This window comes from Psychrobacter sp. AOP7-A1-24, from assembly GCF_052376235.1.
GTDB lineage: Bacteria > Pseudomonadota > Gammaproteobacteria > Pseudomonadales > Moraxellaceae > Psychrobacter.
In genome coordinates, this window is the sequence record NZ_JBQSVM010000001.1 from 1 (window position 1) to 57,671 (window position 57,671).

The window sequence follows — 57,671 nt, forward strand, 5'->3', positions numbered from 1 at the left end:
AATAAACCGAAGGATTAACACCTTTATTAAATGAAAAAATTTCTTTTATATAATCACTATCGGAGGAGTCAAGCGAGTGCCCCCATATATATATTTCATATGGAGGTAGGTTCCAATAAAGCGAACCCCTATGCATACCTTCCTCAATTGCCTTTAAATTCTTATTTTCTAAAAGAAAATTATAGTTTGTATTATTTACCAGTTTTTGGTAATACTTTACGAACCCATATGCTTTTTCATCAATTAGCAATTTATTTTCCAAATCCGATATTCCTAGTACAATATTATTACCTCCTACCTTTCCATGTAAGAAATTACTATGTTCTCTATCGTATAATCTACTAGTAGTAGATGAATAATTGAAACTATATATATCATCTAGATATTTTAAAACCTTGGGAGCTTTTAAAATATTTCTTGGCACTAAACTTTCAATAAATTCAATATAAGTAGAGAAAATATCTATAAAAATCAACAGGTCTTCATTTATTTTTTTAATTACCTTATATGTATGGATACCAGTTGTTTCACCCTTATATCTCTTTGCAAAGTGGCTCTCTAAACGTATTCTCTTAGACTTAGAATATATTCCTTTATCACTACTAGCTTGTTCAAAAATATTACCAATACTAATACTATCAAACTCATCCTTTCCAACCTCTATAAAACCGTCTCGATTATCAACCACATATGTTTCCAATAAAACATTGAATTTTATAAGTATATTGAGATAATGGCTCTTGTTGACATTAAAGCTATCAAAGAATTTTTCATCAATAACAGCAATACCTTTTCTATAATAATTCTTATCAATAATTTCATTTTTATCAGAATTACTTTCTAATACAGAGCATACAATATCTAAAACGTTCTTTATTTCGTTTTCAAAATCTATCCATGTATCGATACCGCTATCTAAGTAGTCTTTGAAGTACTGAAACCATCCATTATTAGATAGCTTTTCCTTCAAAATATTTAAATCTTCTACAGATACTTCTACTTCTTCAGTTTTATACATTTCTTTAGTTCTATTTAGAAAAAAGTCTCCATCTGTTAACAGATTATGGAAAACATTATCAAATAATAGATGTTCATTTAGATCAGCATCCTCGACTGCGCGCATTGCCGTAATAAAATGTTCATATTTTGTTGGCAGGAAATGAGCTAAGTCAAAGCCATTTCCTAATATTAATATCTTTTTTCTTTCACTCATTCATCTAGTCCTTGATTAATCATAAATATTTAAAGGTATTATGACTTTCCGCTCTAAAAAGTTACTTAGCTTCGGTTGTAGCTAAAGTATGAGCTAAAATCATCCTTTGCTCTCTATAAATATACCCACCTAAACAAATCCCCTCTCAACACTCATCACCCTCGCATCTACCGTACGTTCTAGCTTTCCCTCAATTTGACTGCATTGCGACTCTATCTCACGTTTAGACAGTCCAACGATCACAAACGTCCACTCACTGGCATCATGCCGATCCCGCTCGCCGCTCTCACAGACTGCGACGCTTGGCGTATTGCCAAAGCGTGCATGTAAGCCGCCCATCCGTTGACGCTTTTCTTTTAACGAACTACAGCCAGGCAATGAAAACGTCAGTGTTAAAATAGCGATATGCATTTTATGCTCCTTGCCAAAAAAGCTTATACTGTATCGTATCACTTAATGGTTTTTCTGATAATGCCTACGCGTCAGCTTCCAGACCCTTTATAATAGCGTAACAACACTAACCAACATGCGTATCTAATCCATGACCTCTATCAGCTACGTAAAGCAGCAGCACATTACTCGACTATGCGTGCGCTGCGGCTTACTCCTTATGCAATATGGCGCTGAGTCTGCCGTGGTGGTGGATTTATGCAAACGCTTAGGCATCGCCTTGGGGATGAACAGCGTCGAGTGTTCGCTCAATTTTAATGCCATTACCTTGACGACCATCTGTGACGAGCGCTGCATCACTACTACCAGAGATACGATCAATCAAAGCATCAACGTCAATCTGTTGGTACAAATCCAGCAAATCGTTAATAAAACTGAAGCTACTATCGATCATGACGGATTAATTAACCGCACGACTCTGGCTTTTGATGAATTGGATAAGACCGTGTACCCGACGTGGTTAGTCAGTTTATTTGTTGGCACATCCTGTGCAGCATTTGCTTATCTTAATGGTGGTAGTTGGTCGATTACGGCGGTGACATACATCGCTGGCATGGTGGCGATGTTTACTCGTATATATCTATCCAAGCATCACTTTAACCCTTTTATCACTGTCATTGTGACGGCTTTTATCGCCTCACTGATTGGGGCAACGACCTACTACTTTGATATTGGTAACAATGCCGATATCGCCGTTGCCTCCAGTGTGCTGCTACTGGTACCCAGCTTTCCGTTGATTAACTCTTTGTCCGATATCTTAAAAGGCTATGTCAATATTGGCGTTGGGCGTGCTGTTTTTACCTATATGCTTACTTTATCCGCGTGCGTTGGTATCGTGATGGCATTGATTTTACTGCAAATACAGCACTGGGGATTTTAAGATGTGGTTTGTTGAAACCGTCGTACTGTCTTGCATTATCACCCTTGGTTGGACGCTGATGTTTAGTGTACCCAGACGCTATATTTTGCCTTGTTTGCTGATGACGGCGTTTGGCTTTGGATTAAAGACTGCTCTTGTCCATCAACATATCCATCTCGTGGTTGCTAGCTTTTTTGGGGCGATGCTAGCCAGCTTCTTGGGTGTGTATTTTTCTAAGAAATATACTTTACCGCCCAAAGCACTTATTTCACCTAGTGTCATCTGTATGATGCCTGGTATTGCCGCTTATAAAGCAATGGTTAGTATGGTGCAGATTGGCTATTTTGGCTTTTCAGATGAATTATTTGGCCAAATGATGGGCTATTTGTTTGAAGCATTATTTGTGACCTCAGGATTGGTACTTGGCTTATCTATTCCGGGACTGTTATTTTATAGACGTCGCCCTATCGTCTAGATGGGTTTAGGTAGATTTACATATCTAAATGCTGGACTTCTCTTAACCAAATACTGTTTATATTCAAGCGATTCGACATATACTAACTACAAAAAACTTGTAAGATGGATGATAAGACCCATTACAGTGAAGTCGGAAGCAGCATCAATAACAACTTAATAAAGAGACCGTATTATGACCAAACATTATGACTATATCGCCATTGGTGGCGGTAGCGGCGGCATCGCATCAATCAACCGTGCGGCGAGCTATGGCAAAAAATGCGCTATCATCGAAGCCAATCAATTGGGCGGCACGTGTGTGAATTTGGGCTGTGTTCCCAAAAAAGTAATGTGGTATGGCGCGCAAGTAGCCGAAGCTATCCATAAATATGCGCCAGACTATGGTTTTGATGTTGACGCCAAAGGTTTTGACTTTCAAAAACTGGTACAGAGCCGTCAACAATATATCGAAAACATTCACCGCTCTTATGATAATAACTTGGCCAAAAATGGCGTAGAAGTTATCAAAGGTTTTGCTAAGTTTGTCGATACTAACACTGTAGAAGTCAATGGCGAGCTAATCACTGCCGACCATATTTTGATTGCTACGGGCGGTCATCCGATCCAGCCAGATATCAAAGGCGCAGAATACGGCATCGACTCTGACGGATTCTTTGCGTTGAATCACTTGCCAAAACGTGTGGCGATTGTAGGCGCAGGATATATCGCTGTCGAAATCGCAGGCGTGTTAAATAGTCTCGGCGCTGAGGTGCATCTATATGTGCGTCAACATTCACCGCTGCGCGCGTTTGACCACAGTGTGGTAGAGGCATTGCTGATAGAAATGGAGCAAGACGGTATCCAGTTGCATACCAATACCACGCTCACTGAGGTTAATAAAAACGAAGATGATAGCCTGACGTTATGTACCAAAGACGGTAGTCTAGATACGACAGATTGCTTGATTTGGGCCATTGGTCGTGCGCCATCAACAGACGGTATCAATCTGCAAGTAACTGGTGTCGAGACGACTGAGACTGGCAAAATCAAAGTCGATAAGTTCCAAAACACCAATGTTGAGAATATCTACGCCGTTGGCGATATTATCGAAAACAGTGTTGACCTAACCCCAGTGGCGATTGCCGCAGGTCGCCGCTTATCAGAGCGTTTGTTTAATAACAAGACAAATGAGCACTTAGACTACTCATTGATACCGACGGTAATCTTTACTCACCCTGCTATCGGCACGATTGGCCTGTCTGAAATCGATGCGGTAGAGCGCTATGGCAAAGAAAACATTAAATGCTATAAATCGACCTTTACTTCTATGTATAGCGCGGTGACTCAGCATCGTCAAAAATGCATGATGAAACTGGTATGCTTGGGCGATGATGAAAAAGTTATTGGCCTACATGGTATTGGCTTTGGTGTCGATGAGATGATTCAAGGCTTTGCAGTCGCTATCAAAATGGGTGCAACCAAGGCTGACTTTGATAATACCGTTGCCATCCATCCAACTGGCTCAGAAGAGTTTGTGACCATGCGTTAAGCGCGCTAGGTTCTCTGGTTAGTCTTAGCTATTATAAAAAAGGATGCCATGTGAGCATCCTTTTTTATTGTCAGTCTTGTTACAAGTATATGTCTTCATATATCTAAAACACCTTGACGACTTTCATATGGCACTTGTGATTACTGTGCTTTCTATAAATCATTCGCTTTGAAAAATTTAAAGTAAGGCCTACTGACAGCGCAATCCTGTTGCTGCTATGATGCGGTTAATACTGACCGTTGAGAGATGACTGTGTGGCAGGTGTACCTTTTTATATTACCGATTGGTATCGGAATTATGACGTTGGCAGCAAGTCTATTATTTTTATTTGCTTACCTCATGTCTGATGACAATACCACGCGCTTGCCAGCATTTAACTGGTTCAAGCGCTTGATCATAGTGGCATTCTTACTATTGAGCATGGGACTATTTATGACCTTTGGATACTTTTGGGGTTAAGTGAGATAGATTGTTTTTTCAATATCTTTTTATTTGACCACCTGATTAACTAACTATTTTTTCTAGTTCTAATAGCTCTAAATCATCACGCTTTGGTTCACCATTATTACCATCGTTTGGAAACGGCATTTTATTGCCATTTAATTGATAGCCACGGCGCTGATAGTAAGCTAAAAGCTCAGGACGATGACTTAAAATAGACATGGTTAGACGACTTGGCTGATTCAGGGACTGTAAATGACGATTTGCAAAAGTCTCAGCCGCTTGTAAAATAACGTTGCCTACGCCTTTTCCTTGTAGCGCAGGATGCACCGCAAACATACCGATATAAGCTTTTTTATTTAAGTTAGCATCAGTTTTGATATCAACAGCGATACAACCAAATATCTCACCTATCTCTTCTCCGTCACGGTCGCCCGTTGTCGTTATTGGATAGACAAAATAATAGTGATTAGTATCATTAATCACGGCAGCCAGCTCGGCTGATGTAGTTCGAATACCACCTATCAAATCGGCTTCATTGGTCCAGCCTGTTGTCTCCCGATAGCAGCAATTTAACAACTGCTCAAGTGCGCCAATATCATCCAATGTCGCTTCACGTAGAAATACCAACTCTTTATCAAAGTGATCTACGTTCATATTGCTGCTTTTTATATTATCGTCGCTCATATTATAATTCTTCCTTTTTTATCTACGTATAGTTGAATTCAAATAATTTCGATACAAGAAAACCGAGTGCAAGTTATACATGAGTATACTTAGCGAGGGTGACGATGTAGCGGATTTATATGTATTTGACTATAAAAAAACTGACTTAGATTCCTAAGCCAGCCTAAATATTAATACGTATTGCTTAATAGTACTAGCGCGATAACGCCTGCGCTTGCTCAATCATATTAAATCCTGCATTGAGCTGTGCACGTGTCGGCGCATGACCACGGCGCAATAACTCAGAGAACGCAACCAACTCTTTGTCACGTCCAAGCGTACTTGCTGCACTAGCCCGCGTATTCTCGTCTTCATCATCGAAATAGTATTCGATATAGTCAAGCGTATCTGGCGTACCAAATAAGATATTGTACTCAGGTGTCACTGCATGACCGCTATAGCGTAGGCTCTTGCCATACTGCATGGTCCAGAAGAAAGGAATGCGCGCCTCCAATGACTCAACACTGTCATCATCTAATATCGCAGCAGCCGTGACCATGCCATGTTGCAAAGCCACGCGCCAGTGCTCAATACGCATACGGCCCATTTGGTTGCTAGCTTTTGCAATATCGCCTAGCGCATAGACGCCATCACGCAACTGTAAATGTGCATCGACTTGTACGCCATCTGGATCATTAACTTCACTCAATATTTCGGTACGTGGAGACACACCTGTACCCAAGACCACGATATCGGCATCAATATGCTCACCACTCGCCAGCGTGACACCGCCTACATTTGAGAAAGCCTGATCATATTCATCTCTGTCCACTTGACGGTCAACCTTGGTAATTTCATTGACAGTTGCATCAAATACAAAGTTTATGCCCTTTTCTTCATGTAGCTTAATTAATGCATTACTCACAGTCTCTGAGACGATATTGCCCATCACACGATTGTCTTGTCCTACTACTGTGATAGAAGCGGTCGTACCTGCCTGCGCTAATGCAGAGGCAACTTCCATACCGATGAACCCTGTACCAATGATTACCACACGCTGATCATGACTGGCCGCTTTAATCAATTTAGCATCTGCCATGCTGCGTAATGTGTATACACCGTCTACATCTGCCCCAGTAATAGGCGGAATGGCAGGCGATGCACCAGTAGCCACTACTAGAAAATCTGCAGTCTGTCGTTCGCTGTTTCCATTTTTATCTTCTACAACGATGGTCGCCTCATTAGGGATTACTTCGCTAACCGTCTGGTTTAGACATAACTCAATCTTGTTGCTACTCGCCCAATCAGCACCGCCTAACAGCAACTTGTCTTCATTCATGTTTCCTGCCAAAAACGCCTTAGATAACAATGGACGATTATAAGGTGCCTTGTCATCTTTACTAATCAGCGTAATCTTGCCGCCATAACCACCCTGACGCAATTGATCGGCCGTCATAAATCCTGCACCGCCGCCACCAACGATAATAGTATGAGTATCAGTTAACTTGTCATTTTCGACCTGTCCCGTTACCTTAGCTGAGGTATCAACCATCAAGCTGTCACCATCATGAGTGAGTTTATATTGAGTCAAACCTTCTGTTGCGATCGGCTCTAGTAGTGACCCATCGCTGGTATCAAAACTCGCATGGTGCCAAGGACAGACTACTCGATTGCCACAGCGCAGACCGTTACCTAAATCTGCACCAGCATGGGGGCACTTACCATCAAATGCTCGGAACTCATTGTCATCACGAGTGATTAAAATGATACTATCGTCGTCTTGCTTGTAAGATTTCATGCCACCACTTGGAATATCCGCTTTGCTGATGGTGACTGTATTGATCATCGCCTTGGTCATAATGCTTCCTTAACAGTTATAATGATATCTAATGACAGTAGGTTGAAAATGACCGTAGTCACCAGACAAATTCAACTTATCCTATTATTTTTAATATGCTATGCATTGATAGTAGCAAGAGCGCCTCGCACACGATGTTTTTTTGTATGTTTGCTGCGTTGCAAAACGTAATTATGCGACTTTATTTTCCGCGCTCTTTTTACTGCTCATCATTATTAATAAACAAAATAAAAGACGACCTTATGACTTCTCAAGATAATCAAAACGAAATAACTACTACTTCTCAAGTCAGTTTAGATAGCCAAGTGGTCGCTACCAATCAAGATGCCAGTGAGCAAACTGATCTGGCTCATATTGATATCACCGCTATTACAGATACCGAGAAGTTACCACAGCCAAGCTTGCAGCCCTTAAAGCAAGCGACTTATAAAGCCAAGACAACTGATTTTATCGTCAATGAGCTATTGCCACTGGATTTTACTGGCGAAGGTGAGCATCTATGGCTACATATCGAAAAATCAGGTATGAATACTGCTTATCTGGCAAAGCTATTGTCAGAATGGGCAGACATTCCATTACGTGATGTTGGCTATTCGGGGTTGAAAGACCGTCATGCATTGACGACCCAGTGGTTTAGTTTGCGAATACCAAAAAAGCAATTACCACCTACTAAGTTTGCACCAGTAGACATTGGCGAAAATGAGTCTGTCGCTATCCTTTCGCAGCACTGGCACAATAAAAAACTCAATCGCGGTACGCATCGTGCCAATCAATTTGTTATTACTTTACGCGATATTCAGTTTACAGAGCATGACACTGATTCTTTGCCACCTGAGCAATTACTGTCTGTAAAAGAGGCCGTCGAGCAGCATTTAACGCGCATTAGTGAAAATGGCGTACCCAATTATTTTGGTCCACAGCGTTTTGGACGTAATGGTAATAATGTTAGAGAAGCCTTGAGATTATTTGCACGTCCAGTGTCAGAAAAACGCCCGCAACCAAAAAAGAGCAAACGTAAACGTGCGCCGCGCGAGCAAAACACGATGGAATTGTCTGCTGCACGTAGTTTGATATTTAATGAAATATTAGCGTCACGGGTTCGTGACGGTAGCTGGAATACAGGGCTAGCTGGCGAAGTGTTCAACTTGGACGGCTCAGGATCGATATTCACCAGTGAGGCACTAGATGACACGTTGTATGCTCGCATTGATAGTGGTGATATCCATCCAACTGCGGTGCTATGGGGCACGGGCAACGACAAGGTCTCTGGTAGAGCTGCAGGTTTAGAGACCGAGGTAGTACAACACAGTCCACTACTTATGCAACTAGCAACGGGATTAGAGCAGCGCGATATCAAAGCACAGCGACGTGCGCTACGCTTACCTATCGAAGCGTTAACATGGGAATGGTCGGACGATCAGACGCTGGTATTAAACTTTACTTTGACTACGGGTAGCTTTGCCACCAGTGTGCTTGCAAGCTTAGTACAGCACTTAGTGTATTGATGGCATTAAACTGGCGTCTAAGTTGGACTAATCAATAGAATATAAGCCATACCGATAACACTTATATAATTTTATCGGTATGGTTATTTATTAAAGGCTAACGGTTTTTGTAAAGCGATTGCTTACCGCCTTCTTTTTCGGCCCACATTTCATTGGCACTGACAACTTGATTACGACCACGGTGTTTCGCTTCATACAAAGCTTTGTCCGCAGTGCTGATTAAACGCTGGCAGATATCACTAGGCAGCTTTTGCATTGAGGCGATTTGGCTTTCCGCGCGCTGAGTAGCAATCGGTTTAATGAAGGGCGACGTTCGAGCTGTGGTCTTTTGCTGTATGATCGTTTCATACCCTTGGACAATACAAGCTCGCTCTTCGTGAGTTAAAGTATATAATCCAAAGCTTGCTGTCACATTGAAATCAGCCAGACCTTCAATCTTCATAACATGTTCAGCAATATTTAGGCGCAATTGTTCAGCTATCAACATAGCACTATCATGCTTCGTATCTGGCAATACAACCAAGAACTCTTCACCACCATAGCGGCTAATGATTGTCTTATTCGTTAATGATTGCGATAACGTCTGTGAGATTTCAATCAAAACTTGATCACCTACGTCATGACCATAGTTGTCATTAATCTGCTTGAACCAATCCAAATCTAAGAGCATGACACTTAAGTCTTGTTGCCCTCTCACTGTTGCCAAAGCATACTTCATTTTCTTCAGACCGTAGCGGCGATTTTTAAGCTGCGTAAGCTCATCCTGATTAGCATGTCGCAGGGTCTCAAACCGACTATCATCTAACACCAATAGCAAAGCACGAAACATATAAACGATAAAAATTGCTTTTGGCAATGCTAAATACAAATGAGTCGACCGCCAAAAAAATACGGATGAGCGCTGTAGCTGGCTGATACTATCCCAATTCAAAATCTTGTTCTTAAAGGCTAACGCAGCCACTGCATTTTCAGTAGCCATAATCTCGTTGTGAATTAAATAATTATGACTCTCAAGCATGGGGTGAATGACAGTCAATTGGCGTAAATTAGGCAGGCTAATACCACAGTAAGGAGACATAATAGCCAATAACATTAAAATAATATGTAGCCAGAACATACGCCAAGCGTAGCGGCGCTTGATCAACATCATACCTAGCATAGCGCCACCGACGAGCGACACGCCTGCAAACAAACTACTGTACCCTATCATCACAATAACAGTAGAAATGTAAGCGGTATATACCAAAACTAAAGCTATCTGCCATCTACATAAAACAACTTCGTCATCGTTGCTTGAATGAAACAAGCCTTTGACCATACATAAAAAGAACAGTCCGACAAAGCTTATCCCGAGCCATAATGGATATAGATAGTGCATATTCACATAGGTATTTAATGCATCTTGCTGCCACCATACATACAAGCACCATAGCCAATGCAATGACACTTCTAACACGATAAATAGAGCCATCAGCGATGTTCTGTCAGCAGCCTGCCACTCAAAAATCATTTGAGAGATTTTTTTGTAACCTAGATGGGATATCGATACAGCCATATATGGGCTACCGCAAAGAGTATAAATACATTAAAAGGTGTGAATAGGTTGAAGACATAAGTACTAAAATCAAAGCAAAAGTATATTATTTGCTTTAAAATTTCTTTATCAAGTGTTGCAAGTTCTGCTCTTATTATCAATCTATTTTATGCATTTATTTCCCAATATTTTCTCCATGAACGTAATTGTATTTAAGTCTTAACCTTAGACCTTGTTCATTGCAATGAACGGGACCCTATCACTACTAGAGATAACTATAAAAAAACGGATTTTGCTCACTAAGCAAGCGTTGCAAAAGACTCCCAAACTCCTTGTTGGTCATCATTTAAAATAGGAACATCGCCCAAGCGTCGCCAAGGCATATTGCTACCATGGAAGTCGCTACCAATAGATGCCGCAAGACCATGTTCAGCAATGCTACGATCAACCATTCTTCGCGTACTAATCGGCTCACTAGCGGCTGGTAATTCACAAGCATCTCCGCCAAGCTGTGCAAACTCTTCTATCAGTTTACGCACGCGAGTAGCCGATAGCTGATAGCGCGTAGGATGCGCGAGCACTGCTTTACCGCCACAGGCATGGATTAATTCGATACCATGCTGCATCGTCAACGCCTCAATTGCTACATAAGCAGGTTTATTATCCGCCAAGTATTTATCAAAGGCTTTTTGAACGGTTTTAACTTCACCGCGCTCGAATAATACCTGCCCAATATGGGCACGTCCGACTGCTTGCGGGTTACCACCCGCTTTATCGAGCACTGCCTGCCATAGCTCATCATAATTGATATCTAATAGTTCACTTAGTTTTTCGACGATACGCTGACCACGAGTGGCTCGACTGTCTTGCAATTGCTGCAACGTTGCATGCATTTTTTCGCGATCAGTAAAGTCCAGCCCAAGTACATGAATGATTTTATTAGTGGACTTATTCTTCCCATACCCACCGCTTAATGTATGCTCACAGCTAATCTCAACGCCATTAATAATTTGCATATCACAAGCGCTAGCAGCGTCTCTCGCCTCATCAATTCCTGCCAACGTATCATGATCAGTCAATGCCAATACGTTGATTCCCGCTGCATGGGCACGTTGTATTACTTCAGTCGGTGCATAAGTTCCATCTGAACAAGTACTGTGGCAATGTAAGTCAATTTTCATAAGATAAGCCTTAAAGTATTGAATAAAATAAGAGTAAAGTAAGCGTTAGGTAGCAGGTCATCGTTATTACTATTATGAGTATTCTGACCTGCCTTAATAGTTCTATAGATTTAGCAGTTATCACTGCTGTATTTGGCCGGTAGTATAGCCGTCAGACACAATAAAAAAGTATTACTATGTAGGTTGCGTATATCGCATGATTATCGTGTTGATTGCTTTTTTTTGATGCAGTAGACGTGTAAACTACCCCATACGTTTTTGTTGGACATATCCTTTGCTATGAAAGCATTATTAGACTTTATCCCCTTAATTGCCTTTTTTATCGCGGCTCGTTATAACGGTATTTTAGCAGCAGCTGGAGCTTTGCTCGTCGCTACTATTATCGTTTATGCCATTCATTTTATTCGTCAAAAAGGTAAGTTTGATAAGCAGCAATGGGTTGTTTTATTATTAACGATTTTATTCTGCGGTGGCACATTACTGCTGCGTGATGACATTTATTTGCGTTGGAAGTCACCCATTATCAATGGTATTTTTGCATTAACGCTATTTGTTAGTGCCGCAATTAACAAGCCATTGATGCAGCTTGCGATGAAAGAAGTATTTACTCTGACACTTAGCGGCTGGAAAAAACTGACTGTTGCTTGGGCGCTGTTTTTTGCCCTAATGGGTGTACTACATTATATCACAGCGTTCACAATGTCAGATGAAGCATGGATTAACTTTAAAACCTATGGCTGGATTCCGATTATGCTGGTATTTGTCGTGGCTCAGTTTGCTGTACTAAAAAAGCATCTCAACCCTGCGCTTACAGACAAAGCTGCTAAATAGCTCCTACTGCCCTTTCATAGCAGGAATCACAACTTTATCGCTATGGCGTTTATACTAAGCCCATATAAGCTCATTATTACTTTTTTATTATTCACTAAGGAAGTCTCATGTCTTTATTTACCATCATTGGTCATGACGTGGCTAATAGCAGTTCACAACGTCTAATTACTCGTACTGAACATATTGAACGCCTAAAAGCACTGCATCAACAAGGCCGTCTCGTTATCGCAGGTCCAACGCCTATCGAGCATGGTAAGAGCGATATGTCAGGTAGCTTAATTATTGCAGAGTTTGACTCTATTGAAGCGGCCCAAGCTTGGGCAAACGATGAGCCTTACTTACGTGATGGTGTATATAGTCATGTCGATATCAAACCATTTGTTCAAGCATTGCCAGTACCAACTGATAATGACAATCAAGTAGCTGCATCGTGATTCAAAGTGTCTCTTTTTTACATAACTGCTGCTACAAAAATGGTCTGATTGGTCTGATGTTAATGACAGCGATTTCAGCTCACGCTGCGCCTGCTGTTGATGCTACCGACCCAACAGCAGTGATACCAGTAACTGATCAAACAGCGCCGTCTGCCTTGCCAACAAATAACTCAGCGCTAGATATCAATGATACCTTGGCGGCACAGTTGCAACCATCTACTAAAGCGTTATCAGCTGCCAATCAAGAACTGCTCAGCCGTAACGCACAACTGCAGCGTCAAGTGAACGATTTACAGACCCAAGTCAATGTCCTGGTTTACGAAAGTAAAGGACAATTGTTTCTATACGGCGCGTTTACCGTTTTGATCAGCTTGTTAGTTGGCATTTTTGTCTCGTGGTTAGTATTTGTTCGTCGTGAGCGTTGGTAGCGTAGATTTTGCTATCGCTGATTTGTATTAAGTTACCCCGCTACTCTTGACCAAATGTCGATATCATTGATCTGCCACTGCTAATCGTTTAGCTACCGTTACTGATATTTCTAAGAAGCGTCTCATGTCTATCGCCAATCTTCAAAACCCTAAATACTTAAATGTTATCACGCCTGCCAAGATTGACTGGCAATCGGATGATACTGGTAATATGGTGCCAGTATCAGGTGAGTTTGGGGACGTTTACTTTTCTCATGCGGATGGTTTGGCAGAGACGCGTCACGTATTTATAGAGCACAATCAGTTGTCAGAGCGTTTGGCACTCCTTGCACCAAAGCAATGCTTTACGATTGCCGAGCTTGGCTTTGGAACTGGGCTAAACCTACTAGCGACGTGGCAATTGTGGCGACAACTACGTGAAACTAATCCGCAGTTAGCAACGGCTCGCCTGCACTTTATTACGACTGAAAAATTCCCTATACCGCTAGCAGATCTGACGCAGATACTTGCGCTATGGGGCGAGCGAGCGCCTGAGCTAATGGCTTTTATTAAGCCGCTTTTGGCTGCATATCCGCCACTGATTGCAGGCTGTCATCGTTTAAGTTTTTCTTATGATAACTTAACTGTCGATATGTGGCTTGGTGATGCAGCAGACAGTCTAAGCAAACTGGCATTAGACCATTCTAACCAGCATACGCCATATGTTGACGCTTGGTTTTTGGATGGTTTTGCTCCCTCTTGCAACAGCACCTTGTGGGCTGACAGTATCTTTGCACAAATGCAGCGCCTATCACGTCCAGATACGACTGCAGCCACTTACAGCTGTGCAGGCATCGTCAAGCGCGGACTAAGAGATCATGGCTTTCAAATTAAGAAAGTCAAAGGTTTTGGTCGAAAGCGAGAAATGCTAACGGCTATTATGGCTAATGCGAAAAGTAATGACCTTACTGACGATAACAACAGTCACCATGAGAAGCAGGAAGCGACTTATAGCACATTTGAGCATGTTGTCGTTATTGGTGCAGGTGTTTCAGGTTTACTAACAGCTTGGTCGCTTGCCAGTCGTGGTATAAACGTCACTTTACTAGATAAATCAGCGCCCTTAGCAGGTGCATCGGGCAATCCTAGAGCACTGCTCGCACCTAAAATGACTCCGATCCACCATGTTGACGAGCATCTACATACCATAGGTTATTTATATAGCAGCAGACTGTATCGCGACCTCAATCAAACAGCCATACAACTTAATACAACACCAGTGCTTGAACCAACTGGCGCCCTTGATTTGCTTATAAAAGCCAATATCGGTACGGAACAAATTGCAGACTATCCTGATGAGATGGCGACCACGTTATCTCATGAGCAAGCTCAGACTGCCAGTAGGTTAAAAGAGCAAGATCTAGCAGAGAACTTGTATTTACCACAGTCTGGTCTGGTCAGTCCACAAGCATTAAAAGACATCATACTGACTCATCCGCTCATTCGTTTTCAGCAATTAGAAGTGAATAAAATCAACGAAACTGAGCAGCAAGTTTATATCGAAGGTATTAATGAAAACCAAGAGTCTGTCACAATGACAGCTGATCATATCGTCATTTGCGCTGCTTTTGAGAGTCATCAATTAGATGAGCGTGTGTTTGACTGTCGTAAGATTCGTGGGCAGCTGTCTTGGTTTAGCCCCTCGACAGAGCAACTCACAAAGATACCCAAAATACCGCTAAAATATAGTGGCTATTGTGCGCTGTTCAACGCGCAAGCTAGAGATAATGAGTTAAATACAATAGTCGCTGACAAACCTTATCTGTTGCTTGGTGCGAGTTTTATCCGTAATGACACAACTACAGACATACGTGATGAGGAGCATCAGATTAGCCGGGACAAGCTCATCACTGCTATTCCTGAGATGGCCTCTATTATTCCAGCGGATACAAGTCTGTGGCAAGGACGAGCTGGCATTCGCACTCAAACGCCTGATTACCATCCTATCGTTGGACAATTAGTAAATAGCCAACGGATATGGACCATGAGCGCGATGGGCGCAAAAGGTTATGCGTTAGCACCTGTTTGCGCTGAAGCATTAGCAGGTATGATGCTAGGGTTATTTGCACCACTTTCAGAAGCCATGCTAGCTCGTCTATCACCCAATCGTACACGTTTGCAGACACCGCTTGTTTAAAAAGCGTCGTTTTATTGTCTGAAGTGTCGATAATCAAGCACGTTAGTCTCTATCATTCATTTTAGACTTAACGGTACCAAATAGCGATTTGCTAGCATCAGATTCGTGTGATGCTTGATGAGTTATTTTGGCACTGTTCTTAGTATCGTCAGAAATCGAAGGTGCGGTTAATGTGCGTATTTGCGCTTCATCACGAGTATTTTTCTGAATAGTAACCGCTGCAAACAAACTCATCGTAAACGCCATCATATAAAACCCTTTCTCGCTTAGGCTTAGTCCTCCTGCATACATGAGACCGATTGCAATAAGCGCAATGGATAACCCTAGTGCTGCCCAACTGATTAGGTAATACATATTTGTTGTTGGGATGCCTTCACTACGATCACGCAGCGTTTTCTGTAGGCTAATGGCAGAATAAAGACCGAGAGCGAGCACCGCTACATAATAGCCCTTTTCATTTAATAACATGCTTTGTGCATTCCATAGCCCAAGTAAATACGCAACGACACCAACCAGCATTACTGCCCAAGATGTTCCAACATAAGCGGTTGTCGGCTTATAAGCAGTTAACTGACTCTTAGCAATCGTGTCGTTATTCATTTTTATCCCTAATTAAAAATAAGTATATACTCTGTGGCGCAGTACGTTTTTTTATCAAACTATGTTTTGCTTTAACATAACACAAGCATGTTATATTGTAATACAAAATTATTTCTAATAACCAATAGCATTTTCAATGACAGAGCTCCGACATGTCTTTTTTTAGCTTGCTTGTTTTACTTAGCCTTATTCTTGTTGTACCCGTTTTTTTCGTGATGAAAGAAAAGTCGAAACGTACACAAACTGACTCTATAAAGCGACATAAAGAGTATTTAGAAGCAGCAAGCCTCCATAGTACCCAATCTCAGAAAGTACCCGTAGTAACAAAAGATGCTATGTATGAATATGAACAAGATAACTCTGTAAGTGTTATTAGCTTCTCAGCTCAACATCCATTTATCAAACTGCTCTATAACGAGCAAGTTCCTCAAACATTTCGAGCAATAATGGATGATATTGGGCAACAGTATGAATCGACTCATCACAGCGAAATTACTGAATCACAGCTATTCACCTTCAACAAATTTATTAGCACGCGTGTTCCAGAGTTGATTACTGATTACTTAAGCCTTGATAAACATTACGCAAAGACGGTCATTATTGATGTGGATAAACAAAGTACCAGTTATGACATAGTGCTAGACCAGCTGGGCACGATTTTAGACTTTGCACAAAAGCTCAATACGCAAAGCCAAGGTGGCGTCGTCGATAAGTTACTTGCTAGCCGTCGCTATTTGAATGATGTCTATAAAGACAGCGGTATGGCAATCGACAGTCTAAAAATAAAATGAGGTTTTCATGTCTTACCAAACCACTCTTACACTACCTGCCTATGCGCGTGGCATTCATATTATCACTCCGAGGATTAGAGAAGCAGTTTCTCAGCTGTTACCTCACTCTGCCAAGGTAGGGTTGATTCATCTGTTTTTGCCACATACGTCAGCCAGTCTCACGATCAACGAAAACGCTGATCCAGATGTCAGACTAGATACAGAAGATTGGCTCAATAAAATCGCGCCAGAAGATCAGCCAGAGTATCGCCATACTTTAGAAGGCTCAGACGACCTGCCAGCTCATCTTAAAAGCATGATGCTTGGGGTAAGTTTGACTATTCCGCTTGTCGATGGTGAGTTAGGACTGGGTACGTGGCAAGGGATTTACTTGTGTGAGCACAGAAACCTTCAAGAATATGGCGGACAGCGTAAGCTGGTGATTACAGTAAATACGTAATAATATACTGTCAGTAAATAGCAGGTTGACCCTTGCAAATTGCCACATCTACGTAGAGCGCCATTAACGGATAAAGCTGATTATGAATACTCCCTTCTCAAAAATACTAAACTTACGAAAATCTAAACTGCTTTATCGTACAACTCCTGCTGTTTTCTTTAGTCTATTGCTACTTACTGCTTGTCAAAAAGATTCAGAACCTGAAGCAACTGATAAAACTGCAGCTGAAACTTCTACGCAAACCACGCCAGTAACGACTAATATTAACGTTGATGACACCGAAGACAGCAATACCAATGACGCTCAAAATGTAGTACAGACTGATGCTGATTCAGAAAGTGATATGAGCGTAACGGAGTTAGATAAAGATCTTGGTGATACTGCGTCCACTGCAAATGATAGCGCTGAAAAACCTAACCCAGAACAAGCTATCAAAGGCGCACAAATCACTGATGTTCGTTATAAAAGTGTAGCAGGTGAAAATCTGTCCGTAGTCTTTGAGACGTCGGCAGCTGGCATGCTTAACGCTATCGTTACTCGTCCCAACCAGCCAAAAATGACATTAAGCGCACCTGAAGGCCAAGGCAATAATCCCACCTATCAATCAGCTGATAGCAGTGTCCAACTCGTCAGTCATGCTGGTGGCGGCACTATCGACCTTATCCAAGACAATAAGACTACTAGCTTTGATGCTGTCAGTGCTGAAGCAGAGGTAATCACTGAATAAAACCTGCTTCGCTTTCTGTTTTAATACTCTATTCAAAACCATAAAAAAAGCGGCAAACGTTATTATCGTTGCCGCCTTTTTTGTTTCTGTGACTTACTTTGTACCTTCTTATCTCTACTGAGCTTCGTAATGGGTAACGAGTGATAAGTTATTGTATTTAACCAAACCCAGTTGATTAACCAAACATCCCGACCAGCCAGCTTATCACCGTCCATAGCCCCCAACCGACAAACACAATGACCAGCAGTCCAAGAAAATCAGGGATATGCAAATACAGCCAAGCAACGATTGGATTGCGCCAAAAAAACCTAAAGCGGCTTTGCTGCTGTTTGTCTTCTAATGACTGATGCAAAAACGGTCGATCCATATGCATGGTTTCGGTAATCCCATACTCATGGTGTAAATGCTCGTGCACGATAGCTAGTGTCTTACGACTAGGACGAATAAAAATATCTAAGAACGTACCAATGCCAGGCACGATACCAACGACCATATCAATAAGTGCCAATCTAACCGCTGGCGTCATTTTATGAGCAGGCACACCTAGCTGACGCCCTAAGATAAATGCATAACTGGTCAATGCCAATCCTGCCAAATCTCCTGCTAGAGGAATAGTGGAAAGCGCGACATCAGCACCCATTCCTTGCTTGGTAAAAGGCACTCGTACTAGTGAATCCATGGTATTGGCAAATTTTGCTAGCTTGCGTTCAGTTGTAATGACCTGGTCGCGCGTCAGACCATGCTCTGCAAGTTTTGCTTGATAGTCTACGACTGAGGCATTCGTGCCAGACAGTTTCTTTGATTTGAATCTCGGCAATTTATCGAACTTATCCATTTAGCGTTGCCCATATGCAAGCGACTGCTATAAGAGCAAAGACATAGCGCCCTACCCAGATATTAGCCAAGAATGCTTGGAAGCAAGCTAAAGGGTTACGACTGGCACAAGCGCTGTTTTGTTTGGCGAACATCATTGCGACTAGCGCCAATCCGAATACTGGCGTTACACCTAACGTGGTCGGAGCAAAGTAGTGCCACATAACCACACCCATCATTAGCAAAAACAGCATCTGAAGTATCGAGATGATAATCACATCATAACGACCGAACAGTATCGCCGTTGATTTCACGCCAATCTTTAAGTCATCTTCACGATCAGCCATGGCGTACTGAGTATCATAAGCCACTGTCCAACACATATAAGCTAAGAATAGCAGCCAGCTCCATATATCAGGAGCGCCTTGCACCGCCACATAGGACATCGGTATCGCCCACCCAAAAGCAGCTGCTAAAAATACTTGCGGCAGGTGCGTATAGCGTTTCATAAATGGATAAATAAACGCCAACATAATGGCACCAAGCGACCAGTAGAATACAGCTATAGGCAGAAAAAATAGCAGACTGGCACTTAACAGCACCAGTACTAAAAATGCAAAAACGGCTTCTTTGCCAGATAAGCGTCCATCTGCTAATGGGCGACCTTTAGTGCGAGTCACATGACCATCTACTTTACGATCTGCAAAATCATTAATCGCACAACCAGCCGCTCGCATAAATATTGCACCAAGGGCAAATATCGCGAATACCTTTAGACTTGGCAACGCTGCCGTCATTCCTTGTTGCTGTGCTTGACCCATTGCAGCGAGTAGTACGCCCCAAAGCGTTGGCCATAGAAGCAGTTCAATACCAACTGGCTTATCAAAACGGGTAAGCTGGATATAGGCTTGTAGCTTGTCTTTAAATGTCATGGTTTTTTATTATCATTAATTGGATACTTTTTATGTGTGCTTATATGCACTTATATGTTTAGCCTAGAACAACTAAATCGATTTTTAAAGGAGCTGGTTGCTGACTTTTCATGGTCAAATTACTAAACTTTAACGGGTTAATTACTGTATTTGTTGCCATAACTTATTAGCTTCGATCAGTGATACCTCAGGATATTGCTTGCGCAAAGCTTTTAACGCTGGGACTTTGTCTTTCTGTGCTGCTTGCTGACGCAAAAACGCCAGTTGCTCTTGTGGATTGCTCAGCTCTTTCAACCGTGCCTCAAGCCGCAGGATTCGAGTGCGCAGCATGATATTAATCAACAATAAAATTGCACCCATAACCCAAATGATTAACGCTGACATTCCTTGCTCCTAAATCCATTAATTCTGAACGCATAAGCTGATTGATTACGTAAATTTATACTCGTATATCCATTATCACAAACAGCAGCTGTCAGACAAAATACCCATCAAAACGCACGGCTTCATTGTGCCAGCTCTCACTGGCTAACTCACCAGCAAGCAATGGTGCAAATTGTGGACGCTTCACGACCACGCGACCTTGGCCTTGCGTACTTTTTTTGACAACGGCCTGCGCACTATTTAGTAATGCTAGCTCTTCATCTGATGTTGGTGGACGAGCTAATTGATGCAATGCTTGCATATGCTTACCGACTTTTGCACCCTTGCCTGTCTTACTATCTTGATAGCTATCCTCTGGAAACATCGGATCCAGATAGACGACATCGATTATCGTAGAATTATCTGTTACGGAATCCACCTTTAAATTCGCAAAATAGCTCAATGCATCAGTATTGATAATCTGTAGGCGGCTCATGAGTTTCTGCCAATTGGGTAGCGCACTCATACGCTGCTGCTCTACAAGTAGCAACAATGCCATTAAAGGCTGTTGTTCAAGCATAGTGACTTGTGCACCCGTACTGGCCAATATCAAACTATCATGCCCAAAGCCAGCGGTTGCATCAATAACGTGGCTATCTGACGTAGTTTTGGCCGCTTGTAATAGCAGCTCAGACTTACGACCAGCACTCACGACACGGCGCTGCAACTTGTCCCACTCAGGTGCTACACTGAGTCCATCACTTAGCCATGATAGCTTATCTTTATCATCTAATAATAGAATAGGCTGAGTAGATGCTTGGCTCAATTGCTGACGGCGCTTTTGAGTTAATTTCTCTGTAGCGACCTCTACATCTAAGAGAATTGGTAATGTATGCTCAGCTATCAATGACTGTAGGCTCTCAACCTGTGCTTGCTGGCTGTCATTGACATAGAGTAACTGACAATGTACAAAAGCACCTGTCTCGTCATACTTTTGGGGCACATCTGTCATAACCATCATCCTATTTGCTGATTGTTTTCACTATGAATTACTGGCGTGTTAAATCATTAGTATTATAAACCATGGGCTAAATCTAGCCCGCCATTTGATAACCAAAGCCCCAAGCGGCAACCAACACAACAACACCTGTGATAATGCGCAACCAAGCAAAGATAGTAAAGTCGCGGCGACTTACCCATGCCACAAGTAAGCGGATACAAAGCAACGCCACTACAAATGACACGATGGTTCCGATACCTAACACCAGCCAATCTTCACTGTTGGTCAGTACATCACCATGTTTGAGCAAATCTAGTAATGCCGCGCCGACGATAACAGGAATACCCAAAAAGAAGGAAAACTCTGCAGAAGCCTTGCGTGAGACACCTAACCATAGCGCACCAATGATAGTGGCTCCTGAACGTGACGTCCCTGGTATGAGTGCCAGGCACTGAAACAGGCCAATCATTAATGCCGTTTTTATACTGACATCTTCTGCTTCTACGGCGATGACCGCTTTAGGACGTTTTTCCACATAGAATATCAGTAAACCGCCGATGATGAGCATAATGGCGACGACGATAGGATTGAACAAATAAGCTTTGATTTCATCAGCAAAGGTAAAACCAACGATCATCACAGGAATAGTAGATACAATTAAACTCAGGCCTAGCTGCCTAGGGTTAGTCATGCCCTCTGCTTTGCCAGTCAGCAAACCCATCAGTGCTTGCCACAGTCTATCCCAATAGTCGTAAATCACTGCCAAAATAGCGCCAAGCTGTACCACCACGACAAATAAATCGACTTTTTCCTTGGTCCAAAAGCCCATCACGTCAGCTGATAAAATCAAATACCCTGTACTAGAAATGGGTAAAAATTCCGTGATACCTTCAACGATACCCATAATGACAGCTTGAACGAATAAAAGTATATCCACAGTGACTTTCCTAGAAACAGACTGGCCTAAAGAAAATGGCCTAGCAACAGACCGATTGGCTGTCCTATATTAACGTTGATTTTATATTAGTATGCGCTTGCTAAACACTAAAAGGCTGGCTGCTATCAATTGAGTTAAACTGGTAATGATTAAGATATTTATCGTAACCAGTTACAGCAGACAACTCTTCAAAAAGCATAGTTATGAAGCTATGCTTTGCCTTGCTCTTTGAGTGTTTTCCACGCTTGGTTACGTAGATATTTCGGTAATGCCTGCGCTGCTTCCGTACCACCATCGTTTGCAAACTGAGCAATACCAAGTTGTCCAATGACAACAGCATTTGGCCAAACATCTTCATGGCAGTCTTGCTGTTCATGTCGTGCCAATAGCGGTGCGCCATTACCTGCGATAGGCAGGATAAATTCAGTTTGTCTATCATAATCTAATAGCTGCTCTGTACTATCGCTACCATCAGACAATACTGGCAGCATAATGCTATGACCTAACTGATTGTCAGTTACCAACTCATACTGCCCAAAGTAGACTTGCTGCATACGCGCATCAAGAGCGCTATATAGGTGTGTCAGCCCATACTTCTGATACGCGCATTGTGCGATTGCCTGCAGGCTTGAGACGCCAACACAAGGCAAGTCATGCGCTACAGACAGAGCCTGTACCACTGCTGTGTTGATGCGGATACCACTGAACGCACCCGGTCCTCGATTGAATATTAAGGCTTTTATATCAGCAAGATCTAGCTTGGCTTCAGATAACGCAGCATCAATCATCGGTAAAATCTGCTGAGTCTGCTGACGCTTACCTGTTTCGGTATGGCTCGACAGTACCTGCCCGCTCGAATCTAAAATCGCGATCGAACACTGATCGAACACGGTATCCATTGCTAAAAACATCACAACCTCGGCTTTTACTTTTGGCGTTCTAAATTGATTTGTCAGATTTTACTAATTTTTCATAACGATCTATCATTCATGTACTATCGAAATCCAGACAGAATGAAGCAGCGCCTATCATAGCATTTAGGGTACACGAATTTTATTAATTTCTATATTTTTCACACTTTATCCATCAGTGTTTATCTACAACTAATGACAATAGAAAGCCCCAAAGCTTAATTAGCTTCGGGGCTTTGATCAAACTTCTTAAAAATAACTAATTGTTATCTAAAAGCGCGTTTTGAACTTCTTTGGCGCTTGGTTTTGCATTTCTTGCATTTGCTTTTGCATCTCTTCGGTGCTTGGCATGTTGTTTGGATCCAGTCCCATTTGCTTAGCCATTTGTTCTGGATTCACGTCTTTAGCACCACCTTGCTGACCACCACCAAACAATGGACCGCCGCCACCACCAGCACTACCGCCGCCCATGAGTCCTTGCATAGACTTCATCATTTTACTGATGCCTTCAGGTTTTGAGATCATTTTCATCATTTTTGCCATTTGCTTGTGCTGCTTGAGCAAACGATTAACATCTTGAATCTCACGCCCTGAACCTGCAGCGATACGGCGCTTACGACTTGGGTTAATCTTATCAGGGTTTTTACGCTCAAATGGCGTCATTGAATTGATTAGCGCTTCCATTTCACGTACTTTTTCTTCTGGGTTGGCATCTTCAACGGCCTTTTGCATGTCTGAACCGCCCATACCAGGCATCTTATCCAAGAAGCCTGCCATACCGCCCATACTCTTCATTTGCTGGAATTGGGTCAATAGATCCTCAAGGTCGAAGTCACCGCCCTTTTGCATCTTTTTCGCCATTTTTTCGGCTTTATCACGGTCAATTTTCTGCTCAACTTCTTCAACCAGACTTAGTACGTCGCCCATACCAAGGATACGCTGCGCGATCCGCTCAGGGTGAAACAACTCTAACTCGTCTAGTTTTTCACCGCGACCCAAGAACTTAATTGGCTTACCTGTGATGGCGCGTACAGAAAGCGCCGCACCGCCGCGAGCATCACCGTCAGTTTTGGTTAAGATAACACCCGTCAATGGCAGTGCATCATTAAAGGCTTTTGCGGTATTGGCAGCATCTTGCCCCGTCATGGCATCGACGACGAATAGCGTCTCAGATGGATTAACTGCAGCTGTTAGCGCCTTAATCTCATCCATCATGGTATCGTCGATATGTAGACGGCCGGCGGTATCAATGATCAGAATATCTTGATACTGTATTTTGGCTTCTTCAATCGCACGCTTTGCGATATCAATTGGATTCTCATCTGTGCTTGAGTTCACAAACTTAGCATTCACCTGACCGGCTACTTGCTCAAGCTGCTTGATTGCCGCTGGACGATAGACGTCGGCAGATACCAGCATGACTTTTTTCTTTTGGCGCTCTTGTAGATACTTGGCCAACTTACCCGCTGTCGTCGTTTTACCTGCACCTTGCAAACCTGCTAGCAAATAAACAACAGGCGGCTTACCTGTCATCTCTAACTGCTGGTTAGCACTGCCCATCATTTCGGTAAGCTCGTCATGTACGATTTTGACAAAGGCTTGACCTGGCGCTAACTCTTTTAGCACCTCAGCACCAAGCGCTTGCTCTTTAACGCGTTTTACAAAATCACGAGTGACAGGTAGCGCCACGTCAGCTTCTAACAACGCCATACGCACTTCACGCAGCGTGTCTTTGATATTGTCTTCGGTCAACTGTCCGGTACCGACAATATTACGTAGGCTCGACGATAAACGTTCTGTTAAGGTATCAAACATAAATAACTCTCAATTAAAATGGTTTTCAATTAAATAATACGCAATTAAAATAACTCTAAATCAAACCATTAAAATGGTTCGTAAATAATATTAGGATACGCTATAAAATATTAGGGTATTGCATGACAAGGGATATGATAAAAGAATTATATTATCAATACTATAGCATTAACATGGCTCAAAACTTATAGTCGTTTCGCAACGAACACGGCACTTATAACTGTAGTCAACTTTTTATAGATGACATATTTTATGTTTTGCACTATGCCGCGCTGCCGATCATTTATAAGTTATAAGCAAGATGGCGCTCAACTGGCACCCATTTTATGATAAATTGGACGATTATTCTAATCATTCTGATAATACCACTTTAGCGAAACATTGAGCGGCAGTTTATGCTCAGTATAAGATGAGGCTTTTTATCTGTGCACTTTGCATTCTTACTTGCTAACATGGCTTATATCTTAGTCAGCATCCATATTGGTTGGGCGCTGGCTAAGGACAAACCTATCCACAAAAGCCTCAGTTTGGGCTTATTGCTCATCGGCATGGCTGCACATGCGGCACTGCTATATCCATACGTTGTGACGCTGTATGGCTTAAATTTCAACTTATTCAATATAATCAGTCTGACCAGTTTATTTTTCTTATTCTTTTACCTGTTGTTCTGTTTATACCGCCCTATTCTTAGTCTTGGCATTTTGGCTGCACCCACTGCGCTAATAGGTATGACTGTCGGTTATATCGGCCGCGCCCCTTATCAACCACTAACCAATGTCAGTATCGGGCTTGAAATCCATATCATATTATCATTGGCTGCCTATTGTGTGCTGTTGATGGCTGCGGTACAAGCGCTATTTCTACGTCTACAAATACGTGAGCTCAAGCATCATACCATTCACCGCTTTTGGGTCAATAAACTGCCCTCCTTGCAAAGTATGGAAAGTTTATTATTCGATATGCTGTTGGTTGGCTTTGTATTGCTCAATATCGCACTGGGGATTGGATTTATCTATGTGCAAGATTTGATGGCGCAACATATCGTGCATAAGACTGTTTTTAGTCTGCTGTCGTGGTTATTATTTGGTGTACTACTATTCGGTAATTGGCGTGCAGGCTGGCGAGGCAAACGTGCGGCCAATATCACTATTTATGCTTTTATTCTATTAGCCATTGGCTTTGTTGGTAGCAAGTTCGTCTTAGAAATGCTTCTTTAGAATATATATTCAGAAAAAGGCGGTCAGCAACAACAGTTACTGACCGCCTTTTTTATATTTTTTGCCGATTCACTACTAATTTTTCTTAGTTAAATACGACGGTCTTGTTACCCGCCACAATCACACGATTTTGCACATGCCAGTTTACAGCACGTGCTAATACGTTTCGCTCAATATTACGGCCGATAGCACGCAATTCTGTCACCCCTTGGCGATGCGTCACACGGTGTACGTCTTGCTCAATGATAGGCCCTTGATCAAGCTCGGCGGTGACATAGTGCGCAGTTGCGCCGATAAGCTTAACGCCTTTATCATAAGCTTGGCGATAAGGATCTGCACCCACAAACGCAGGCAAGAACGAATGATGAATATTAATCACTTGCATGGGCCACCGTTTGACGAAATCTGATGACAAAATCTGCATATAGCGCGCCAACACTAGTAAGTCGTTACCTGCCATCAGCTTATGGATTTGCTCTTCTGCGTCGGACTTATTGTCTTTGGTTACTGGTACATGATGAAAGCTAATACCAAAGTTTTCGACTGCTTGCTGTAAATCAGGATGGTTACTGACCACGCAAGTAATTTCGCAATCGAGCAGTCCACGCTGATGTCGCCATAATAGATCTAACAACGCATGATCAAACTTCGAGACCAAAATACCAACTTTAGTCTTCGTTGCGTTATTATGTAGACGCCAATCCATATCATGGCGCTTAGCAACAGTATGCGCAAAGCTGGCTTCAAAATTTTCAATAATATCGCTCAATCCTGCCAAGGCAAACTCTAAACGCATGAAATATTGACCGCCTTCATGCGCCGTTGAATACTGGTCAAGCGTAATAATATTAGCGCCATAACGATGGATGAACTCAGAGACTGCCTGTACGATACCGGCCTGATCTTTGCATTTGATGAGCAGTGTGGCTGTATCAATAGCGCTAGGTGTCTGTTTGCTTTGAGAAGCGATGGTCGATAATGAAACCGTTTTGGTGTTGTCTGACATAGTTCGCCCAATATAAAAAATGATGACTTATCGCTGAAAAATTGCTAACAGCATAGTAAACCCGTTATTTTAATCTTTTTTGCAATACTTTGCTGAGCGAGTTGGTTGTTTTTGGTTATTTAAGGTGATTTGGTTGTTTAGAAAGTTAATGCAAAAACCCCAACGTAGAGTTGGGGTTTTTTAGATATCACTATTCAGTATTTGCTAATATTATTCAACCTTTATAGTTCTGGCAAAACCTGCACCATTACTCACGACGCCCAACGTAGCCCCTAATTCAAATGCTCGGTTAAAGTCTACAATATAACTGTTATAACCTTGCGACTGTGTATCTGGAGCGATCCCATTGATCGATACTGCATAGCTTGGCTGATATGGTGACAGTATTACTTTCGTAGTATCTTTTTCAGCATCAATATTGACACTCAAGCTATTAACACAATTTGCATTACCTGGACCAAACGGACTAGCGTCTGCGATCCAAGGGCTGAATAAGGTATCACCGGCGATATTCAAGTCACCCTCCAAGTATGGTAGCGAGTAATTCAAGCTTTGAGTATTTTCACTACCATTTAAGAAAGTTGATGCATCGAACCTTACTTTTACCCAGTTTGAATAACGGATAGGATAACGAACTTGGAAATCAGCACGACCCTCTGCATCAGTGACAAAGGAATAGCCATCATCAGCAAATGTTCCACCAATAATAGCAACTGGATTGATCGTATCCAGCACGCCATTGTTATTTACATCATCATCATTATCTAAGATGTAGTTATATTCTGGACTATCTTCACTTGTAATCCAATTAGATTGTAACAATACGATAGACCTCTCAGAGAACGTTTTAGGTTCTGGCGTACTGATGTTGCCTTCTCCATCTACCGTATTGGCCCCTTGATATGAGGTATTGCTATCTAGTAGACATACGCGACCTTGTGCATATTCTACTGCATAAGACTTGATAGATACCTCTTTGTTGGCCACGGCCTGTCCTGAGCCATCCATAACCGATATCGAGCCACGAACTGTGTAGTAGATATCGTCAGAAGATATTTTATTAGCGAACGTCAATGTCGTATAAACAGCATCTTCTGACACGGTAATATTAGTGGACTTGCTACCAATATTATTAGGGTCTTTCAATAGTCGAGCGTTGAGTGTCACGCCATTAATTGGTGAGTTGGCATTTGCCAAATACACTACACGTGCTTGACCCTTACTATCAGTGATAGCAGTTGCAGCAGACAGTCTTCCTGCTGAAGAATCTGAAGCACGGCTAAAGACAACTATCTGTCCTTCTACAGGCACGTCGTTTTTGTCTTTAACGGTCGCAACAAGCTCAGTACTACTACCCGGCGTGATCACTGACCTTACCGCTTGGAACAGTACCTTAGCTGGCGTAGTAGCTCTAAAACGCGTATCCACGGTTGTTTGATACTTGAGCTGACCATTGCTCATCTCACCCAGTACTGTCGCCTGCAATACTGCTGTGCCAGCAAGTGAAGAATTAAATACGACTGGAACTGTAATAATATTACCTTGAATATTGGAAGCCGTTATCGCTTGAGTCGAGATGACATCATTGTTCGCAAACGTCCCAATCGTTGTTTCTACTTCTAAAAGCTTACCAATAAGTGCATTCGCTTCAGCTGCAGAGTTAGTGCGAACCTGTATATTAATATTCTGGGCAACATTGACATCGTAAGAGTCTTCAATATCGATGAAGCTAATACCTGCTTGCGATACTTTAACTAAATCAATACTACTGGTACTACGCTGCGTGGTCAGTTCTCGCTCACCCGTTGCTCTCACAAAGACACGTAAGTTACCATTGCTATCAAAGCTCAAATCACTTTCGTTGACAGTAAAGCTAGCTTTACCTTCTGCATCAGTGGTCGCGGTTGCATCACTAGCAATACGCTCACCCTCAGTATTAATGAGTTCTATATTAGCATTTGCAATTGCAAGTCCCGACCCATCAGTTAAAGTAGAAGACAGGGCGGTTGTAGCATTGTCTTTTAGATTTTTTTCAGATGCTGTCAGTGTGAGTGTTGTGCCAAGTGCAGATAAGCTTAGAGATTTTTGTTCACGCACCTCCATATTGACAGTACCGTTAGCATCATATTGCGGCGTAACAATTTTGGCATTAATCACGACACTATGATTGAGGCGAGCATTGATACTGTTAGCTGCTAACAATATACCTACATCAACCCGACCACTACTATCGCTTACCACTGTACTAGATGTAGTCAACGCGGCACCGCTTGACTCTAAGTTTTCGATACTTAACTGTACCGGTACACCAGTAAGAATACCACCCTGACTGTCTGTGACGATAAATGAGGCTTGAGTTTGATCGCCGCCCGTGGTCAAGGTTGGCTTATCAGAAGACGCTATTAACTGATAGCTATCGATCGTAGCGGTATCTACTGCAACGATATAGTTTTGCTCCAACTTGATATTTTCAGCAGTGGTCGTGGTCGCTGTTAATCGTATACCAGCCTCTAGCGTTGCTTGGTTAACGTTCGCCCCATCTTCAAGAGTTAGGTTAAAGGTAGCTACGCCATCACTGTTGGTAGTAGCAGTACCGTTCGAGATACTGACACCTGTTTTTATAGGATCATCAACGTTTAACGTAACTTGACGATTGGCAATAGCACCGCCTGTATTTTCTAAACGAACAAACACTTTGAAGGTATCACCTTTGGTATTGACGACTTTATTTGCACCAATAGTAAGACTTTCAGTCGTGCCAGTTGGCACAGTCGTACGGACAGTACTCGTCTGCGTCACAATATTTCCACTACTATCAGCTGCTGATAATGCTACAACAAAGCTTGTACCTAACGCGCTCTTTTGAACATCCGTCAAGTTATTTGGTACTGCTAAAGTAAACACCGCTTTGCCTGAATCATCAGTAGTTTGACTACCAGATACCAAGGTAACTCCTTTACTAGCAACAGAAGCTGGCAGTGCAAGAAAAACTTTTTGACCAGTAACTACATTACCTTTTTTGTCTTTTGCCACTACTTCAATCTGTGTATCACCACCATTTAAGTTTAAAGCATTTACTGGATTAGCGATTAGAGAAATGGCCGATGTCATCGATTGGACTTTAATTTTAACTTGCTGTTGTTCGCTAGTTAATGTTTCTTCCAAAGTAGCTGTCAATAGTTTTTTGCTAAGCGCTTCTTTTTGCTCATCACTTAAATTATTTGGAACTACAACGTTAAAGCTAACTAAACCATTGGTGTCTGTACTAGCAGTGATATTAGAAGATCCGATTTGACCGTTTACTATTAACAGACTTGCTAGTTCAGGATTATCAAATACGAATTTCACTGTTTGATTAGTGACTTGCTCACCAGATGACAGATTATTTAGCTGTGCTTGGATAGTGGCGGTACTACCCACATTGTTTAGGATATATCCTACTTGATTATCAATATTATTAGTGGCATTCAAGATACTTAAACTAACGCTAGGCGTAGTGATTTTTACTTTTTGTATTTCTGACTTATAAGAAACATTGTTTTCAGCATAAGTTAGCTGATAGTTGATACCAGTGTTCTTTAAATCTGCTTGTTGCGCCGCTGTCAAACCTTCAGGTACATCAATAGCAAAAAGCGCCTCACCATTGAAATCTGTTGTCGCTATAGTTTGAGTGGCTGTGACACCGTACTCTAATGCTTTTGCACCTAGCTGGATAGTAACCGCTTTGTTTCTGACCGGTTGAGCACTACTCGCTTTAGTGGTTAATTTCACACCGATGTTGCCGCTACCGCCCAACACACTAATTTCTGGAGTAGTGATAGAGGCGAACTGTATACTTGTTGCTGGCTGTTCAACCTTTACTGTTTGACTGATTTTGGATTGAGTACCATCTTCATCAGTCAGTACTGCAGTGTAAGCGATACCTGCTTTTATTAGTTGATCACGCTGTGCTTGTGTTAGGTTTTGGCTGATACGAACGGTAAACTCTGCCACGCCACTGCCGTTTGTGGTTTGTTCGTTACCTTGAATAGTAATACCTGTAGTAAATCCTTCGTTAATAATAAGCTTGACTGTACGGCCGACAGCAGCACTGCCATCTTTACGCTTACCTAAGATTTGTAATTTGAACTCTTCATCTAAGACACTTGCGACTGCAGGTACACTTTGCGCAGTCAATGTAATATCGCTTTGTCCGATGTCTGAACCAATACGAATCTTTTCGCTACTGACAGAGCTAGGTACTCCTGAAGATTCTATGATGCTTGCTGTTAAAACAAATGTTGTCGCCTTTTCTAACTGCAGTTTCTGATCTTCTGTCAAGTTGTTGGGCACTCGTACTGTATAGCTAACTTCACCTTTAGCATTGGTGGTTTGTTCTGAATTATTTTCTAAGGTTAGTAGACCTGCAGCAGCTAGGCTTTCTGGTAAACTTGCTATTACTTTTTGCCCTTCTACTACGCCACCGCGGCTATCATTGACACGGAAACTAACGACTGCACTACCACCTGAGCTAGATAACTCTTTCTTATTGCTTTCGTTGAAGTTAATTTTATATTCTGCAGTAGGTAGATAAACTGTGCTAGAAGCCGTCTTTGAGGTCGATGAACGATTAGGCTCAGTTAGCACAACCGTGTAACTAATGCCATCTTTGATAAGAGTGGTACGGTCAGCCTCGCTCACAGTAGTAGCAACATTCAAAGTTACTTTGGCTTGGCCTTGAGCATCTAAAGTCACTTTGTCAGCGCTTAAGCTCACTCCAGTCAATTCATTATTAATTTTGATGGTGGCCGTCGATCCATTAATAACTGTCGGTACTTTGGAATTTTTGGCAGCAGCTGTAATAGTGATAGTTTGGCTATCACCATAAGCACTAAGACGACTAGAGTTACCCGTCACTGTTAAAGCATAATCAGAAATAGGTAGCGCTGCTTTAAATTCACCATTTGTTTCTTTGGTAGCACCATTTTCTTCTGCAATGTTGATAGCATAAGCTATGGTTTTACCTACTAGCGTTGTACGATCAGCGACTGATAATTTATCATCAACTTGAATCGTAAAAGTAGCTAAACCGTTAGTATCAGTCACTGCCGTACTACCACCAACAATAGCAACCCCTTTAACGTTGGAAATACCCAATCCAACTTGTACATTTTGAACACGAGCACCCTTGCTATTTTTGGCAATCACACTGAGAGTTGCTGTATCACCATATACATTTAAGACGTTATTGGAGACCGAACTGGTAGTCAATGAAGTACTTATATCAAGCTCACTTTCAGCAACTTGAGTGCCATCTCCACTACCTTCTCTACTAACGGAGACTTTCAGCTCTTGCGGTGCAACAGCCGTCCCATCTGCTTTATTAGCAGTGGCCATTAAGGTAAAGCCATTTGTGATTAACGCATCTTTATCTGCGACTGCTTGCGGGTTAAGCTTTAACGTATATACCGCATTACCATCGCTATCAGTTACTTGAGTGCTTTGACCTTCAATAGTGATACCGTTGGTTTCAGAGCTTAATACCTTTAATGTAACTGATTTGCCAACCATCGCACCACCTGAGCCTACTTCGGCAGCTTTGACTGTAACATTAAAGACAGCCTGCTCATCAGATAACTCGATAATAGTAGGTGATGTACTGAGTTTCTGTAAGAAAAAGTCAGGTTCAACGTCTGGTACTTGTTCACCACCGTCATTACCACTATCATCCGTTCCTGGCTGCGTAACCCCCAGATCAGGCTCTGGCGCAATAGTATCGGTACCATCACCGCCTCCACCACAACCTGCTAATGCTAATGCGCAAGTCAAAGAAGTAAGCTGGAACAACTTAGAAGTAAAAGGTAAAGAGCTGTATGACATGTTTTGACTCCGCATGAGCAGTAATTTATCTGAGCAAATAAGCAAAAAATCATTATCCAGAATCAAAAGATATTGGTAATGATACATATATTTACAGTGATACTGTTATATTAACAAATTGTATTAAATTTATAACAGCAACTTTACTGGCTTTTGTCATAACTTACAACTAAAAATTAAACCTCACTATTAGACAATCAACAACATAGAGTGCTCATTTCAGGGTATAATAGTCCTCCTTTGATTCGGCAGTTATTGTAAAAGTATTTGAGTATTCATCTGTTTTATGGTATAAATGTCGGCTTTAAAATTTTCTGAATTGGTCAGCCTGTTATTTGCCTTTAGATAGCAGCAAAACCAACTCAACCTTCATATAGTTTTGTTTGGTGCAAAGCTGCCGCTTGCTGTGTCCATGCCGCAAAAACGTGCAACTTGCCCAGACTGGTATGAGAAAAACTCATACCTCATAGATTAGGAGTTCGCCATGTCTCGAGTTTGCCAAGTGACTGGAAAGCGCCCTATGGTGGGTAATAATGTTTCGCATGCAAACAACAAAACCCGTCGTCGCTTTCTACCAAACCTTCACAACCATCGTTTTTGGGTAGAGTCTGAAAACCGCTTTGTACGTCTACGTGTGTCTACCAAAGGTATGCGCATCATTGACAAACTTGGTATCGATAAAGTGTTAGCGGATCTACGCGCACAAGGTCAAAAAGTTTAAGTTAAGAATAGCAGCTGAGTGATGACTCTCATCACTTAACTGCTGTTTTGCTGCACTGGTTGTGGCAACTCATTCTTTAAGACACGTACCTATCGTTTGAAGACCCCTCATTTACAGGAAAGCTATCATGAGAGATAAAATTAAATTAGTATCGACAGCTGGTACTGGGTATTACTACACCACTACTAAAAACAAGCGCACTATGCCTGGCAAAATGGAAATCAAAAAGTTTGATCCAAAAGTACGCCAGCATGTGATCTTTAAAGAAGCTAAAATCAAATAACTGCCATCATTTGTAGAAGGCATTTTTATAAATACTTTCTATAAAGAAGTTATTTGAACAAAAAAAGGGTTTATCAACTGATAAACCCTTTTTTTATGTCTGTAGTTTGATATTGCTAAGCTATATATTCAACTACTCGCTTTAATTAGTGCTCAATAATAACCAAAGCTTAGCTGTAGTGTGTCGGCTCTTTATCATACACATGCGCATGCCACTTACTCATTTGCTTTTGCATAATGACTTGAATCGCAGCATGAATCATATGCTGACCAATGGCTTGAGTATCGCTACCAAGTAGCTCTTTTAGCTTGTCAGAAAAATCAATAGTCATCAGCGGTGCTTCATCTTGTTCAGCATCACGCAATAACAATCTACCATCATCTGCTTCCACTAGCTCTAACGTGGTTTCTTTGGCAAATCCTGCAAACTGATCGCTACTCTCGTTATCTACTTCTATCTCATTATCGATATCGTATGGCATTAATGTGTTCCTTATTATCCCGTTTAGTACTGGTAGAGAAACTAGTTATTGCAAAGCAGTCATTCCTTAAAAATAAACTCATTTGGCAAATCTATCGTCTTACAGTCACGCGGGTAAATCTGTCTTACTCATACAATGGACGCTTTAATACTAGAATTCAAGGGTTATCACATAAGTCTTCGCTATAAAAGCAAACTTGAATGCCATGCAGTGTGTATACATTAACGCCAATAACGCAGTTTGGCTAATGTAAATAAGAAGGCCACAAACATTCCAAGGTAATAAACGAGCTTTAGCTCAAGGCTAGGATCGCGATACTTAAATGGAAGTGCAATCGTGGCCGTTGCAGTAGGAAATATCAGCAGCATCAGCAGCCAGTTTTCAATGACATTTAACCAACCTTGTAAATCGGTTCCATGACGTAATGACGCTAGTCCCATTAGTAGGCAAGCGATAATTAAGCTGGTAAATAGGCCATTTGGTAAATCTTTAGGATAGATAACTTTAGCAATACTGGCTGGTACGATTCTCATATAAAATTCCAGTCATGCTTGTAGAACATGGCTTAATGATTAAAAAATATAAAATATTACGACGTTATATATAGGCGCGGAAAAGCCTTATATCTACAGCGAAACAACTTAACTATAAGTACCCATCAACCATAGCATCGATATACATGAGGTCAAATAGCCCAAACTAATCGCATTCCAACTCTCGATATGTAGTCCTTTGACTTTATTAAGTATGCGAGAGCCTAGCCAAAAAAACAACGGAATACCTAGCATAAACGTAGGCACAATCACTGCCGCGTGACGCAGTACTGTTTCAACGTCATCGCCCACCATCAGGCGAAAGCCATAACCTGCCAAACTAAGTACAAGTGCAAACATCGCTAAGCCAATCGTAATGCCTTTCGGTACCAAACTGCGCTGCGGTGTTTCACTTGTAAGTGGCTGCCTAGACTGCTGTTTCAACGCTTCATGAGAGTTTACTAGCTCTGAAGACTTTGTTGAACGGGTAGAATTGTTTGTGTCCATATTTCACCTTTACGTGACTGACCGTTATATAGATTCAATTTAAAAGAGATACAAGGCAACTGAGTGCAGATGTATACGTGATACTTCAAGCGAGGTTAACGCTGTAGCTCTTTTATCGAGAATTAACTATATAGTCATAAGTTATACAGCACATCTTAATATTATCATTGTATGGCTAATAGCATTTATCAGCTATACAAGACTTGCTAGCTGTTGTTGGCTAATAACAACTCTGCGCGCATCTCATCAATAGCCGTTTTATAATCTTCTTGATTAAAAATCGCAGAACCAGCAACGAACATATCAGCGCCTGCTTCAGCAATCGCACGTATATTACTGGCTTTGATACCACCATCAACTTCCAGTCGTATGTCACGACCACTAGTAATAATACGCTGACGTACCTGACGGACTTTATCTAGAGTACTATCGATAAATGACTGCCCACCATAGCCCGGGTTCACACTCATCAATAGAATCTGATCTACTTTATCCATAACATAATCAAGATAATGTAATGGCGTTGCTGGATTCAATACCAAACCGCACTCTGCACCGCCATCTTTGATTAGTTGAAGTGAGCGATCGATGTGAGCGCTGGCTTCTGGATGAAAGGTAATGATACTAGCGCCCGCCTCTAAAAACTGCTCAATCATACTATCGACAGGTGAAACCATCAGATGCACATCAATTGGCGCTTCAACACCATAGTCACGCAATGCCTTACAAATCATGCTACCAAACGTCAAATTGGGTACATAATGGTTATCCATTACATCAAAATGAATCACGTCGGCACCCGACTCTAGTACTTTCTCTACCTCTTCGCCCAACCGCGCAAAATCAGCTGAAAGTATCGACGGTGCAATAAGATAAGGCTTAGCAGGACTGTTCATAATTGAGCTACCTAATTTATGTTTATATAAGATATTGATAAATTAAAAATAAAATTCCAAGCGGCTCACATATACTGCGAGCCTTGTACATATTGATGTTGAATATTTATTGAGTTAACGTGGCTTATATTGGGTTTTGCAATAAGCACGGCCAACTTCGAAAGAGCGCTTTGCCTCATGCTTGGTAGCACGGTTGCTAACTCTTTGCCGCCATAAGCGAAAAGATGAAGGCTTTAGCTCTTGGCGCATGAGTTTAATAACCCCAGTCTCATCGAGACCATAGCTATGCTCTATCGCACCGAATGGCGTTCTATCTTCCCATGCCATCTCTATCACACGTGAGATTTGCGTCTCATCGAGCACTCTATCGCCTGCTTCGTTGACAGTTTTTGCAATCAACTCATCTGACTTAACTTGAGACGCTTCATTATTACTAGAGTTATTGGTACGTTGTTTGTTTTTTAGAGCAGCATCCATGTCAGCCTGCATAGTCGCTTTTGTAGAGCTCGTATCTGCTGACGTATTCTTTGAATTAGAAGCTGTCAAATCTTGATAACTTGCCATAAAAATCACCTTTTGAGCATGAATGGAGTAGCGAAAAATGTATCACGGTCGTCTATACAGCACTTTAGCTCATTTGAGCCATATGCCAATGATGTTCGATATGATCATTAATCACTGTTTGAATAAAATAATAGCTGTGGTCATGCCCCGCTTGGTAGCGTAATGTTAAGGGCTGTTTGGCTTTTGCACAAGCATCTTGTAGTTTAGAGGTTTGTAGCTGACCCTCTGCTAAGAAGTTATCAGCCGCGCCTTGATCAACCAAAATGCTCGAATACTGCTGGCCAACCTTTTCAATCACCTGTGAGGCGTCCGCTTGTGCCCATAGAGATTTATCATCACCGAAGTATTCTGTATAGGCGGCTTGCCCCCATGCAGACTCACTGGCCGCACACACGGGGGATAAAGCCGATACGCTGACAAACTTACTTGGGAACTTAAACCCTAGCAATAACGCGCCATGACCACCCATCGAATGCCCTGTGACACCGATGCTGTGGATAGGAAACTCTGAACGTAATAAGTCATATAGTTCATCAACGATGTAGCTTTGCATATTGAAATTGTCTGACCAAGGCGCTTGGGTCGCATCAACATAATAGCTTGCACCCTGACCAACAAAATAGCGATCGTCATTTGGTACATCGCTGTCTTCACTACTTCTAGGTGAAGTGTCAGGTGCAATAAGTATCATACCAAGCTCGCTACATTTTTGCTGAAAATGCGCTTTATGAGTGACATTATCAGCATTACATGTCAAACCCGATAGGTACAATATCGCAGGACAACGACGTCCAGCCAAAGCCTCATCAGGTAGATAAATACTAAACGTCATAGAGGTTTTGGTAGATGTCGACTCATGACTATAATAATGCTGCTCACCGTTGAAACAGCGATTCACACTTTTTTGGGTAAGCTGTTTGTTGTTCGACAAGCTATGACTATAGGAATTTTGCATGAGTGATATCCTTTTATTTAAAATAGAACCAATGACGATGTTTAATCAATACTAAATTATACTTTGTGTTTATTCAGCAGCTATCTCTACTTCGTCTACCGATAGATTAGTAGCGCTATCAGATAGAATATTAACCGTTGTAGAAGCCGCATTATTTGTAATACTAGCAACTGATGGGCGTGCCTTATCAAACAATACTTGCTCAAACGCAGGTAATGCCGTCTCCATCAAACTACCAATGACCATCTGCGGATCTGATGGCTCAAAGCCCATGGCGCTTTCACGCTCATTAACCCGTATACGGGCATCTTTAAAAGCCGACTCAAAACTGGTATTGCCTCGTAGACTTTCAGCAAAAAACGCTTGACCAAAATAGGTCATCTCAGCGGTATTAGTGCAGCCAAACGATGCTTTGTCAGCAGCGGAGGCAGTAATCACTACCGTGGTCGGCGATGCCAACTCGTCAATAAACGAGCCTGAGTAGCAGGCAGACACCACAACCACACGCCAGCGAATACCTGATGCATCTAGCGCCTCACGCAACCATGTGGCATCTAAATTATCCATCGCAAGCGGCGGGTTTGCCAATTGGACGATATCTTGGTTACCATGTGAAGACAACGTTAAAAACAACACATCTTCATCAGCATTCATTTTCTGACCGATTTTCTTTAGGCCGCGCAAAATGCTGGTCTTAGTGGCGATTGGCTCATCTAACCAGCTATAAGTGTTGTTAATTAATGATAGTGAATGGCCGCTAGTACCAAAGCGCACATCAAAAAGCTCACGTACTTTATTAATCTCAGAGCGAAAGACGTTTTGGTCAGAGAATCCTGCAACTCCCATGAAATACCAATCGGTTTTGCCATCGATACTCGGGTCTATACTATCCAATGCTTGCTGTAATAGACGTGGCTGCTGATACAATGCCGCCTCTTCTAGTACAGGTTCTACAGGTATTTGCTTAAAGATAGGCTGGTCTGCGACATTACGCTGCCAGATAGTCAGCAATGCTACTGCGCCAACCAATACAATAATTCGCTCCCACCATGGTATCCGCAGACGACGAGAAAAAATCCAAAGCAACGCTAGCGTCTGCCACAAGAACAATACTAAAAACAGTACTGGTAAGAACGAATAACTCCAATCAGGCAACCAACCATAGCTACCAGAAAACTGAACCAAACTCTGTAATAGGGCTGATAAGGTATCAGCAACTAACCACAGTACTACTGGTACAAATACTAATGCTTGGTTACTCGCTCGCCGAGCCAAAATGATACCACCAAGCAAAATAATCATCGGCCATATCAAATAACTGACCAATCCTTGCTCATTGAATATACTGCCACTTTCAGCAGCTAACCAAGAAAATAAGACATTACTACCAAGCGCCAATAGTGCGAATACAGCAAACTGTACAAAAGTAGGTTTAACCCAAGAAAAAGCCCGTGTTGAGCCTACTAGCATCCACAAGGTTGCAATAATATTGGCAGCGAAATTAAGCGAAAAACGCTGAAGCGAGACGGTTTTTAACGACGTAAGTGACAAAGACTTAGACCTCTAGCCAGTCGAGAAAAATAAAATGACTCAATGATAACTATCTTAATGTAACAGCCGCGTGGCACAATCAGTTGATGGTTTTTTGTGCAGCATGCAGACATCGATTTATATTGAATTCACGATGGAGTGATTATAGAAGATAAATAGCGCTGCTTGATATTTTAGCTCGCTAATCTATCGCGATTGTAACGGATTGTCAGTTAAGAGGATAAGGCTGATTTGTAAAATTCACTCAAACTTGGCTAAAATTCAAATAAAAAAGGAGGTCTCTTATATAAGACCTCCTTTTTTACTAGTTATTAAACATTATCTCATCAATAGCTCATTGATGCGTTTTAGGTAGGCGGCTGGGTCATCTAGCTGACCACCATCTGCCAATAATGCTTGGTCAAAAATAACTTGCGCCAGATCATCAAATTGCTCACTGCTCTCAAGCTTCTTGATAAGTGGATGCTCAGGGTTTACTTCTAGCGTTGGCATACTTGCTGGTACGTCCTGACCCATTTGCTGTAGCATCTGAATCATTTGTGGTGATAGCTCACCTTCACCAACAACCAAACACGCTGGACTATCAACTAAACGAGTAGATACTTTGACATCTTTAGCACGATCACCCAATGCAGTCTTTAGTTTATCGACAACAGGCTTGAGCGTTTCTTGAGCTTTTTCTGCTTCAGCTTTTTCTGCTTCATCTTGCAAGTCGCCTAAATCTACTGCACCCTTCGCGATGTTTTGCAGCGGTGTCTCATCGAATGAGGTTAAGAAATTCATTGCCCACTCATCAACACGACTGGTCATCAAGATAACTTCGATGCCTTTTTTCTTGAATAGCTCAAGTTGCGGGCTGTTTTTCGCAGCGGCTAGATTATCAGCGGTGAGGTAGTAGATAGCTTTTTGGCCATCTTTCATGCGGCCTTTATAGTCTTCAAAGCTCGTCACTAGACCGTCTTGCGTGCTGGTTGCATAACGCAATAGCTTAGCAATACGTTCCTGATTGCCTGTGTCTTCGCCTAGACCTTCTTTGATGACATCACCGAACTCTGCATAGAATTGGGCAAACTTCTCTTGCTTGTCACTGTCTTCGCTATTAGCAAGGCTTGCAAGCAGCGTCAAGATGCGGCGAGCGTTACCATCACGAATAGATTTCACATCACGTGACTCTTGTAGAAGCTCACGGCTCACGTTCAATGGCAAGTCTGCTGAATCAATCACACCTTTCACAAAGCGTAGGTACATTGGTAGTAGTTGCTCAGCTTCGTCCATAATAAAGACGCGCTTCACATAAAGCTTTAGTCCATGCTGCTGCTCACGAGTGTATAGATCGACTGGCGCTTTTTTAGGAATATATAGTAGCTGCGTGTACTGTACGCGGCCTTCTACACGGTTATGCGTCCAAGTAAGCGGCTCATCCATGTCATAAGAAATATTCTTATAAAAATCGACGTACTCATCATCTTCAATTTCAGAGCTTGAGCGAGTCCATAGTGCACTGGCTTTGTTGATTGTTTCCCACTCATCAGTGAGTACCATCTCGCCACCAGCAGGCGTGTCATCGTTTTCGTCTTCTTTTACATCTTCTTGCCAGATCTCTTTACGCATTTGAATCGGTAAGCTGATATGGTCAGAGTACTTATTAACCAAACGCTTGATTTTACTGCGATCTAAGTAGTTATCTTCGCCTTCAGAATACTCTTCTTTTAGATGCAAAGTAATCGCCGTACCGCGCGTGTCTTTGCTAATAGGCTCAACAGTGAAGCTACCTGTTCCATCTGATACCCAGCGCACACCCTTATCCTCAGGCTCGCCCGCTTTGCGTGATTCAACACTGATGGTATCAGCTACGATGAAACCTGAGTAAAAGCCAACACCGAACTGACCAATCAATTGACCATCTTGCTTTTGTGATTCAGACAATTTATCTAAAAATGCCTTGGTGCCTGATTTGGCAATCGTACCTAAGTTTTCGATCGCATCGGCTTCGTTCATACCGATACCGTTATCAGTAAAGGTAATGGTTTTGGCGGCCTCATCGACAGAGATGCGGATTTTTAATTCGCCATCATCTTCGTAAAGGCTATCGTCATTTGTACCTTCAAAACGCAGTTTATCACAAGCATCCGACGCGTTAGATACCAATTCGCGGACAAAAATGTCAGCGTTAGAATATAGTGAATGCGTGACCAAATGCAGTAACTGCGCCACTTCCGCTTCAAACGTATGTTTTTTTAATTCTGGGTTCAGACCTTCAGCTTGAGTTGCTTCACTCATAAAAACTCCTTTAAATTCTATGAAAGACCTATTATCAGATAACGATATGCTCACGAAAGCTGCTCTAATAATGTTAGAGAACCTGCCGTATGCAATACCGTTAAACTGTCTATACTAATAGGGGCAACGAAAAAAAATTCAAGCTCAAACGTCCTATTCAATAAAAAACACCGCACTTGTTTACCAAGGCGGTGTTCTAGTATCAATCATTTACCTAATTAATTATTTATTTGCTCAATTACTTTTGATATAACAATCAAAGTGCAAACAACAGCAACTATTCTGAATATGCTTCTATCAAAATATCCCAAATAGTTGTCAGTTTTTTTGAAAAATTAATGTGTGTTTTCATAATAGCCTCTAGCTCAGTCAGCATCGTCTTGTTAGATACTATTAGAACCGATTGCTATATATTTGTATAATTAATTGATCACAATATATCGTTTTATTTTTCAGAATATTAAGCTAACTGGTTCTTGGCACTTTAATGCGGCATCGGACGGATCGTCAGAATTTGCTCACTGCGACCAAAAGGTCCATGTACATCATGCAACACGGCACTAGTCAATCCTACCCCGTCATCACCATACTGTTGTACGGCTTCGATACCCAACCAGCGACCTTTTGGCGCGCGATGCATATGGATTTGCAAATCAGTATTGGGAAACATCCACTCCAATTTAGATAAGCCAAGACCTAACCTTGGTACAACACCATTAGCAGTGTCGACCATACCCAATAGATGCACTAAGTCATCAGTCGGCTCGCCTTCAATCATATCCGTATCATTAGTAATCCATACCATACCGCGACCAGGACGACGGTCTTCTGTCGCTACCAAACGTACGCTTTCAATATAGCCGCCTGGCCAGCCCTTCATGTCTTCCCAAACTGGTAATTCTTCAGGTTTATATCTTGCTGGTTGATCTTCGAGTCCGGCAATCTCGCTGGTATCTTGAGTGAGAAGTCGCCATGCTCTTGCAATAATAGCATCTCGGCCACGGCTGCTCATGACCGCTTCAACCAACTCAATAGTCTTGCCTGGTCGGATACAGCGAGTAGTAATCGTAAAATCATCGAGTGGTATTAGTCCAAGGATATCAAGGCTGACACGTGCGATACGAGTATTCGGCTGCAGCGCAAAGCCATTTAACTCGGCTGTGAGTAGGCCTGTCGCTGGTGCCATATGCTGCTCATGCTCATTCCAAGCACCTTGGGCATGTTTGGTTGGCTGATAATGCGCCACACTGACACCATCTTCTTGTAGCTCTCGTTTGATAAATTTATAATAAGCAGTCATAGCTATCCTATATTTGGCACTTTTTTTGTACTTTTATTTGTGAGTAAGCTCTTGTTTTCTTAGTATGAGAATACGGCGAGCTTTTTGTATGAAGAATAATAAGACAACCATTATTACTACAAACATAGCATAGAAAAAGCTTTTTTCTGCCATGAACTTGATGATGTTCATAAACAATATAAAGACTACTACCGCCATCACGAGCATGTTGAGCTTCAGTTGCTTGTTAACTTCAGCGAGCGTGGCCTCTGCCAATACAAATTTGGCTTTTGGTTCTTTCATGCGAGCTTATCCATATAAATGATGGTTCATACAAATACTAATATTGATTATTTACCAACTTGGGTGACTGGAATACGCAAGGCTTTCGGTAAACTAAACGTCACATTTTCCTCGATACCAGATAGCTCACTGGGCAAGTCCCCACCCCAGTCTTGTAATTGCTGTAGAACTTCTTGGATCAATACTTCAGGTGCAGATGCCCCAGCAGTCACGCCAATACTCTGGACACCATCTAACCAACGCTTATCCATCTCACTGGCATTGTCGATTAGATACGCACGGCAATTCATACGCTCGGCCAGCTCACGTAAGCGATTAGAGTTTGATGAGTTTGGTGAACCAACGACCAAGACCACTTCACAACGACTGGCTAAATCTTTTACCGCATCTTGGCGGTTTTGAGTGGCGTAGCAAATATCGTCTTTGCGCGGGCCTTGGATACTAGGAAATTTTTCACGCAGCGCATCGATAACGCGAGCAGTATCATCCATCGACAAGGTTGTCTGAGTTACAAATGCCAAGCGTTCAGTATCTTGTACAGTTAATGCTGCCACATCACCTTCATCTTCGACCAGATGAATCTGTCCACCATGGCGACGATTAAAACGTCCCATCGTACCTTCTACCTCTGGATGTCCTGCATGTCCTATCAACACTGCATCCATGCCATCTTGTGCAAACTTTGCTACTTCGATATGTACTTTGGTCACCAATGGGCATGTTGCATCAAACACGGTCAAATCTCGGCGCTCAGCTTCATCTTCAACCGCTTTGGAAACCCCATGAGCAGAGAAAATAACGATGGAACCATCTGGCACTTCATGAAGCTCTTCAACAAACACCGCACCGCGATTGGCTAAGTCCGATACCACAAATTTATTATGCACCACTTCATGACGGACATAAATGGGCGGCTCGAAACGTGTCAATGCTTCATTAACAATCGCAATTGCACGGTCCACACCAGCACAAAATCCACGGGGATTGGCAAGATAAATTTGCATAAGAAGGCCTATCATTGGATAATTTATAATTAAAACGTATTTTTGAATTTTACTGTTCAAAATTTGAGATGAAATCAATGCTCTACTTTAGCACAATTTGCTTTTATCACTCTCTAAAATAGCTGTCTGCTTGTAGCAATATTTTATGAGCAAACCCCAGTATGCTTACGACATATTGCAAAACCAGCTTTAACTTGTATAAAAGCAGTTTATAATAACGCACTTACTATGATTTCTATCGCCATACATGATGGCGTTTTTTATTTTTTCTAGTCTTTGTTTTTGACTGGGGCACTGCTCGATCTTTTATCAAAACATGCTTATAAAAAATACTTTACGAGTTATCAAAACACCTTCTATTAGGATAAATTGCATGACAGGTTCATTATTTATTATCACTGCCGCCTCAGGTACAGGCAAAACCTCATTGGTTAAACAGTTGCTTGCTACTACCAATGATTTGACTGTCAGTGTCTCACATACCACTCGTGCACCACGTCCAGGCGAGATTGATGGTCAACATTATCATTTCACAGATACCGATAGCTTTACTAATGGTATCAATGCAAACCTATTTCTAGAGCATGCTGAAGTATTTGGTAACTATTATGGCACGTCAGAGGAAAGTGTACGTACCCAGCTAGCGGCAGGTATTGACGTTATTTTGGAGATTGACTGGCAAGGAGCGACGCAAATCAGAAATATCTTTCCCGGTGCCATTATGGTTTTTATTCTACCACCCAGTATTGCTACATTACGTCAACGTCTCTCAACCCGCGCGCAGGATTCTGTAGAAGTTATAGAGCGCCGTCTAGCTGGTGCAGTCACCGAAATGGCACAATATGTGAATGCTGACTATGTAGTGATCAATGATAATTTTGACGTAGCCTTAGCTGAGCTAAAAGCAATTATTGTGGCAGATAGACAGACGCTTGCCCGTCAACAACAACGCTACCATCGCACGATTAACAACTTGCTAAATACTCAGGTAGAAGAGTAAACTAAGCATTAGCCGCATTTAGCAACTTATCTCTCAAGTAGATATAAAAAAGCAACGACGCGACTTGGCAAAAAATGCTATAATCTTTAGCTATTCCCCTTTATATTTTTGATATTATTTTTATTGAGTGGTGGGCAAGGTCCGCTACTAATAAAAACAACCGAGGTAGCTATTTATGGCACGAGTGACGATTGAAGATTGTTTGGATAATGTTGATAATCGCTTTGAGCTAATTTTGGTCGCAAGCAAACGCGCCCGCCAACTGGCCAAAGGTATTGCTGAGCCTATGGTTGATGTCGATAACGACAAGCCTACGGTACTAGCACTACGTGAAATTGCCGCTGGCAAAATCACACGTGATATCCTAAATCAGCCAGAGCATAACTTTGCTACTAGCTCATTAGATTTAGCACTGTCAGGCGACCATAGCTTCTAATAGGCTGCTTGGATAAGATGTGTTTTATAGAACCAATATGTTTTTATAAAATAAGCATACATCTTGAGTAACAATAGAGACCACAGCATAAGCTGTGGTTTTTTGGTTGTAAATATAATGTATTGGCTATTTTGGCGGCTATTTATCTCCAAAATAGATCATTGAGTTGTTTTTTTATCGTCTACTCGCTTATCAGTTGACATTGAAGGCAATTTGCGATTAATTAGAAGCTGGCGTACTCATCCTCAAGTTTTGTATAGTAGGTCATTATTTAGACTTCACTTACTTTGGTAAGTGGCCCAATAAGTAGGTCATGGAAAATAGGATCATCATTTTATGAGTCAAACCCTACCCAAACTCAGTCATCAACTTGTCGATGACGCTCAATATAACTTGCTACGTTCAGTAGGTTATCTCACTGCTGCTGAACGCCGTGATATTGTTGACGCTTGTGAGTTCGGAGATATTGCGCATATAAAAGACAAGCGCAAATCTGGGGAACCTTATATCACCCACCCAATCGCTGTCGCTGAAATACTAGCTGGCTTTCGCTTAGATCGAGATACCATCATCGCAGCTATTTTGCATGATACGGTCGAAGATACCGAAGTAAGTGACGAACAGATCGAACAGCGTTATGGTGCCATAGTATCTAGATTAGTTGATGGTGTGACTAAGCTAAAATCCTCTTCGCACAATAAGCAACAAAACAAAGCGGCCACCTTTCATAAGATCTTGACCGCTACACTTGCTGACCCTCGTGTACTGATTATTAAGCTTGCTGACCGCCTACACAACATGTCTACACTTGATGCCGTACGTCCTGAGAAGCAGCGTACAACAGCACAAGAAACCTTAGATTTTTATGTGCCATTTGCACGATTGATGGGCTTGAATGATATTGCTGATTATATCGAGGTATTGTGTTATCGCAATTTAAACTCTGATATGTACAACAAGCTATCTGATAAGCTGTTACAGCATGGGCTTGGGCGTAACTTTCAGCAAGAAGCCATTCATCGTTATTTAAGTATTGTCCTCAACAATTTGGGGCTCAGTGGTCTAGTCAAAGTTTTAGACAATCGTGTGGTCATATACCGTCAGTTTTTCCGCAACCGCGGTGAAATCAGTTCGCTACTGCGTCATTATGCGTTTGAGATCGTCCTTGATAACATCGAAGCATGTGACAAACTGGCTTACTATCTGATCAAAAAGTATCAGATAGATGATAATCATATTGCTGATAATATTCGTAGACCTCTACCAGGTGGCAACCAATCCCTCACTCTCATCTATAAGCGTGACAATGATGTGGTAAAAGTCACCATTTTGACCAAGCAAATGCAGAGTGCTGCAAGACTTGGTGTCATTGGCGCTGAACATGCTTCAGATGTCAGCCAGTCAGTGATTCAAGCGTCATTACGCAATATGAAAGACCTGGTTGATGAAGACAACCTAAATGAAAATAGCCCTGATTTTTCAGCGGCAGTCTCTACCATCAATGAGCTAATGGATTACCTGCACTCCAGTAAAATCATTTGCTACAGTCCTCAAGGCCGTGCTTATGAGTTACCACAAGGAGCAACTGCTCTAGACTTTGCTTATGCTGTCGGGCCGATGGTTGGCAACGTTGCTGTTGGGGCAAATATTGATGGCACAGTGGCAAAGCTTGGTACTGTCGTCAAAAATGGACAGTCAGTTGAGATAGAAGTGAATAGTCATTCAGAACCAAAGGCTGAATGGCTAGGGTTTGTGGTGACCAACAAAGCACGTGAAGAGATTTTACGTTGGTTCAAAGATTTATCTGTCGCTGACAAACAACATCATGGACGACAAGCATTGGATCGTGCGCTTAGAACCCATCAAAAAAGCTTTGATGATTTGACAGAGTCGGACTGGAAAGATTTGACTGAATGGCGTGGCTTAACAGAAAAAAACGCGCTGTTTGAACAGATAAGCTCAGGCACGCTGCTGCCACAACTGGTAGTGACTCGCTTATTCAGCGATGAATTAAGTGATTTACAAGCAAAGGTACATAGCGATGACATGACTGAACCACAACAGTTAATTGCGAACGCTGCTGGTGTTGAGCTTAATTTCGGCAACTGCTGTCACCCAATATATGGTGACCCTATTGTCGGACACCTATCGCGTCACGGCTTGGTTGTTCACCGACATAAATGTTTTTCCCTGGATGATATCCGTAAAGATAACCCTTATCAGGTGATTCAACTTCGTTGGCGCAGTGACAATGCGGTCAAGCAAGGTGATATTGATGAACAAGAACTAAAAAACAGTGGGAAAATTCGTTTCCCTGCTTATTTGAAGCTTTCCGTTGCGCTTAGTGACGAACAGATTAGTGAAGTCATCTATCACTTGCGCCAGCTCAATATGGGTGTAGAAACCATTGATGTTCGTAGTACTGACAGTATCATTCAGATTGTAGTGCGTAGTCGCAACCATCTAGCACAGGGTATTCGTGAACTACGCTCGCTGCTAGGTTTCCCTAACATTATGCGGTTATATCAATTATAATAAACCTGTTTGCTAACGTATAAGTTAGCAATTTTAGAACCTTCAATTAACTATATAAAAAGGATATCCTATGACTCGTCAAACCATCCAAACTGATAAAGCACCTGCAGCTGTCGGCACCTACTCACAAGCTGTAAAAGTCGGCAATACTGTCTATATCTCAGGTCAGCTTGGTTTTGATCCTGACACTATGGAGCTAAGAGAAGGTTTTAAGGCACAGGCTGAGCAAGTATTTGAAAACATCAAAGCTATCTGTGAAGCAGCTGGCGGTAGTTTAAATGACGTGGTCAAATTCAATGTATCTCTGACTGACTTAAGTGATTTTGCCGTCCTAAACGAAGTGTTTGTCGCCAACCTAAGCGAGCCATACCCTGCCCGCGCTGCTGTCCAAGTAGCCGCTCTACCTAAAGGTGGCGTGGTAGAAATTGAGTCTATTCTATATATCGAATAAGACGCTATTGAATGCTTAATATTTTTTGCTCATTATTAAGCGCTCATTTTAGCAACAGCCTATAAGATAAATCACAATAAGCTTAGCATCATGCTAAGCTTATTGGTCTCTGTTCTATTATTCTGATCTCATATTCACCTAATAAGACTGCGAAGCCATTTATGTTGGTACAAGTTGCTCTGCCCGTCCCCCTTTATCGGGTGTTTGACTATAGCTTACCAGCTGATATGCCTGCTCTGTCAGACAGTGCGATACCACCAATCGGAAGCCGCGTCGAGGTTTCATTCGGTCGTCAGACTCTAATTGGTATTGTGATTGCTCACATCTCACAAGACGATAGTAGCGTACCTGTAAATAAGATCAAACCCATCAATAAACGTCTAGATGCTGAGCCTATTTTGGACGCTGGTATGCTCAAGCTTGCCTATTGGTTGGCACGCTATTACCACTATCCACTTGGTGATGTATTGGCCGTTATCCTGCCAAGCCTTGTCCGTCAAGGTAAACCATTAGACTTGCTGATTACCCATTGGCGCATTTTACCTCATGTTACTGATGATAATTTTCGAGCCAATGCCAAGAAACAAAAGCAGCAGTTCGACATGCTAAAGCTACATGGTCAACATGGCGCAAGTGAAGACGTATTGCTACTAGAAGGAATGCAACGAGCATTTCTAAAGACACTAGAAGATAAAGGGTTAGTCGAGCGCTATATTCAGCCAAAACAAGCGCCTGCTCCAGTTAAACTGGCAAAAATGCCACTCGATCTCAATGATGAGCAGAAACTTGCTGTCGACGCTATTATCACTGCCCATGAATCTGATACTTATACTGGTTTTTTGCTCAATGGTATTACTGGTAGCGGTAAAACCGAAGTTTATCTCCAAGCGATGCAAGCAGTACTAGAGGCTGGTAAACAAGTCCTTATTCTAGTACCAGAGATTGGCCTCACACCGCAAACACGTGCCAGATTTGCCAGTCGGTTCGCAGCCCACATTGTGCTATTGCATTCAGGTATGACCAACACTCACCGTTTGCAAGGTTGGCAAGACTGTCGCACGGGGCATGCACAAATCGTAATCGGTACGCGCTCGGCTGTGCTATATCCGTTTGCAGACTTAGGTTTAATTGTTGTTGATGAGGCGCATGATGGCTCGTATAAGCAGCAAGACACATTACGTTATCACGCGGCTGATGTTGCGCTCTATCGAGGGTTACAATATAAAATCCCAGTGATACTTGGTACTGCCACACCTTCTCTTGAGCATTTAAAACTGGTCGATGATGGCAAACTAGCGGAATACCAACTGCTTACTCGTCCGGGTAATGCCAAACCTGCAACCATGCAACTGATCGATGCGCGCTTGCAAAGCACTCATCAACAAACACAAGATGATGGGGCGCGTTATGATACAGGGCTGACAGATGCCATGATTGGGGCGATAAGGCAAACGCTGGAAGCTGGTGATCAGGTATTGATATTTTTGAACCGTCGTGGCTATGCGCCTGTTCTATTGTGTGAGGCTTGTGGTTGGCAAGCAGATTGTCCGCGCTGTGATGCTCACCTGACCGTTCACTACAATAGCCAAGCCCAGCGAAGCAATTATTCTAGCAACTCTTACTTAAAGTGCCATCATTGTGATTGGCAAGCCTATATCCCTACAGTATGCCCTGATTGTGGCAGTCAAAACCTAGATGCCAAAGGTATGGGAACGACAAGGCTCAGCGAAAATCTACACGCAATATTTGCTAACCCTCAAACAAGCAAAAATCTCTATCCGATTATTCAAATAGACCGTGATACCACAAGACGCAAAGACAGCTGGGAAAAAATTTACGAGCAAATCAATAAAGGTAACCCTGCTATATTGGTCGGTACACAGATGGTCGCCAAAGGACATCATTTCCCTAACGTCACGCTGGTTTGCTTACCCAATGCCGATCGCGGATTTTTATCAGCAGACTTTCGCTCACCAGAGCATACCGCACAGCTAATGATACAGGTAGCTGGCCGTGCTGGTCGAGGTGATAAAGCTGGCCGCGTATTGATTCAGACCCTACAACCTGACAACGAATTACTATTAAAACTGGTCAAAGACGGCTACTTATCATTTGCGCGCGAGTTATTGCAAGAGCGTCAAACGATGGGCTTGCCTCCTCATCGACATGCTGCATTGATACGCTGTGAAGGCAAAACATTGGCAGCCACCACGCGAGCGCTTAAAGATGCCATTGCGCATTTGCCTAATGCCCATAATCTCGTTGTTTTAGGTCCTATTGATGCACCCATGAGTAAAAAGAACAGTCGCTACCATGCACAGCTTTTATTATTGGCCAGAGACCGTCGACAATTGCACGACGTATTAGGACAGTGGTGGCAGCCAGTGCTTGCTCTACCAAGCGCCAAATACCTCAAACTTACTTTGGATATTGATCCTGTCGGCTGGTAACTTTCATCTGAAACTTAATAGACAACGGCATACCTTTCTACTCCTCTTCTTATCCTGTTTACTTCGTCGTTACAGCTTCTCAAGCTTGCCTATGTTAAATTTATAACTATCAAACGGTATAGGATAAACGCTCTATGCCTACTCTACCCATAGCAAACATCACTTATCAGTAAACATCATCTATCGAACGTAATTATCAGCGAATTTGAGTATTATGATGAATCCAAATAATCCAAACTCTGACAAGCATACTCATAACCAGCAGCCTGATAGTACTGATGTGTCTAACTACGTTCGCAAAGATGAAGAAAATAACTACACTCAGGAAAGCCAAGGCCATCATGATCATGATGAGCATCTAGAACAGACAACAGTAGCGCGAGATACCAAAGGCTATCAGCGTACCTTACTATTCAGTTTTGTTATCATTACTGGTTACATGTTTATTGAAGCCATCGGTGGCTGGCTCACCGGTAGTTTGGCCCTGCTATCTGATGCAGGGCATATGTTAAGCGATGCGATAGCACTTGGTGCCACTTTGGTCGCATTTAAAATTGGTGAAAAAGCCGCTAATCACCAGAAAACTTTCGGCTACAAGCGCTTTGAGATATTAGTTGCTACGGTAAATGGCGCGACACTTATCATAATCGCTTTGATGATTTTTTATGAAGCGATTAAACGCTTTAACTCACCGCCAGAAATTGCGACCCAAGGTATGCTTATCGTGGCGACTATCGGTATGTTGATTAATATTCTGGTCGCTTGGCTAATGCACCGAGTTAGTCAAGGTGGCGAGTCACATGGTCATAGTCATAATCTTGGTACGAATGATGCCAAGGTCACAGAGCAGAAACCTAATAGCATAGAACCCGTTAACCTCAATATGCAAAGTGCCTATTTGCACGTATTGGGCGATTTATTAGGTTCAGTAGCTGCGATTATCGCTGCGCTGCTTATGATGAGTTTTGGTTGGGTATGGGCAGACGCAGTGGCATCAGTAATTGTCGCCGTGCTTATTTTAACCAGTGGCTACCGCGTCGTACGTGATTCTGTACATATATTGATGGAAGGGACGCCTGCCAATATATCGCTAGTCGATGTGGAACAAAAATTGCTCGAAGACTCTCAAGTACAAAAAGTGCATGACTTACATGTTTGGAGTATTACTAGCGGACTTAATGCGCTCTCCTGTCATGTGGTTGTTGATGGCGAAATGAGTATCCATGAATCAAATATTTTGATTGCTAGTCTAGAACGAAGACTACTAGAGCTTGGTATTCACCATGTTACTATTCAGGTCGAAAGCTCGTCTCATCCGCAAAATATCTCACATAGCGATGCATTGGTCTGTGATATCTCAGGACAGCTGCCTGATGACAATAGTCATATTGGTCATAACCATTAACGATATACTCTCAGCTAAATGATTGAATAAATAGGTCAGTAACTCGAGCCAAATCCTAGTGAATACGAGTATAGATATTTGATACTGGCCTATACTGAAAATTACGTAGAACTAGAATCCGGACTAAATCAGTACAGTTGTGATTTTCGACAAACTTTTGCTTTATTCAACTCAAAAAACTCAAGTCCAAATCAGCTTATGTGGTTATAATAACTATTATAAAGTTTTGTTTAGTACCCCAGTTAATTTCTATAATCAAGATTTTTAGTATTTTCACTCTATCTATTGATGATACAACACTATGTCTAGACGCTCAGCACCTTTTGTCGCCCCAGACTATATCGATGATCCTGCATCCAAGGATGGCAAAAAACACGCCAAAGTTTTGTTATCGACGCTACAAGAAGACATTGCAAACTTTCGTAATGAACAGTTTCCACCCGATATTTTGCGACAAATTCGCGATATGCCTATTTATGAAGGTAACTTAGCCGAAGTCCAAGCGTATCAGCAACGTTGGCAAAATCTACTTGAGCGCGCAAAGGATTTTTATCCAGCGGCCAACATGCCACCTGATTACCTTCCACTTCCTGCTAGCCTTGAGATACCGCAATTTATCTATCATGTTCATCGTTTACATTTAACTAAGACACGTGCGAAAGAATCCAAAAGCTTTGGGTCAGTAGGTGCTCTGACTGATAAATGTGGTCAATATACGAATGACGAAATCGAGCACATGACAGCAGTGTTAGACAACGATGACGAAGCGCGACTAGTAGCGCATCGTGAATTTATCGATCTGCGTGCCTATGTCTTCTGTCGCGATAGTAAAGGCGAGATGTTAGAACCTGAGCGTGTACGTTTTTATCGTACTGGTCTTATTGTACAGGCCCTACCTGACTTTAAGATTGTAGATAGTCGTCAGACACCGCGTAAACGCCGCAATGATGCTTATAATAATCCGCTTGCGGACAATGGTGTGTGGAAGGTTTATCGCAAAAAATAATAGATATGAGCGCGATACTGTTTTAGCCATACTAATTTTAGTCACGGCCATTTTATATTCTGTATTTTATTCAAATTTTTAAGGAGCCCAGATGTTTGCTGCCGCCGCCGGCTCACCAAATCTCATGTTGCAAGCCACTATCTTTTTGGGAGCAGCATTGCTCTTCGTACCCCTTGGTAAACGTTTTGGTATTGCAACGGTTTTAGGCTACCTCATCACTGGACTTATATTGGGCCCGAGTGGCTTGGATGTGGCAGGCGACGCTGAGAGCCTATTGCACTTTTCAGAGTTTGGCGTGGTCATGCTGCTGTTTATTATTGGGCTTGAGCTCCAACCTTCGCGGCTCTGGGCATTACGCCGCTCTATCTTTGTATTGGGCGGTTTACAGGTTGGTTTGACTGGTACGCTACTGATGTGGCTTTTACATCAGTTTTTCTCCTTACAACTAGATACTGCCTTTATCGTTGGCTTTGGTTTAGCCCTATCTTCTACCGCTTTTGTACTACAGATACTGACTGAGAAACAGCAGCTTTCAAGCACGCACGGTCGAGAAGCTTTTACCATTTTATTATTCCAAGATATTGCGGTCATTCCTTTGTTGGCAGTCATTCCGTTTTTATCAGGGGTGCGTGAACAAAGCTACGATTTGATCTATTTTGGCAAGGTGTTTGCTGTTTTTGCAGGTCTAATTTTTGCCAGCCGTTATGTGGTTCGACCCTTCTTTAAATTTGTCGCCTCAAGTGGTGCATCAGAACTACTGACCGCGGTTGCTCTATTTATTGTGATGGGTGTATCTATTTTGATGGGCCAAATAGGTCTATCAATGGCATTAGGTGCATTTTTGACAGGTGTGTTGTTAGCAGATTCTGAGTATCGTCATGAGTTAGAGGCCAGTATCGAACCTTTCAAAGGGTTGCTACTAGGTCTGTTCTTTATGTCTGTCGGTATGCTCACCGACGTAAAACTCATCTTAGCAGAACCTATTTTTATTATTGGCTGCGCGCTCGCTCTCATGTTTATCAAGTTTGCTGTTATTGCCACTATTGCAAAGGTGTTAGGCAACCGCTTACCAACCAGTATTAGGTTGGGCGTCACATTGGCTCAAGGCGGTGAGTTTGCCTTTGTCCTATTCAGTGTCGCCACCGCTCAAAATGTCTTACGGCCTGAGCTGGCTAATACTCTTAACCTTGTCGTTACTATCTCGATGGCACTGACACCGCTAGCATTTTTATTATTAGAAAAAGTGGGTGAACCATTATTTGCCAAGAACAAACCGAGCCGCGAATACGATACTATTCCTGATCATGAGCATCAGGTGATTATCGCGGGTTTTGGTCGAGTTGGACAGATTATTGGTCGCGTACTTCGCATGCATAATATCGAATTCACTGCTATTGAACGCTCTGCAAACCGAGTAGATTTCGTACGTAAGTTTGGTAATCAAGTCTATTATGGTGATCCAAAAAACCCTGAGATTTTACGTGCTGCAGGCATTCAAAAGGCGCGGGTGTTTATTCTTGCCATTGATGATTTAGAACGATCTATCACTACTGCTCAATACTTACGTAAGAACTATCCTGAACTGATTGTATTAGCAAGAGCGCGCGATCGTCAGCACTATTATCGTTTGCGTGAGGTTGGCGTGCGCCATATTTGGCGTGAGACGTATTTGTCATCTTTGGACATGTCACGCGAATCACTACAGCTATTAGGTATCTCACCAGAAAAAGCGAGAGAGACGGTAAAAACATTCCGTGATTACGATGATGATTTGATCGAACGCCAACAAGCTATTTATGATGATGAAGCTAGTATGATTGAATCCGCGCAATCAGCAATGGCTGAGCTTGAAAGCTTGTTTGACGAAGATATTGGCAAAGCGCGTAAGATGGATTTAACCGAATTTTATGAGGCGTTAAAGAGTCAAGCAACACCAGTTGATGAGAATAATGATCCTGCAACGGATTCTAAGCCTTAACTCCCAGCACTAGCAATATTTACAAACACTCATTAAGTACAGCCCCTAATCTGCTATACAGTTTTTAGGGGCTTGTTTTTTATTCAGTGAGCTGGTGCAATCCCAATTATCACTGTCTGGTATATGATAAAAAACCAACGTCTGCTCGTTTAAATAGCGTATTGGAAACGTCACATTTTGAATCGTTGCCAATACCGCACAGTCGGTCTCTGGCACGCCTGCGGCCTGACTATCGACATGCATGCGTAGCTGCTGTTGTTCGGTACTCAAAGGTAAATTCACTGGGCACTGCCCTGTCTGTTGATAAATTAATGCCACTCGGTTTTGAGCATTTTTTGCAATATTATAAGAATCAAACAACACTTCGTTTGCTTTAGGCTTGGCAATGATTGGTAAGAATTGCACCTTAATAACCGATAACGAAAACGCAAAGAAACCAAACCCTAATGCTAATCCAAATAAGCTAACGCTGCCTTCTCTTTGCAGATGCGCCTTCTGTGCTGCCTCATCTCGTGGATGGTCATTTATCGCATCAGCGATTTCACGCCTCGCCATTCGATAGTAATACGCATCCGTCCAACGTGCGGCCATAAACGACCAAAACAGCCAAATAACGGCGGCAATGCCGATACGTGTTGCCATCTGGTAAGCATCTGGTACATAGGACATTGCTACAAATTCGAAAGCAACCAGCACCAGCGCTACATTTAGCTGGATAAAAGACCATCCTGCGACACTATAGACAATTGCATCCATATAGCGTTTGCGATATAGCAGCCAAGGAAAAGTGATAAAAAATGCAGCCCAATGCCATTTTGGCGACAGATAACCTTGCTGATCAAACTGCTCAAAACGTTTAAGGTAATAACGCTGGGTACGATTACCGATAAACCACTTATCTAACTGCTTTCGTTTAGCAGGTGTGAGCGACTCTTGATAAAATGGTGGCGGTGAATCCGTCTCGATAAATAACATAGCAACACGCTCTACTAATTCTTAGGAAAAGCATTTAAAAAACACCATTATATGATAACGCCAAACCCTGTGTGTAAAATAGAGAAACCATAGCATTGACTAGCAAATGCGTGAAAATAGGATTGTTCGTTCACAGTTGTATGGATTTAACTTATAATAAGCAAACATTACCCACCTAATTAAGTCTTACAAATCCTATGAGTCAACATTCTGATATCAATGACAATATCAATAGTACCGATACTACTGATGAGCAAACCCTTAATAGCACAAGCGAGCCTATCGATACCGATAACAGCTCCAACCAAGAGGTAGAACCGAACTCTGACAAGCACATTCGCATCGTCAATACGTTTATGAAGCGTCGTACGCACATGAACAAAAACGCTGAGCTTGCACTAACTGCTCCAGAGTTTTCTGAGTATTTGGTCAATAATAGTTTTGGTGATGGCGATCTTACCGGTATTGATAACCTACGTACGTTATTCGCAGATAGCCCAAACGGCCCAAATGCGCCGCTTACGGTAGAGATTGGTTTTGGCTTGGGTGATTCGTTTATTGAAATGGCAGCCGCTGACCCTGCTCGTAACTTTGTCGGTGTAGAAGTGCATGAGCCTGGTATTGGTAAATGCGCTTATATGGCTGGCACCCAAGATTTGAAAAATGTAAAAATTGTCAACGGTGATGCCATTCAATTGCTCAAGCAGCTACCAGAAAACCATATCGATCGTATTCAACTATACTTCCCTGATCCATGGCAAAAAAAGCGCCACTATAAGCGTCGTTTTGTCAGTCCTGAACGTATGAGCATCGTTACGCGCAGCTTAAAACAAGGCGGCTGGTTCCATACAGCAACTGACTGGGAACATTATGCATTTTGGATGGTTGAAGTATTGGATGGTTTCGATGGATTGACTAACAAAGCTGGTACAAGTAACTTCACTGAACGTCCTGACTTTCGTCCAATGACTAAGTTTGAGCGTCGTGGTCTCGACCGTGGGCATGGTGTTTGGGATTTGATCTATGTCAAAGACTGATTAATACTGTCTTATTTTTAGTAGTTTCGACAAAGCGGCTATCTGATGTA

The 57,671-nt window shown here is 42.2% G+C and carries 52 protein-coding genes; 24 read left to right on the forward strand and 28 right to left on the reverse strand.

Annotated elements, in window-relative coordinates:
- Positions 1-1,213 (reverse strand): AbiH family protein (locus ACT3QQ_RS00005; protein WP_444526389.1); only part of this gene is annotated, 1,213 nt, incomplete at its 3' end.
- Between the two features lie 129 nt (positions 1,214-1,342).
- Complete coding sequence (locus ACT3QQ_RS00010) at positions 1,343-1,624, reverse strand: DUF503 domain-containing protein (RefSeq protein WP_444526390.1); 282 nt, start codon at positions 1,622-1,624, stop codon at positions 1,343-1,345.
- 130 nt (positions 1,625-1,754) lie between these two features.
- Between ACT3QQ_RS00010 and ACT3QQ_RS00015 the strand changes: the two genes are divergently transcribed.
- The 4 genes from ACT3QQ_RS00015 (at position 1,755) to ACT3QQ_RS00030 (ending at position 4,986) form a co-directional block, all read left to right on the forward strand.
- Positions 1,755-2,543, forward strand: coding sequence for a threonine/serine ThrE exporter family protein (locus tag ACT3QQ_RS00015; RefSeq protein WP_444526391.1), 789 nt, complete (start codon positions 1,755-1,757; stop codon positions 2,541-2,543).
- 1 nt (position 2,544) lies between these two features.
- A complete protein-coding gene (locus ACT3QQ_RS00020; RefSeq protein WP_444522866.1) occupies positions 2,545-2,997 on the forward strand; it encodes a threonine/serine exporter family protein in 453 nt (150 codons plus the stop codon).
- A gap of 174 nt (positions 2,998-3,171) precedes the next feature.
- Positions 3,172-4,527: a glutathione-disulfide reductase gene (gene gorA, locus ACT3QQ_RS00025; protein ID WP_444526392.1), complete on the forward strand. Its 1,356-nt coding sequence runs from the start codon at positions 3,172-3,174 to the stop codon at positions 4,525-4,527.
- Positions 4,528-4,773: 246 nt separating this feature from the next.
- On the forward strand, positions 4,774-4,986 hold the full coding sequence (locus ACT3QQ_RS00030; protein WP_444526393.1) for a hypothetical protein: 213 nt from the start codon (positions 4,774-4,776) through the stop codon (positions 4,984-4,986).
- Between the two features lie 45 nt (positions 4,987-5,031).
- Here ACT3QQ_RS00030 and ACT3QQ_RS00035 read toward each other — a convergent pair whose 3' ends face one another.
- The gene (locus ACT3QQ_RS00035) at positions 5,032-5,655 is read right to left on the reverse strand and encodes a GNAT family N-acetyltransferase (RefSeq protein WP_444526394.1); all 624 of its coding nucleotides are present in this window, start codon (positions 5,653-5,655) and stop codon (positions 5,032-5,034) included.
- Positions 5,656-5,848: 193 nt separating this feature from the next.
- Positions 5,849-7,492, reverse strand: a complete 1,644-nt coding sequence (locus ACT3QQ_RS00040) for an FAD-dependent oxidoreductase (RefSeq protein ID WP_444526395.1) — start codon at positions 7,490-7,492, stop codon at positions 5,849-5,851.
- A gap of 242 nt (positions 7,493-7,734) precedes the next feature.
- Here ACT3QQ_RS00040 and truD point away from each other — a divergent pair, with 242 nt between their 5' ends.
- Positions 7,735-8,997: a tRNA pseudouridine(13) synthase TruD gene (truD, locus tag ACT3QQ_RS00045; RefSeq protein ID WP_444526396.1), complete on the forward strand. Its 1,263-nt coding sequence runs from the start codon at positions 7,735-7,737 to the stop codon at positions 8,995-8,997.
- Between the two features lie 97 nt (positions 8,998-9,094).
- On the opposite strand, the gene ACT3QQ_RS00050 is transcribed toward truD, so the two are convergent.
- Complete coding sequence (locus ACT3QQ_RS00050) at positions 9,095-10,552, reverse strand: diguanylate cyclase (protein WP_444526397.1); 1,458 nt, start codon at positions 10,550-10,552, stop codon at positions 9,095-9,097.
- A gap of 278 nt (positions 10,553-10,830) precedes the next feature.
- Positions 10,831-11,712 (reverse strand): PHP domain-containing protein, encoded by an 882-nt coding sequence (locus ACT3QQ_RS00055; protein WP_444526398.1) that lies wholly within the window; start codon positions 11,710-11,712, stop codon positions 10,831-10,833.
- A 279-nt stretch (positions 11,713-11,991) separates the two neighbouring features.
- On the opposite strand from ACT3QQ_RS00055, the gene ispZ reads away from it, so the two are divergent.
- The 4 genes from ispZ (at position 11,992) to mnmC (ending at position 15,581) form a co-directional block, all read left to right on the forward strand.
- Positions 11,992-12,543 (forward strand): septation protein IspZ, encoded by a 552-nt coding sequence (ispZ, locus tag ACT3QQ_RS00060; RefSeq protein ID WP_444520143.1) that lies wholly within the window; start codon positions 11,992-11,994, stop codon positions 12,541-12,543.
- A 107-nt stretch (positions 12,544-12,650) separates the two neighbouring features.
- Positions 12,651-12,977, forward strand: a complete 327-nt coding sequence (locus tag ACT3QQ_RS00065) for a YciI family protein (RefSeq protein ID WP_444526399.1) — start codon at positions 12,651-12,653, stop codon at positions 12,975-12,977.
- Positions 12,978-13,039: 62 nt separating this feature from the next.
- Positions 13,040-13,405, forward strand: a complete 366-nt coding sequence (locus ACT3QQ_RS00070) for a hypothetical protein (protein ID WP_444520145.1) — start codon at positions 13,040-13,042, stop codon at positions 13,403-13,405.
- A 124-nt stretch (positions 13,406-13,529) separates the two neighbouring features.
- The gene (gene mnmC / locus ACT3QQ_RS00075; protein WP_444526400.1) at positions 13,530-15,581 is read left to right on the forward strand and encodes an FAD-dependent 5-carboxymethylaminomethyl-2-thiouridine(34) oxidoreductase MnmC; all 2,052 of its coding nucleotides are present in this window, start codon (positions 13,530-13,532) and stop codon (positions 15,579-15,581) included.
- Positions 15,582-15,623: 42 nt separating this feature from the next.
- Here the strand turns inward: mnmC and yiaA are convergent, their stop codons facing one another.
- Complete coding sequence (gene yiaA, locus ACT3QQ_RS00080; RefSeq protein WP_444526401.1) at positions 15,624-16,181, reverse strand: inner membrane protein YiaA; 558 nt, start codon at positions 16,179-16,181, stop codon at positions 15,624-15,626.
- 152 nt (positions 16,182-16,333) lie between these two features.
- Here yiaA and ACT3QQ_RS00085 point away from each other — a divergent pair, with 152 nt between their 5' ends.
- The 3 genes from ACT3QQ_RS00085 (at position 16,334) to ACT3QQ_RS00095 (ending at position 18,138) form a co-directional block, all read left to right on the forward strand.
- Positions 16,334-16,972 (forward strand): hypothetical protein, encoded by a 639-nt coding sequence (locus tag ACT3QQ_RS00085; RefSeq protein ID WP_444526402.1) that lies wholly within the window; start codon positions 16,334-16,336, stop codon positions 16,970-16,972.
- Positions 16,973-16,979: 7 nt separating this feature from the next.
- Positions 16,980-17,411, forward strand: coding sequence for a secondary thiamine-phosphate synthase enzyme YjbQ (locus tag ACT3QQ_RS00090; protein WP_444526403.1), 432 nt, complete (start codon positions 16,980-16,982; stop codon positions 17,409-17,411).
- Between the two features lie 82 nt (positions 17,412-17,493).
- Positions 17,494-18,138 (forward strand): hypothetical protein, encoded by a 645-nt coding sequence (locus ACT3QQ_RS00095; RefSeq protein ID WP_444526404.1) that lies wholly within the window; start codon positions 17,494-17,496, stop codon positions 18,136-18,138.
- A 175-nt stretch (positions 18,139-18,313) separates the two neighbouring features.
- On the opposite strand, the gene ACT3QQ_RS00100 is transcribed toward ACT3QQ_RS00095, so the two are convergent.
- From ACT3QQ_RS00100 to ffh, 7 genes are all read right to left on the reverse strand, one after another.
- A complete protein-coding gene (locus tag ACT3QQ_RS00100; RefSeq protein ID WP_444526405.1) occupies positions 18,314-18,973 on the reverse strand; it encodes a DUF4112 domain-containing protein in 660 nt (219 codons plus the stop codon).
- Positions 18,966-19,883, reverse strand: coding sequence for a 4-hydroxybenzoate octaprenyltransferase (ubiA, locus tag ACT3QQ_RS00105; RefSeq protein WP_444526406.1), 918 nt, complete (start codon positions 19,881-19,883; stop codon positions 18,966-18,968). Before ubiA ends, ACT3QQ_RS00100 begins: the two co-directional genes overlap by 8 nt.
- Before the next feature lie 141 nt (positions 19,884-20,024).
- Positions 20,025-20,267: a hypothetical protein gene (locus ACT3QQ_RS00110; protein WP_444526407.1), complete on the reverse strand. Its 243-nt coding sequence runs from the start codon at positions 20,265-20,267 to the stop codon at positions 20,025-20,027.
- Between the two features lie 91 nt (positions 20,268-20,358).
- Complete coding sequence (locus tag ACT3QQ_RS00115; protein WP_444526408.1) at positions 20,359-21,258, reverse strand: class I SAM-dependent methyltransferase; 900 nt, start codon at positions 21,256-21,258, stop codon at positions 20,359-20,361.
- Positions 21,259-21,340: 82 nt separating this feature from the next.
- Positions 21,341-22,183, reverse strand: coding sequence for an undecaprenyl-diphosphate phosphatase (locus ACT3QQ_RS00120; protein WP_444526409.1), 843 nt, complete (start codon positions 22,181-22,183; stop codon positions 21,341-21,343).
- Positions 22,184-22,392: 209 nt separating this feature from the next.
- Entirely contained in the window at positions 22,393-23,094 is a 702-nt protein-coding gene (tsaB, locus tag ACT3QQ_RS00125; protein ID WP_444526562.1) for a tRNA (adenosine(37)-N6)-threonylcarbamoyltransferase complex dimerization subunit type 1 TsaB, read from the reverse strand.
- 270 nt (positions 23,095-23,364) lie between these two features.
- On the reverse strand, positions 23,365-24,909 hold the full coding sequence (ffh, locus tag ACT3QQ_RS00130; RefSeq protein ID WP_444522886.1) for a signal recognition particle protein: 1,545 nt from the start codon (positions 24,907-24,909) through the stop codon (positions 23,365-23,367).
- A gap of 452 nt (positions 24,910-25,361) precedes the next feature.
- On the opposite strand from ffh, the gene ACT3QQ_RS00135 reads away from it, so the two are divergent.
- Positions 25,362-26,126 (forward strand): cytochrome C assembly family protein, encoded by a 765-nt coding sequence (locus ACT3QQ_RS00135; RefSeq protein ID WP_444526563.1) that lies wholly within the window; start codon positions 25,362-25,364, stop codon positions 26,124-26,126.
- 85 nt (positions 26,127-26,211) lie between these two features.
- On the opposite strand, the gene purU is transcribed toward ACT3QQ_RS00135, so the two are convergent.
- Entirely contained in the window at positions 26,212-27,132 is a 921-nt protein-coding gene (purU, locus tag ACT3QQ_RS00140) for a formyltetrahydrofolate deformylase (protein WP_444526410.1), read from the reverse strand.
- A 210-nt stretch (positions 27,133-27,342) separates the two neighbouring features.
- Positions 27,343-32,991, reverse strand: coding sequence for a hypothetical protein (locus ACT3QQ_RS00145; protein WP_444526411.1), 5,649 nt, complete (start codon positions 32,989-32,991; stop codon positions 27,343-27,345).
- 484 nt (positions 32,992-33,475) lie between these two features.
- On the opposite strand from ACT3QQ_RS00145, the gene rpmB reads away from it, so the two are divergent.
- Positions 33,476-33,712, forward strand: a complete 237-nt coding sequence (gene rpmB / locus ACT3QQ_RS00150) for a 50S ribosomal protein L28 (RefSeq protein ID WP_057761372.1) — start codon at positions 33,476-33,478, stop codon at positions 33,710-33,712.
- A gap of 127 nt (positions 33,713-33,839) precedes the next feature.
- The gene (gene rpmG / locus ACT3QQ_RS00155; protein WP_010201403.1) at positions 33,840-33,995 is read left to right on the forward strand and encodes a 50S ribosomal protein L33; all 156 of its coding nucleotides are present in this window, start codon (positions 33,840-33,842) and stop codon (positions 33,993-33,995) included.
- Positions 33,996-34,164: 169 nt separating this feature from the next.
- On the opposite strand, the gene ACT3QQ_RS00160 is transcribed toward rpmG, so the two are convergent.
- From ACT3QQ_RS00160 to ispH, 11 genes are all read right to left on the reverse strand, one after another.
- Positions 34,165-34,476: a hypothetical protein gene (locus ACT3QQ_RS00160; protein WP_444526412.1), complete on the reverse strand. Its 312-nt coding sequence runs from the start codon at positions 34,474-34,476 to the stop codon at positions 34,165-34,167.
- A 221-nt stretch (positions 34,477-34,697) separates the two neighbouring features.
- Positions 34,698-35,009 carry a hypothetical protein gene (locus ACT3QQ_RS00165; RefSeq protein ID WP_444526413.1) on the reverse strand — a complete coding sequence of 104 codons (312 nt, stop codon included), beginning with the start codon at positions 35,007-35,009 and terminating at the stop codon, positions 34,698-34,700.
- A 108-nt stretch (positions 35,010-35,117) separates the two neighbouring features.
- Positions 35,118-35,516, reverse strand: a complete 399-nt coding sequence (locus tag ACT3QQ_RS00170) for a hypothetical protein (protein ID WP_444526414.1) — start codon at positions 35,514-35,516, stop codon at positions 35,118-35,120.
- 206 nt (positions 35,517-35,722) lie between these two features.
- Complete coding sequence (rpe, locus tag ACT3QQ_RS00175; RefSeq protein WP_101205795.1) at positions 35,723-36,412, reverse strand: ribulose-phosphate 3-epimerase; 690 nt, start codon at positions 36,410-36,412, stop codon at positions 35,723-35,725.
- A 114-nt stretch (positions 36,413-36,526) separates the two neighbouring features.
- Entirely contained in the window at positions 36,527-36,775 is a 249-nt protein-coding gene (locus tag ACT3QQ_RS00180; protein WP_444526564.1) for a TIGR03643 family protein, read from the reverse strand.
- 265 nt (positions 36,776-37,040) lie between these two features.
- Positions 37,041-37,931 carry an S-formylglutathione hydrolase gene (gene fghA, locus ACT3QQ_RS00185; RefSeq protein WP_444526415.1) on the reverse strand — a complete coding sequence of 297 codons (891 nt, stop codon included), beginning with the start codon at positions 37,929-37,931 and terminating at the stop codon, positions 37,041-37,043.
- Between the two features lie 69 nt (positions 37,932-38,000).
- Positions 38,001-39,482, reverse strand: coding sequence for a C13 family peptidase (locus ACT3QQ_RS00190; RefSeq protein ID WP_444526416.1), 1,482 nt, complete (start codon positions 39,480-39,482; stop codon positions 38,001-38,003).
- A gap of 318 nt (positions 39,483-39,800) precedes the next feature.
- Positions 39,801-41,762: a molecular chaperone HtpG gene (gene htpG / locus ACT3QQ_RS00195; RefSeq protein ID WP_444526417.1), complete on the reverse strand. Its 1,962-nt coding sequence runs from the start codon at positions 41,760-41,762 to the stop codon at positions 39,801-39,803.
- Between the two features lie 484 nt (positions 41,763-42,246).
- Positions 42,247-43,062 carry a thioesterase family protein gene (locus ACT3QQ_RS00200; protein ID WP_444526418.1) on the reverse strand — a complete coding sequence of 272 codons (816 nt, stop codon included), beginning with the start codon at positions 43,060-43,062 and terminating at the stop codon, positions 42,247-42,249.
- A gap of 33 nt (positions 43,063-43,095) precedes the next feature.
- Positions 43,096-43,344, reverse strand: coding sequence for a hypothetical protein (locus ACT3QQ_RS00205; protein ID WP_444526419.1), 249 nt, complete (start codon positions 43,342-43,344; stop codon positions 43,096-43,098).
- Positions 43,345-43,391: 47 nt separating this feature from the next.
- Complete coding sequence (ispH, locus tag ACT3QQ_RS00210) at positions 43,392-44,348, reverse strand: 4-hydroxy-3-methylbut-2-enyl diphosphate reductase (protein WP_444526420.1); 957 nt, start codon at positions 44,346-44,348, stop codon at positions 43,392-43,394.
- Positions 44,349-44,721: 373 nt separating this feature from the next.
- Between ispH and gmk the strand changes: the two genes are divergently transcribed.
- The 8 genes from gmk to ACT3QQ_RS00250 all read left to right on the forward strand — a co-directional run bounded on the left by gmk (position 44,722) and on the right by ACT3QQ_RS00250 (position 55,609).
- The gene (gene gmk / locus ACT3QQ_RS00215; RefSeq protein WP_444526421.1) at positions 44,722-45,348 is read left to right on the forward strand and encodes a guanylate kinase; all 627 of its coding nucleotides are present in this window, start codon (positions 44,722-44,724) and stop codon (positions 45,346-45,348) included.
- Positions 45,349-45,523: 175 nt separating this feature from the next.
- Positions 45,524-45,784, forward strand: a complete 261-nt coding sequence (rpoZ, locus tag ACT3QQ_RS00220; RefSeq protein ID WP_068403827.1) for a DNA-directed RNA polymerase subunit omega — start codon at positions 45,524-45,526, stop codon at positions 45,782-45,784.
- Between the two features lie 336 nt (positions 45,785-46,120).
- A complete protein-coding gene (locus tag ACT3QQ_RS00225; protein ID WP_444526422.1) occupies positions 46,121-48,319 on the forward strand; it encodes a RelA/SpoT family protein in 2,199 nt (732 codons plus the stop codon).
- Positions 48,320-48,389: 70 nt separating this feature from the next.
- Positions 48,390-48,770, forward strand: coding sequence for a RidA family protein (locus ACT3QQ_RS00230; protein WP_057761400.1), 381 nt, complete (start codon positions 48,390-48,392; stop codon positions 48,768-48,770).
- A gap of 161 nt (positions 48,771-48,931) precedes the next feature.
- On the forward strand, positions 48,932-51,220 hold the full coding sequence (locus ACT3QQ_RS00235) for a primosomal protein N' (RefSeq protein ID WP_444526423.1): 2,289 nt from the start codon (positions 48,932-48,934) through the stop codon (positions 51,218-51,220).
- 214 nt (positions 51,221-51,434) lie between these two features.
- Positions 51,435-52,625 carry a cation diffusion facilitator family transporter gene (locus ACT3QQ_RS00240; RefSeq protein ID WP_444526424.1) on the forward strand — a complete coding sequence of 397 codons (1,191 nt, stop codon included), beginning with the start codon at positions 51,435-51,437 and terminating at the stop codon, positions 52,623-52,625.
- Positions 52,626-52,926: 301 nt separating this feature from the next.
- Positions 52,927-53,631: a hypothetical protein gene (locus ACT3QQ_RS00245; RefSeq protein WP_444526425.1), complete on the forward strand. Its 705-nt coding sequence runs from the start codon at positions 52,927-52,929 to the stop codon at positions 53,629-53,631.
- Positions 53,632-53,722: 91 nt separating this feature from the next.
- Positions 53,723-55,609 (forward strand): monovalent cation:proton antiporter-2 (CPA2) family protein, encoded by a 1,887-nt coding sequence (locus ACT3QQ_RS00250; protein WP_444526426.1) that lies wholly within the window; start codon positions 53,723-53,725, stop codon positions 55,607-55,609.
- 45 nt (positions 55,610-55,654) lie between these two features.
- On the opposite strand, the gene ACT3QQ_RS00255 is transcribed toward ACT3QQ_RS00250, so the two are convergent.
- The gene (locus ACT3QQ_RS00255) at positions 55,655-56,584 is read right to left on the reverse strand and encodes a DUF2628 domain-containing protein (RefSeq protein ID WP_444526427.1); all 930 of its coding nucleotides are present in this window, start codon (positions 56,582-56,584) and stop codon (positions 55,655-55,657) included.
- Between the two features lie 197 nt (positions 56,585-56,781).
- Here ACT3QQ_RS00255 and trmB point away from each other — a divergent pair, with 197 nt between their 5' ends.
- On the forward strand, positions 56,782-57,621 hold the full coding sequence (trmB, locus tag ACT3QQ_RS00260) for a tRNA (guanosine(46)-N7)-methyltransferase TrmB (protein ID WP_444526428.1): 840 nt from the start codon (positions 56,782-56,784) through the stop codon (positions 57,619-57,621).
- Positions 57,622-57,671: the final 50 nt, after the last annotated feature.

Bases quoted from the DNA above. Each gene is read 5' to 3' on its own strand.
- ACT3QQ_RS00115 (WP_444526408.1), bottom strand. From the start codon at position 21,258: ATGACAGATGTGCCCCAAAAGTATGACGAGACAGGTGCTTTTGTACAT.
- ACT3QQ_RS00245 (WP_444526425.1), top strand. From the start codon at position 52,927: ATGTCTAGACGCTCAGCACCTTTTGTCGCCCCAGACTATATCGATGAT.
- ACT3QQ_RS00010 (WP_444526390.1), bottom strand. From the start codon at position 1,624: ATGCATATCGCTATTTTAACACTGACGTTTTCATTGCCTGGCTGTAGT.
- ACT3QQ_RS00225 (WP_444526422.1), top strand. From the start codon at position 46,121: ATGAGTCAAACCCTACCCAAACTCAGTCATCAACTTGTCGATGACGCT.
- purU (WP_444526410.1), bottom strand. From the start codon at position 27,132: ATGTCAGACAACACCAAAACGGTTTCATTATCGACCATCGCTTCTCAA.
- ACT3QQ_RS00055 (WP_444526398.1), bottom strand. From the start codon at position 11,712: ATGAAAATTGACTTACATTGCCACAGTACTTGTTCAGATGGAACTTAT.
- ACT3QQ_RS00090 (WP_444526403.1), top strand. From the start codon at position 16,980: ATGTCTTACCAAACCACTCTTACACTACCTGCCTATGCGCGTGGCATT.
- yiaA (WP_444526401.1), bottom strand. From the start codon at position 16,181: ATGAATAACGACACGATTGCTAAGAGTCAGTTAACTGCTTATAAGCCG.
- htpG (WP_444526417.1), bottom strand. From the start codon at position 41,762: ATGAGTGAAGCAACTCAAGCTGAAGGTCTGAACCCAGAATTAAAAAAA.
- ACT3QQ_RS00085 (WP_444526402.1), top strand. From the start codon at position 16,334: ATGTCTTTTTTTAGCTTGCTTGTTTTACTTAGCCTTATTCTTGTTGTA.
- ACT3QQ_RS00110 (WP_444526407.1), bottom strand. From the start codon at position 20,267: ATGTCAGCGTTAATCATTTGGGTTATGGGTGCAATTTTATTGTTGATT.
- ACT3QQ_RS00200 (WP_444526418.1), bottom strand. From the start codon at position 43,062: ATGACTGCTTATTATAAATTTATCAAACGAGAGCTACAAGAAGATGGT.
- ffh (WP_444522886.1), bottom strand. From the start codon at position 24,909: ATGTTTGATACCTTAACAGAACGTTTATCGTCGAGCCTACGTAATATT.
- trmB (WP_444526428.1), top strand. From the start codon at position 56,782: ATGAGTCAACATTCTGATATCAATGACAATATCAATAGTACCGATACT.
- ACT3QQ_RS00230 (WP_057761400.1), top strand. From the start codon at position 48,390: ATGACTCGTCAAACCATCCAAACTGATAAAGCACCTGCAGCTGTCGGC.
- ACT3QQ_RS00235 (WP_444526423.1), top strand. From the start codon at position 48,932: ATGTTGGTACAAGTTGCTCTGCCCGTCCCCCTTTATCGGGTGTTTGAC.
- ACT3QQ_RS00035 (WP_444526394.1), bottom strand. From the start codon at position 5,655: ATGAGCGACGATAATATAAAAAGCAGCAATATGAACGTAGATCACTTT.
- gmk (WP_444526421.1), top strand. From the start codon at position 44,722: ATGACAGGTTCATTATTTATTATCACTGCCGCCTCAGGTACAGGCAAA.
- ACT3QQ_RS00145 (WP_444526411.1), bottom strand. From the start codon at position 32,991: ATGTCATACAGCTCTTTACCTTTTACTTCTAAGTTGTTCCAGCTTACT.
- ACT3QQ_RS00165 (WP_444526413.1), bottom strand. From the start codon at position 35,009: ATGAGAATCGTACCAGCCAGTATTGCTAAAGTTATCTATCCTAAAGAT.
- ACT3QQ_RS00030 (WP_444526393.1), top strand. From the start codon at position 4,774: ATGACTGTGTGGCAGGTGTACCTTTTTATATTACCGATTGGTATCGGA.
- ACT3QQ_RS00100 (WP_444526405.1), bottom strand. From the start codon at position 18,973: ATGGATAAGTTCGATAAATTGCCGAGATTCAAATCAAAGAAACTGTCT.
- ACT3QQ_RS00160 (WP_444526412.1), bottom strand. From the start codon at position 34,476: ATGCCATACGATATCGATAATGAGATAGAAGTAGATAACGAGAGTAGC.
- ispH (WP_444526420.1), bottom strand. From the start codon at position 44,348: ATGCAAATTTATCTTGCCAATCCCCGTGGATTTTGTGCTGGTGTGGAC.
- ACT3QQ_RS00135 (WP_444526563.1), top strand. From the start codon at position 25,362: ATGGCTTATATCTTAGTCAGCATCCATATTGGTTGGGCGCTGGCTAAG.
- ACT3QQ_RS00205 (WP_444526419.1), bottom strand. From the start codon at position 43,344: ATGAAAGAACCAAAAGCCAAATTTGTATTGGCAGAGGCCACGCTCGCT.
- ACT3QQ_RS00065 (WP_444526399.1), top strand. From the start codon at position 12,651: ATGTCTTTATTTACCATCATTGGTCATGACGTGGCTAATAGCAGTTCA.
- tsaB (WP_444526562.1), bottom strand. From the start codon at position 23,094: ATGTTTTTAGCAATGGATACCGTGTTCGATCAGTGTTCGATCGCGATT.
- ACT3QQ_RS00070 (WP_444520145.1), top strand. From the start codon at position 13,040: ATGACAGCGATTTCAGCTCACGCTGCGCCTGCTGTTGATGCTACCGAC.
- ubiA (WP_444526406.1), bottom strand. From the start codon at position 19,883: ATGACATTTAAAGACAAGCTACAAGCCTATATCCAGCTTACCCGTTTT.
- ACT3QQ_RS00095 (WP_444526404.1), top strand. From the start codon at position 17,494: ATGAATACTCCCTTCTCAAAAATACTAAACTTACGAAAATCTAAACTG.
- fghA (WP_444526415.1), bottom strand. From the start codon at position 37,931: ATGCAAAATTCCTATAGTCATAGCTTGTCGAACAACAAACAGCTTACC.
- rpmG (WP_010201403.1), top strand. From the start codon at position 33,840: ATGAGAGATAAAATTAAATTAGTATCGACAGCTGGTACTGGGTATTAC.
- ACT3QQ_RS00250 (WP_444526426.1), top strand. From the start codon at position 53,723: ATGTTTGCTGCCGCCGCCGGCTCACCAAATCTCATGTTGCAAGCCACT.
- truD (WP_444526396.1), top strand. From the start codon at position 7,735: ATGACTTCTCAAGATAATCAAAACGAAATAACTACTACTTCTCAAGTC.
- rpe (WP_101205795.1), bottom strand. From the start codon at position 36,412: ATGAACAGTCCTGCTAAGCCTTATCTTATTGCACCGTCGATACTTTCA.
- ACT3QQ_RS00255 (WP_444526427.1), bottom strand. From the start codon at position 56,584: ATGTTATTTATCGAGACGGATTCACCGCCACCATTTTATCAAGAGTCG.
- gorA (WP_444526392.1), top strand. From the start codon at position 3,172: ATGACCAAACATTATGACTATATCGCCATTGGTGGCGGTAGCGGCGGC.
- ACT3QQ_RS00020 (WP_444522866.1), top strand. From the start codon at position 2,545: ATGTGGTTTGTTGAAACCGTCGTACTGTCTTGCATTATCACCCTTGGT.
- rpmB (WP_057761372.1), top strand. From the start codon at position 33,476: ATGTCTCGAGTTTGCCAAGTGACTGGAAAGCGCCCTATGGTGGGTAAT.
- ispZ (WP_444520143.1), top strand. From the start codon at position 11,992: ATGAAAGCATTATTAGACTTTATCCCCTTAATTGCCTTTTTTATCGCG.
- ACT3QQ_RS00240 (WP_444526424.1), top strand. From the start codon at position 51,435: ATGATGAATCCAAATAATCCAAACTCTGACAAGCATACTCATAACCAG.
- ACT3QQ_RS00015 (WP_444526391.1), top strand. From the start codon at position 1,755: ATGACCTCTATCAGCTACGTAAAGCAGCAGCACATTACTCGACTATGC.
- rpoZ (WP_068403827.1), top strand. From the start codon at position 45,524: ATGGCACGAGTGACGATTGAAGATTGTTTGGATAATGTTGATAATCGC.
- ACT3QQ_RS00040 (WP_444526395.1), bottom strand. From the start codon at position 7,492: ATGACCAAGGCGATGATCAATACAGTCACCATCAGCAAAGCGGATATT.
- mnmC (WP_444526400.1), top strand. From the start codon at position 13,530: ATGTCTATCGCCAATCTTCAAAACCCTAAATACTTAAATGTTATCACG.
- ACT3QQ_RS00170 (WP_444526414.1), bottom strand. From the start codon at position 35,516: ATGGACACAAACAATTCTACCCGTTCAACAAAGTCTTCAGAGCTAGTA.
- ACT3QQ_RS00050 (WP_444526397.1), bottom strand. From the start codon at position 10,552: ATGGCTGTATCGATATCCCATCTAGGTTACAAAAAAATCTCTCAAATG.